The organism is Streptomyces sp. NPDC043861, assembly GCF_056435905.1.
Map to the genome: position 1 here is coordinate 611492 of NZ_JBWKDP010000002.1, position 57671 is coordinate 669162.

The following is a 57671-nucleotide window of genomic DNA, read 5'->3' on the forward strand; positions in this document are numbered from 1 at the left end:
ACCGCCAGGCCCACACCGTGTAGAAGCTGGTGGGACCGTCCGCCCAGAACTCCCGCCGGCGGTCCCAGCGGCGTGAGGTCACCGCGAACCGGAATCGCGCGTATCCTCCGTTCGCGGATTCCCGGTACTCCACACCGGTCGCCACATTGCCGACCAGGGTCACCATCGTCTCGTTCATGCCGGATCCCCTCCCGATCGACGGCCTCTCGACGGCCGCCTCATCCACCCGTTCGACAGCCCGGTCGCTGCTGTCTCCGTCCTGTTGCTTCCATGCTGGTCCCGCGCACGGATTCCCGCCGCTGCCTGTGGAAGCCGCCGCACATGGGGAAAACCCCGCCACCCGTACGAGTGGCGGGGTCCTCGGTTCGCCGTTCGGGGCCGACGGAATCAGCGTCTGGACACCGCGGAGTACTGGTCCCGCACCTCCCGGTACCGCAGCAGCTCCCCAGCGATCGGGTCGAGCACCCTCGCCCGCCCGCATGCCGCAGCGGCCTCCTTGAGCCGCCGTTCCGCGTCCTGCCCGTACCTCCGCGCGGGCCCCCTCGCCGCAGCCGCGCAGCCCCACTCCACCAGCGGACCGCCGATGATCCCGGCCAGCATCACCAGCACCGGTGGCACCAGCATCGGCTCCATGACCCCGATGATCTGCCCCACGAGCCACAGCCCTCCGAAGACCTGGAGCAGGGTCATGGCGGCCTGCGCCAGCACCGCGGCCGGCCACCACTTGGGCCTCGGCGGCCGGGCTGTCGGCGTGCCGAGGGTGACCGCGAGCTCGTCCAGGGCCTCGGGCAGCCCCTCCGCACCGCGCACCGCAGCCTCACGCACGGCCTGCGCCCAGGGCACGGGCAGCCCCTGGACCGCCTCATCGGCGACGATACGGACCGCCTGTTCCACGCGCTGCCGTGCGGTGAGCTCCTCCTCCACCGGCTCCGCCGGCTGGGGCAGCCCGCCTCCGGGCGTGCGCAGTCGCTCGCACCAGCGCCACAGCCGGAGCCAGGGGGTGCCGCAGGCACGCCCGGCGTTGCGGCTCCACTGGCGTTCCGCCTCCTCACCGACCGCCGCGGCCCCCACCGCGCGAGCCAGCCGGGCTGCGAAGTCGTCACGGGCCCGCTCGTGAAGTCCGGGCTGCCCGTCGGCGACGTACTGGGAACGCAGCCGTGCCGCGGCCGCATCGACGTCGGCAGAGATGCGCCGCGCGGCTGCGGAGCGCTCTTGCACAAAGTGCCCGAGCAGCTCGCGCAGGTCGCCGACGCCCTCGCCGGTGAGGGCCGAGAGGGCGAGCACGGTGGCGCCGGGCTCGCCGTGTTCACCCACCGCGATGCCGTCCTCGTCGAGGAGCCGGCGCAGATCGTCGAGCACCTGGTCGGCGGCCTCACCCGGAAGCCGGTCGATCTGGTTGAGGACGACGAAGGTGACCTCGGCGTGCCCGGCGAGCGGCCGGAGATAGCGCTCGTGCAGGGCGGCGTCTGCGTACTTCTCCGGGTCGACGACCCAGATCACCGCATCGACGAGCGCCAGCACCCGGTCCACCTGCTCCCGGTGGACGGTCAACGCCGAGTCGTGGTCGGGCAGGTCCACGAGGACCAGCCCCTGCAGCGTCTCGTCGCCGGACCCGCCCGCCAGCGGTCTGCGGCGCAGCCGCCCGGGGATGGCGAGCCGGTCGAGCAGTCCTGAGGCGCCCTCGGACCAGCTGAGGGAGATCGGGGCGGAGGTCGTGGGCCTGCGCAGCCCGGTCTCCGAAATGGGCACGCCCGCCAGGGCGTTGAACAGCGTCGACTTTCCGCTGCCGGTCGCCCCGGCGATGGCGACGACGGTGTGCTGCGACGACAGGCGCTGGCGCGCCGCCGCCCCGTCGAGGACCCGTTCCGCCTCGTCGAGGGCATGGCCGTCGAGCCGGGCGCGCGAGAGGCCGACGAGTTCACGCAGGGCGTCGAGACGGGTGCGCAACGGAGCGGCGTACGGGCCCCCTACGGGGACGTGCGGATCCTCGGCGAGCGCCTCGTCGTCGAACGCGGACGGTTCGGAGACGCGGCGTGCGATGAGGCCGTCGTCCCAGCGGGCGTCGCCCGCCGCGTCCGAAGCATCGTGCTGTGCCTCACCCGCCCCGGTTCCGGCCCCGGTGCCGTTGCGTTCCGCATACCCCTCTGCGGGTACCCGTTCGCGGCCGGCCCCCTTGGAGCGGGTCGCTTCCGCACCTGTCCCGTGAGAGGCCGTCCCGTGGGAACCGGCACCCCCCGAGCCAGCGCCCCCGGAACCCGTGCCCTCCGGCCCGGTCTCCGAGCAGCCCTCGGTCTCCCCAGTGACAGCAGTCACCGGCGGTCACCTCTCCTTCTGCAGTACGGACAGCGCGGCGATCAGCTCGGCCTGCGGCTCCGGGGACACTTCGAGGGCGTCGAGCGGGGCGAGACGGCGGTCGCGCTCCTCGTGCATCACACGGTCGATGCACTCCGTCATCAGCTCGGCGCCCTTGTCCCGCAGCCTCAGTGCACCCTGGGCTCCCAGGCGTTCGGCAAGCAGTTCGCCCGCGGCACGGGCGCGCCGGCTGCCGAGCAACGAGGCTGCGAGCAGCGCGGCAACGGTCTCGGGATCAGGGGCGGCCGAGCGTTCCATGCCCCTCACCGTCTCCTCGGCGAGCTCCTCCAGGACGCGCCGCCAGCGGCGTACGGCCATCCCGATGCGCTCGGTGGACTCACGATCGGCGGCTGCGTGACCGCCGCCGACGGCGCCGGCGGCCGGCTCGCGCCGCCACGCTTCCTGAAGCCGCTCGTCGGCGGCCGCCACGGCGCAGTGAAGCAGTGCGATCAGGCTCTCGGCGAGCGCGTCGAGGAGCTCGGCGGCGGAGCTGTCACGCGGGTAGCCGCGCCAGCGGGTGCGGGCGTCCCCGGCGAGCACCGCGCCACGGCCGAGCTGCTTGCGCACCCGCCCGGCCTCCAGCGCGTACGCCTCCTCGACCGCACCGGAGAGGCGCACGGCGGCGGCGTGCTGCGCGGCGACGGCGCCCGCGAGCTCGGGCATCCGGGCGTTGAGCGAGTCGATGACCCCGGCGGCGGTCCGTACGACGGTCTGCCGGCGTGCCGCGGGATCCAGGGCCCGGTGCGCCAGCCAGTCCCGGAGGGCCACGACTGCGGAATCCGGCAGCAGCCCGCTGCCGCGGCCCGCGGATTCGGGAAGCTCCGGGATCGTGAACCGGGGAACCTCGCCGAGCCCCGCCTTCGTCAGGAGCGCCGCGTACTGCCGGGACACCTCCGTGACCATCTGGTGCGGCACCCGGTCGAGCACGGTGACGAGCGTGGCGTCGTACTGCTTCGCGGTACGCAGCAGATGCCACGGGACCGCGTCCGCGTACCGGGAGGCGGTGGTGACCATGACCCAGATGTCGGCGGCACAGATCAACTCGGCGGCCAGGACCCGGTTGTCGACGACGAGCGAGTCGATGTCTGGTGCGTCCAGGAGGGCGAGCCCCGGAGGCAGCGAGCCGGCGGTCTCGATCCGCAACGCCTTGTCCTCGGTCTGCCCACGCCCACTCGCCGAGGCCTCGATCTCCTGCTGGGGCAGCCAGACCCGGGGGAGGTGAGGGAGCACGCGTACGCCCGCGAACCAGTGGTGATCGTCGGGGTGACACACGAGCACGGGAGTCCGGGTCGTGGGCCTCAGCACACCGGCCTCGCTGACACGCCGCCCCACAAGCGAGTTGACGAGAGTCGACTTCCCGGCGCCTGTGGAACCGCCGATGACCGCGAGCAGCGGTGCTTCGGGGTCCTTCAGCCGGGGCACCAGATAGTCGTCCAGCTGCGCCAGCAGCTCGTCTCTCGTCCGCCGTCCGCGCGGTGCGTCGGGAAGGGGGAGTGGAAGACGCACGGCAGCGACACGGTCGCGCAGGGCGGAGAGTGCGTCGATCAGCTGAGGCCGTACTTCCATGGTCACCACATGCGAAGAATGCCCAATTTTGGAGTCTTTTTGAAGCGTATGAGCGTCCCTGCGCGCCGATCAGACAGACGGGACGGACGAGACAAGTGGGGCACAGGCATAACGAGTGCACAACACCCGAGGTGTGAGACGGAAAAACCGCTGCGAGAATCGCACCTGCCTGCGATTATCGGTTCGCTTCACCGAACCTCCACATCGTGCCACGCAGGTGAAGCAACCGGGCCAAGGCGATCGGAGCCCTATCCTTGTCCCGGCAAGGTCACGGCCGACCCACCAAGGGCTCAAGGCCACCGAGGCCACATCCGGCCCCCGTAGCTCAGTGGATAGAGCAGGCGCCTTCTAAGCGCTTGGCCGCAGGTTCGAGTCCTGCCGGGGGCGCACAGAGCACATGGCCGGTCGGCCCTCCTTCGAGGAGGGCCTTTTTGCTGGTCAGGGGCACTCTAGCGAGGTGTGCGTAGCAGACGCGTAAGCGCCGGAACACCCCAGGCGACCATGAGGATGGTGCGACCCCGTCCGCCTGGGCAAAGGGTTTCCGCCGATGACTGCGGGCCGTACGCAATGAGGATTCCCGGCCTGGTTCGGCTCTCTCCTGCCGGATCGGGCGTCCCCGACCGCCTCGATGTGCACCTGCCGATCCCGCGCCGACCGGAGGTGCTCCGGGCGACACGCGGCGAGCAGCACCGGTCCGCAGTGCCCGTCGGCCTCTCGCCCGGACGGGCACGAATCCGCGTCCGGCCGCGTCATCGGCCGGGTGCAGGGTCGGTCCGCTCCTGTCGAGGAAAGGGGCGAATTCCGCAGGGGCCAGAACTTTTTTTCGAGCGATGCGCCGGGCCCGGCGGATGCCGCCTTCAGCCGAGCTGCTCGGCCGGTCCGACGACGACGCCCTCGGGACCGCCGACGCAGCAGCGCCGACAGCTGTCCTCGTACTGCGCCGGCTCGCCGACGAGTTCGGCGCCGTGGGTGGCGCGCACGCAGGCGGGCAACGCGTCGTCGATGTCGTCGATGTCGTCGACCGCGAACATGATGCGACGAATGCCCAGCGTGATCGACGGCGCGTCCTTCGCTCGGCGCCGATCGCCCTCGGCGTGTGGAACATCGCCCGCTCGATTCGGCCGTGGCCGTCCGGGACTCGCAGCATCGCGATGTCCTGCCGGACGTCGTCGAGCCCGATGACACGCTCCTCCCCGGTGCACGTCACGCGTCGGCCGGTCCGCGTCCGATCATCGGGTCACGCGCCGCATGGAACCCTGTGCGCATGTACGAAGAGCCGACGACGAGTGCCGGAGAACTGTCTGTGAGTGCGTGGGAGGACGGCGGAGCTGTTCGGACGGACAAGGGCCGGGTACGGGGCTCGGTGGTCGACGGGGTCCGTGTCACGCTCGGGATTCCCTACGCCGCAGCGCCGTTCGGATCCGGCCGGTTCCGCGAACCCCGCCCCGCCGCCGCCTGGGAGGGGGTGCGGGACTGCACGCGGTTCGGGCCGATTGCGCCTCAGTCGGCGGAGCTGCCCGGCTCACCCGCCTGGTCACCGGACGAGGAGGACATCCTCAGTCTGAACATCTGGGCCCCGGAGGACGCGACGGGCCCGCTGCCGGTGCTGTTCTGGATCCACGGCGGGGCCTACACCTTCGGATCCTCGGCTCAGCCCGACTACGACGGGACCGCGTTGGCGAGTGCCGGCCTGGTGGTCGTGACGTGCAACTACCGGCTCGGCTTCGAGGGCTTCGGCCATGTGCCCGGCTTCCCCGACAATCGCGGGCTGCTCGACCAGATAGCCGCGCTGCGCTGGGTCCGCGACAACATCGCAGCCTTCGGCGGGGACCCGGACAACGTCACCGCGGCCGGGCAGTCCGCCGGAGCCGGCTCCGTCGTGTGTCTGATGCTCAGCGACCGGGCCACCGGTCTGTTCCGGCGTGCCATCGCCCACAGCGTCCCCGACGCCTGTCTCCCGCCGGACCTCGCCGCCGGTCTGACCCGGAAGGTGGCCGAGGCCGCAGGGGTCGCACCCACCGCCGAGGGGCTGCTCTCCGCCTCGCCCAAGGCTCTGGTGACCGCGTCGGACCGGGTGGTCGCGCAATTCGGTTCGGACCCGCACGCCGGGCCGTTGCACTACGACACGGTCATCTACGGACCCGTCCTGGACGGCGAGTTGGTACCGGCGGATCCGGTTGCCGCCATGCGTGAACGCTCCGGAAGGTCGGTGGACCTCCTGGTGTGCCACACGACCGAGGAGTACTGGCTGATGCACGAGGTGGGCAGCATGCCGCCCGTCACCACCGAGGAAGGCCTGGCCCGCTTCGCCGACGCCTTCGGGCTCCCGGACGAGCTGATCGCGGGCTACCGCAGGCTGATGCCGGAAGCACCGGTCCTGGACGTCTACCTCGCGATCGCCGGTGACGCGGTTTTCGTCGCCCACACGGTACGCCTGGCCGAGGCCCATGCCCGCGCAGGCGGCCGCGCCTACCTGTCCCGGTTCGACCGGCGCCGCACCGGGCCCGGCAAGACCACGGTGCGGGCGTGGCACGCCGCGGACGTGCCCTTCGCGTTCGGCACCCTGGACGCGGCGGGCGTCGACTTCCTCACCGGTGGGCCGGTAGACGAAGACGACCGGGCGCTTTCCCGGCGGATGGTCCGGGCCTGGGCCGACTTCGCGGCAACCGGGGAGCCCGGCTGGGCGCCGGTCGGCGCCCGGGCCGCGGTCGCACATGTCTGGGGCGTGCCGCAGGACCACCAGGCGGCCGACGCCACGCTGCGGGAACTGTGGGAGGGCGTACGTCCCGCTCCGCTGCGGCTCTGACGCCCTCGCGCTGGGAGCCGCAGACGCGGAGTCCTGCCGGGACCGCCCGGTCCGGATGACGACCGGCCCGCCCTCCGGAATCGCTCGCTGCCGGTCCGGCGGCCCCGCACGGGTGCTCCCGCCGCTCTCTTCCGGGCGGCAGCGGGCACCGGGTCCCGCCCCTTCGCCCGGCTCCGACCAGGCGTGGTCCAGGGCCCCTTGGCCCTCCGGTCAGCCGCTCCTGCCCCGGACCAGGGACCGGCGCAGTCGGGAGGCGGGTTCCACGGCACCGCCGGGCAGGTCGAGTTCGGTCAGCCGGTCCCGCTGGAAGTACCGCGCGGTGCCGGCATCGCCGTCCCCGTGGCCCGGACGGTCGCCCAGCAGCCGGGCGGCGTCGTCCCGCAGACGCGGATGGATCCTCGGCTGCATGCAGTAGCCCACGGCCCGGACCAGCGGATCCAGCGTCCGTGGTGCGGCGCCGAGCACGGCGGGGTCCGCTCCGGCCTCCAGGTCCGGCACCAGATGGTCCACGAGGGTCAGGGGCATCCGGTTGCTGTTCTCGTACGGCGTGAGCCGCTCCAGCACCGACGCCGTGCCCACCCGCGCGAGGGGAATCCCGTAGTACACGGAGGCGGTGAACATGGCGGTCGAGAAGCAGCCCACCACGAGCTGCGGACGGCACTGCTCGTAGAAGGTCTCCGCGAGCAGCGGGCCGTCCAGCGCGGTCAGGCTCACTCCGGCCTCCGCGGCTGCCGTGCTCAGAGCCAGCGAGTAGCGGGCGGGCGCGGTCGGATGCGGCTTGAAAACCACCGACCGGTGCCCGGCCGCCGCGGCCCCGCGCAGCATGCGGATGTGCAGGTCCTCTTCCTCGTCCGCCGTCAGGATGCCCAGTGCGGCCAGGTACTGACCGAGCAGCAGCGCGGTCGGGGCGGCCTCGACCGCTTCGGTCACCTGCGCGAGCCCGACGGCCGACTCGCCGATCTCCGCCAGCACCTTGCGGAAGGCCGCATCCGGTACGAGCTCCGGCGGGACGCCGAACTCCGACAGCAGCAGTGGACGCAGTCCCGGGACCAGGTCGAGATGGAGAAGTCGCTGAATGCGGCAGGCGATCGACTGGGGCAGCTCGCCGCGCGTCGGCCCGTAGCTCATCAGGCCGTCGGCGTACACCTGGACCGGGCTCTCGGCGAAGATCGTGGCGAGTGCCCTGGCAGGGTTGACCTGGATCGACTCGACGATCACCTCGACCGGTCCGCTGTCCAGTCCCCATGCGGCCCGGAACGCCCGCTGCCACACCGGACTCTCCTCCGGACGCGGTCCCCAGGAGCCCGGATGATTGGGCCGGATGGCCTCGTTCCAGTCGATCACTTCGTCGAACCGGGCGGCAATCCGGTCGTAGCCGGTCATCTCCTCGAGGCGCAGAGCCGTCTCGGGGACTTCGGCGTTGTTCGAGGCCAGGAGGAGCCGTCGCGTGTCCTCGGCCGTGCCGAACTGCCCGGCGTCGAGGGCCGCCGCCAGCGTGGCGGCACCGTAGAGCGTGGACACCTGGAAGATCTGGGTGCGCTGGGGCGTCTGCATGGGGTCAGGCGGCCTTTCCCGTGTCGCGCAGACGCTGGAGCAGCGTGCTGCGTGCGGTGTCCATCGTCGCCAGGGTCTCGGCCAGCACCTGCTGGGGCATGCGCCGAAGTGCGTCGGACACGTCGTGCTTGAGCCGCTTGGCCACGGCCGGCTCGTACTGGTCCGCCTTGGCCAGATGAAAGGCGATCATGGCGCAGTAGGTCCTCACGGCCTTCGGGAGAAAGCGGTCCGCCTCGGCGTCCTTCGCCACTTCTTCGAGCAACAGGTCGTACGACGGAATGAAGTCCAGCTGACGGTTGTCCGAGATCTGTGTGAGGGATGTGGTGACCCCGCGCCGGTAGAAGACCCCGTGCAGTCCGAGAGCCGCGTACGACTTTGCGTTCAGATGAAGGCGCCAGATCCACAATCGGTCCTCCGCGGTGCGCAGTTCCGTCTCGAACCGTGATCCGCCGTTCTCGAAGAGGTGGCCGCCGTAGATCCCGAACGGTACGAACGGGTAGTCCACCATCGTCACCATGCTTGCCGGTGCGATTCCGTCCCGGGGGTCCATCACGGTGTTGCGCCGCTTGGCGGGCGCATAGCGGATGTGGCGGGCCCTGCCGGTCGCCTGAACATGGTCGGTACGGGCGAAGTCGCAGCCCAGTCTCTCGATTCCGTGCACCATGGCCCGCAGATGACCGGTGGCGTACCAGTCGTCGCCGTCCAGGAACGTGATGTAGTCCCCGGTCGCCGCGTCCAGACCGGTGTTGCGTGCCTGGGCCACTCCCCGGTTGGTCTCGTGGCGGATCACCGTGGCATTGGGGATACGGCGCCGCCAGTGGTCGAGAACATCCGGTGTGCCGTCCGTCGAGCAGTCGTCGACAAGCAGGAACTCGAAGTCCGGGTCCGCATTGTTCGCGAGGCTGCGCATCGTGTCGGGAGCATAGGCTCCGACATTGTGGAAGGGCACGACGACGGACAATTTCGGCACATGGAATCCAGACACTCGAACGCCGGTCTTTCCCGGCAGAATATCGCCGCCGATTTCCGGTGGGACGAGCCGGATTTGCACTCCGGATGAACTCTTGTCGTCGTGTGGACGAACCACCGGCAGCCGCTCAGTCCCCGGCCGGCCCCGCACGCCCGCGCGAGCGCCGGTGCCGGAATCCGACGGCCGCCAGCAGGATCAGAGCCGCGGCGCCGACCGCGAGGCCGAGCCGTAGCCCGGGCGGCCGGAAGGAGCAGTTGAGCGTGGCCGCCCTGCCGTCGAGCGGAACGGCCAGCAGTCCCAGGTACCGTTCGGCGGGCACGGGAGCCGCGTCCCCCGCGGCACAGGTCCATCCCGAGATGCGTGGCGCGGCGATGACGGCGGTTCCGGTGCTGCCGGCCGGCAGTTCGGCGGAAATGGCATGGCCCCGGATGTGCACGCCGGTCGCACCGTGCGCCGTCAGTTGCCGTACCGCCGCGTCCAGCCGCGCCTGGACGAGACACCCGACCGGCTGCCGCGGCAGGACCGCCCCGGCCGACGGGTGCAGGTCGATCCGTAGCGAGCCGGAGGCCGGCACGGTGCCCAGCGGCTGCATCGCGGCCTGCACGGCCGGCGGGCGGCCCGCGAACGTCACGGGCAGACGCCCGCCCAGTGCGGCCGTGCCCTGGTACCGGGGAGCCCAGAAGTAGACGCGCGAACCGGCGGGGCATGTGGCAACGAGCGTGATCGTGCCCTTGGTGCCCCTCTTCCGTGTCGGATCGCCGGGCACGTCGTACACCTTGGCGCCGAGCAGCATCTCCTGGTTGGCGAAGGCGGAGTCGCCGAACCTGGCCCCTCGTCCGGAGAGCCGCACCCCGGGGCGGACCGTGACCAGCGGAGGGACCGCGGTGTCGGTGGAGGTGACAGCGGCCCCGGGGGCCTTGTCCTGATCCACCGGTGCCCGTGGATCGGAGCGCATGCGGGTGCCGATGGAGAAGATCGCGTCGGTCACCGGATGGTCCAGGCTGACCGGGTGCCGCCCCTTGGCGTAGTAGCCGAAGCCCAGGGACGCCAGCGTGCTGGAGTACACGTCCGCGGTGAGGCTGCTGTAGTAGTCGGCACCCTGGCCGCCGACCACCATGACGTCATTGCCGCCCGGAACCTCTCCGGGATCCGTGCGGTGCCGCGGCCAGGCGTCCTTCTGCGCCGTCGCCCGTTCCATCTCCCAGTGCCAGGGTCCCAGCCGTGGCGCCCAGGACACCTCCTGCAGTTGCTGCCGTTCGATACGGGCCCCGCTGACTGCGGCCTCGCCTGCCTGGGCCACGACGAGGAGCGCCACGGCCACGGCGAGCAGGGCCCGGACGCCGACGCCGTACCGTCGGGCGAACAGCACACCCGCGGCCGCCACCACGGCGAGCACCACGGCGGCCGAGAAAGCGGGGTAGGTCCACCGGTCGATGTCCCCGCTCCCGCGGGCGGCCCACGTCATCACGGCCAGCAGCGCTCCGGCACCCAGCAGCGCGGGCAGCCGGGGCAGCCCTTCGGCCGTGGACAGCCAGGCGGCGATCAGGAGCAGCCCGCAGAGCACGAAGGTCTGGCGGTAGGGGATGCCGTTCGGCGAGGCTCCGGCGTGCCAGAGCAGATGGGTGGGCTCCCACTGCATGGAGAGGGCCACCAGGCAGATCGTCGCCGTCCAGGTGGCACGGACCCGCGGCACCAGTGCCCGGTTGAACGGCAGGGTCAGTGCCAGCGCGAGGGCGGGGGTGCCGATGTGGACGGCGGGCGTCGCCACGCTCGATGTGGCCGGCAGCAGCCGGGCGAACACCTCGGTCCAGGCGGCGGCCGAGAAGGCCGTCGCGGGGGTCGGATCGGCGACGCGGGCGGCCGAGTGGACGACCAGGACGACCGGTGCGGCAATGCCGATGCCCAGGACCGCGCTCCGAACGGCACGCAGCAGGGCGCCGAGGGGCCGACGGCCGGAATCGCCGGCCGCGAACAGCCGTGCCGCCAGCACCACGGCGGCCCCGATGGTCGCCATGTAGGCGGTGTAGAAGTTGGCCACCCAGGCGAGGGCCACCACCAGCGGTCCCAGCAACGGGCGACGCCCGGCACGCGCCCACTCCCCGACCAGGCAGAGCAGCGGGAAGGCGAGCAGGCCGTCCAGCCACATCGGGACAGTGGCACCGTAGTTGAAGGTCCAGCCGGACAGCGCGTATGCGGCTCCGAGCACGGCGGCCACCGGCCACGGTCCGCGGCGCAGCGCCAGCAGCAGGACCGACATCGCGGCACCTGCGGCAGTGATCTTGAGGACGGTGACGGTGTAGAGGGCGAGCTCGATGCGGTCCGCCGGGAAGAGCACGACCATCAGGTCGAACGGGCTGCTCAGATATGTGCCGAAGTCGGCGAGGAAGTTCGAGCCGAAGCCCGAGTTCCAGTTCAGGAACATATCGCCGTCGGCCTCGCCGAGCAGAAGCTTCCGCCAGTACGCGTGGTACGGCAGGTACTGCTGGCCGAGATCGACGACATTGCGGGTGGTGGGGCCGAAGGGATGGCTGCCGGCCATCACTCCGCCGAGGCAGAAGACAAGGCAGGTCAGCACGGCGGCAGCGGCCGCCGCACGTACCCGGACGCTGCGCCGGGATCTCGTCACCAGCCGCCGCAGGCGTCCGGGCTTCGCCACTGCGGCGTCGTCCGCCGTCCCGGGCCGGTCGCCCGGGGTCCTGGCCCGCTCGCTCTGGGCAGGGACGGCCTCGGCAGCAGGGGGCACGCGTCGTCCTCCGGGATGTCTGGCGCGGGCGCGCGGATGCGCGGGGACCCGGCGCTGACGTCACCGCACGGGCCGTGGGCCATTACCGCCGATCAGGGCAACCCTGACCCCATCACCAGACGGACCCTGCACACACCACGGGTGAATTCACGGTGTCGCACCGGGGCCCGCGCCGCTCACCCGGCGTACCCGGAAGGCTTGTGAATGGCCACTGGTGGGTGCAACCACCCGGGATGGAAAGGGACTTGGCCACCCGGCTCCGATGCGCGAACGGCGTTCTGCGAAGATCGCCCGGAGTACCGGCGCGTGACTGGTGGGGGCGATCGCATGAACGGTGGCACGGAGAACGGATCGAAGAGCGACAGGGTCGGAAGGTTCACGACCGAAGAGGAACGGGACCGGTTCCTCGCGGTGTACGACCGGGCCATGGAGCTGTGGCCCGGGCCCCGCGGCAGCCGTGAGATCAGCACCCGCTTCGGCACCACCCATGTCCATGTGTACAACGGCGCAGCCGACGGAGTTCCGCTCGTTCTGCTGCACGGGGCGAACTCGACGTCGGCCATGTGGTCGCAGAGCGTCGCCGCATTCGGCGCGGACAGACCCGTCTACGCCATCGACACCATCGGTGACGCCGGTCGCAGCGTCCAGACTGCTCCCCTGCCCGGCCCCGACGCATTGTCCACCTGGCTGGACGAGGTGCTGGACGGCCTCGGACTGCACAACGACGGGCGACGACGGCGATTCCTCGGCAAACTCACGGGTCCGATCGGCTCGGCCGGTACGGGCGACCCCGTGGCGCCCGCGAGCGGGAGGGACGCCTCGGAACGCGAGATGGATCTCATGCTCGCTGCGATGCGTCACTTCCGGCCGGGAACACCTCATCCGCAGAAGATCGACGACGAACTGCTGCGCTCGCCGGCCGTCCCCACGCTCGTCCTCCTGGCCGAGCTGAGCACGGTTCATGACGCGCGTCGCGCGGAGCGGCGCGCCCGGGCGCTCCTGCCCGAGGACATCGCGCGGGTCGAGACGATACCCGGCGCCAGACATGTGCTGCCCCCCGATGTGCTCAGTGCACTGCTCCCCCGGTTCCTCGCCGACGGGCCCTCGTTCCCCATGGACGCGTAGACGCCGGAAGGCCACGCGGGGGATGGCGGTCCCCCACCGGCCGACGCCGAAGGGATGCCGAGGGGGCGCAGGCGAGCCTGTCGGGCGGCCGGCGGAAGGGCGAACGGACAACCGCATCTGCCAGGCGCCCGAGGACGCCTGGCAGATGGAGATGTGCCGCTGCTCAGCGGGGTCCCCTCATGGTCCCGCCCGTTTCTCAGACCCTCTTGCTGCCGGCACGCCGGCGCCTGGCGATCACCAGCGAACCGCTGCCGAGGAGCAGCAGACCGCCTGCAGTCGCGAGCAGCACGACGGGCGCATCCGAGGAACCGGACTTCGCGAGCTCGCGGCCTCCGTCGTCATCACCGGAGGATCCGCGGTCGCCGCCGGAGTTGCGGTCGTGTCCGCCGCCGTCACCGTGATCGGAACGCCCGCGGTCACCGCCATCACCGTGATCGGAACGCCCATGGTCACCGCCATCACCGTGATCGGAACGCCCATGGTCACCGCCATCACCGTGATCGGAACGCCCATGGTCACCATCGTCACCACGGCCCGGACGCCCATGGTCACCATCGTCACCACGGCCCGGACGCCCATGGTCACCATCGCCGCCATGGCCGGGACGCCCATGGTCGCCGTCGCCGTCACCGGGACGCCCATGATCGCCGTCACCGTCACCGGGACGCCCATGGTCACCGTCACCGTCACCGTCACCGTCACCGTCACCGTCGACGGTGATGCGCGCGGCAACAATCTCGCCGGTCACACGGACGAGCTGGAAGTCGTACTGCCCGGAACGCACACGCTCGGGAATTCGGACACTGTCCGTCACCGTGCCGTTGGTGTCGGCGACATGGGTGTCGAGCGGCACGAGGGGCCTGTCCCCGCCCTCGTCACCGTCCCCGTTCCCGTCCTCGTAACCGTCCTCGTCCCCGTTATCGCTACCGTTCCCGTCCTCGTCCCCGCTGTCGTCCCTCCGGTCGGAGGCATCGCTCCATGCGGGCGAGGTACTGGGCCGTGTGAAGACTGGTCCCGTCCTGAGCGAGACCGTGGAGGCCAATGCCCCCGCGGCACCAGCCGCACCGCCCACGGGGGCGAGCCGGGAGGTGACCTGCTCCGTCCCGTTGAAGCCGGTCGCGATGAAGTTGATGACATCGCCGGGGCCGACGGTGTTGTCGTCGATCTGCAGATTGAGGGCGGGTGGGTACTGCGCGAACGCCGGCTCGGCTGCGATCAGCGGACCAGCGGCGATCAGGCTTGCGGCGGCGGTGGCAACCATGGCGACACGCCATCTAGAGCGTCTGGGCATCGTGTTCGTGGCTCCTTCGGAGGGCGCTCGATGAGCGGTGATCTTCGTTGGCATCGGAGTGGGACGAGGCGTATGCCCGCTGCCGGGGAGGCTGGGGCTGTGGACCGGTGATGTTCAGACCGTGGCTCTATGGCCGCCTATGCAGCCGAATCGCGCCGACGATCGCGCCGCGCTCGAAGCGGTCCCGGCCTCAGCGGCCCCGGGCCGTGCCCGGCGGCACCTTCCACCGGTCTTCTGAGCATCACGCCATACCGGCCAGGACCGTGTTCGCGCACTCGGTGGGTGCACAGCGGCGCAGGCGAAACGTTTCGCCGTGTGCCCGACCTCTACCAACATCGCGCTGATCACTCCCTTGCCTCAATCGGCGCTGCCGCCTGCTCCCTGCCACCGTCGACCGGCCGATTCGGGCGACGATCGGCCGGGACCCGCCGGAGCAAGGACATCGCCCGACACAAGGGCGTCGCCCCGGCGTCGAGCAACGTGATCAATAGACGTCGACGCCTCCGGCCAAACAGGCTCGCCACAGTGCTCCGCAGGACGGCGCAGTGCTGACACCCGTGTGGCCCTCACGATTCGTCGTGAAAGCCCGCTTGTGTGATGGGGCATGACATGGGTACGGCCGGCGAGCGCGTGTCGCGCACCGGCTCACGGCTGCGCGAGCACCGCCGCGGACCGGTGCGCGGGTGGCGGGCCCGGTGCGGTGCGGTGCGAACAGGGTCCTCCGGCGCCGCCGCAGCGGCGCTTACCCGGCTGCGCACGCCCCTGCGCCGCCCAGGACCTTGCGCCTTGGACACGGAGGGGAGGACGGTGAAGCGTTGAACACCGCTCGACCGTCCTGTGACCGCGTCGTCCGGGCTGAACGGGCGTCGGGGCGAAGGGACGACCTGTCGTCCAGGCCCCCCGCACCGGCCGTTGTCGGGATCCCGGCCCTCGCCGACGGGTCGGGAGTGGAGCCGGCGGGGCTGTCCGAGTCCGGACGGAGAACGCGGGCTTCCAGGGACCACGGTGGGCGGTCGTCACGGGGACGCCGTGGCGTGGGTGATCCGACCTTGCGTAATAAATGCCTCATACCTGTCTAACCTGGTCGAGCCCGGATCCGAACTCACGCAACGAGGTGCACCGCTTGTGGAACTCCGCAGCATCCTGAGAGCGCTGGTCCGCAGCTGGCCCGCTGTCGTCGTCTGCACCCTGGTCGGCGTCTGCGCCGGCTGGGCTGCCACCGCTCTGGCCACCCCGGTCTACCAGGCGCGCACCCAGCTCTTCGTCTCGGCCCAGTCGGGCGGGAACGACATCAATCAACTCCAGCAGGGCAACGCCTTCTCGCAGGCCAGGGTCCAGTCGTACGCCGCGATCGTGACCAGTCGTCAGGTCACCCAGCACGTCATCGATTCGCTGAACCTGCGCACCACGCCGGAGCAGCTGGCCGAGCGCATCACCGCCGAGGCCCCCATCAACACGGTGCTGGTCAACGTCACCGTGAGCGACACCAAGCCCCACCGGGCGGCAAAGATCGCCAATGCCGTGGCGCAGCGTTTCAGCGCCGTCGTCGAGCGTCTGGAGACTCCGAAAGGACGCACCTCGCAGACCAGGTCCCCGGTGAAGCTCGGGGTCACGGAGACGGCTGCCGCCCCCTCGGCTCCGGTCAGCCCGCGCCCCTTGCTGAACCTCGCGATGGGTCTGCTGGCCGGGCTGCTCACGGGCACCGCCATCGCCGTACTGCGCGAGACACTCGACACCACCCTCAAGACGACCGACGCCCTTGCGGAACACACCGCCCTGCCGGTGCTCGGCGCCATCCCGTTCGACAAGAAGACGGCCAGCCAGCCGCCCGCCACCGGTGCACTCGGCCACACCCCGCGGGCCGAGGCCTTCCGTCATCTGCGGACGAATCTGAAGTTCACCCAGATCGGCAAGCGGCCCTACGTCGTGGTCGTGACCAGCGCGCTCCCCGGTGAGGGAAAGACCAGCACTGCGGTCGGCCTGGCCCTCTCCCTCGCCGATTCCGGCACCTCCACCTGTCTCGTCGATGCCGACCTGCGCCGTCCACGTGTCGCCGATGCGTTCGGGCTGATCCAGGACGCCGGCCTGACCAGCGTCCTCATCAATCAGGCGGACGTCGAGGAGGTGATGCAGCAGACCGGGCGGCTCGCGGTTCTCACCAGTGGACCGATCCCGCCGAACCCCGCCGAACTCCTGGCATCCGGCCGGATGGTCGAGATCCTCGACGAACTCGCCGGCCGCTACGAGGCCGTGATCGTGGACACCGCACCGCTGCTCCCCGTCGCGGACACCGTGGGTCTGGCTCCGCTGGCCGAGGGCGCGATCCTCGTCGCACAGGCCGCGAAGACCCCACGGGACCGGACCGTCGCCGCGGCGGATTCGCTGCGTGCGGTGGGCGCACGCACCTTGGGTGCCGTCCTCAGCATGGCGCCGGTCGCGAAGCGGAGGGGCAGCAGCTATCTGTCCGCGTACGGTTACGGTTACGGCGATCCCTCGGCGGCGGAGCAGCCCATGACGGCCCCGCGCCCGCGTGCAGCGGCGCAGCGCCAGTCGGGGAAGTACTCCAAGCGCCGCTCGTCGTCGGCGCCCGCACGGAGCGATGCCTGATCACATGCGTCACGGGCGAGGGCGGTTCTGCCGCCCTGCGCCTGCGTCGGCACAGATGCCACCGTCAGCCTCCGGAGCCGCCGAGTCCCTCGGCCCGGCCCGCACCCGGCCGGCCCGTTCCGCCCCCTCCTGGGGCGCGGTCCGACCGCAGGGGAGCCGGGCTGCGGGGAGGTAGGACTGCGCGAGCGCACGGAGCGGGCGTACGGATGAGGAGACACACCCATGGCCTGCGACACCGAGCGCCCCCAAGACCTGCACGTGCTCTTCGTCTGCACGGGCAACGTGCATCGCTCGGCGCTTGCCGAACGGTTGCTGGCCGCCAGACTGCCTCAGGCCCGGGTCTCCAGCGCCGGCACCCGGGCCCAGCACTTCGCCGGCATGGATCCCGCGACCCGCGGCGCGCTGGAGGAACTGGGCGGGGACGGCGCCGACTTCGCGTCCGCCCCGCTGACCGAGGCCCTTGTGGCGGGGGCGGATCTGGTACTGGGTCTCGAGCGCATGCACCGTGACGAGGCGGTACGCATGTGCCCGCCTGCCCTGCGGCGCACCTTCACGCTCAGGGAGTTCCTGCGGCTGGCGAAGGGGACGACGGAGGACGTCCGCACCCCCGCGGAACTCATCGCCCGCGCCGCCGCCGTACGTGGCACTCTGCAGCCCGTTCCCCGTGCGGCGGACGAGATCGCCGACCCCTGGGGGAGCCCGTACGAGGTACTCCTCGACTGCGCGCACGAGATCGACTCCGCAGTCGGTGTCCTGGCCGCGCTCCTGGTGTCCCGGCCGAAATGCGCGGGAGGCACGGCAGATCGCTGACCGGAGCTCCAGGAGCCGGCGCGCCCTGGCCAGGGGGCTGCCATGACCGGGCAGATGAGCCCGGTGCAACGATGAGGCTATGTCCTCGGCCTGCGGCGGCCGATCCGGCGAGCCCAGTAGGCCAGCACGAGGAGGACGAATCGCGTGTTGCCCACCGCGTAGCGCATGAACATCCGGCGTGGTTCCTGGAGCAGCCGGTGGCACCACTCCAGGCCCGTCCTGCGCATCCAGGCCGGTGCCCTGGTGCGGAGCCCGGCGACCACGTCGAAGGATCCCCCGACCCCGACCACCAGCGGACATCCGAGGGCGGTCTGGTGGCGCGAGAGGAAGCGCTCCTTGCGCGGGGTCGGGACCGCGACGAACAGGATGTCCGGTTCCGCCTCACGGACGGCGGACACCACCTCGTGCTCCTGGGACTCGTCCCAGTACCCGTCTCGCCGGCCGACGACGTCGACGCCCTGGGCGACGGCGATGCGAGCGGTCTCCTCCACCACGGTCCGCTCGGCGCCGAGCAGATAGACGCGGTACCCCTTGCGCGCGGCCACACGCCACAGCGCGAGCATGAAGTCGATTCCGGTCACCCGTTCCGGCAGCGGCCTGCCGAGGAGGCGGCCGGCCCAGACCACGGACTGACCGTCGGCGTTGACGAGCGAACACGAGCGGATGATCCGCGCGAGTCCGGGATCATCGTGCGCCTGGACGACTTTCGCCGCGTTCAGTACGACGTGCTGGTGCGGACCGCCGTCCTCGATCAGCGCTTCTGCGGCTGCCACCGAGGCCTCCAGCGTGAGCGGGTGCACAGGGAGACCGCACACCATCACCGGCCGGCCCGGCCCCACCGGGCCGGCCGGCAAGCCCTCGGCCGGCTCCTCGTCCAGCAGTCCAGGTGTACGCACATCCGCCTCCGTTCCTTCTGGGACACCGTTCACATGCTCGCGTCCTGCCAGAACTCGGTGAAGGACGACTTGATCCGGTCCGGCTCGTAGAGCGGCCGCAGTTCCTTCCACACCTTCTGCTGGCGTCGTCTGACGCCCTCGATGTCGGTCATGCATGCGCGAAGGAATCGGGTGACCGAGTCGACGTTGCTGTCGATCCGCTCCACACAGCCCCGGCTGAAGAGTTCGGCGCTCCCCGGGGACCATGTCGCCGCCACGGCGCAGCCCGCCTGCAGACCTTCGAGCAGGACGAAAGGAAGGCCCTCGGCCCAGCGAGCCGGAAGGACGAAGACGTCGGTCCTGGACCAGAACGAGAGAACATCCGCCGGCTCGAGCACACCGAGGTCGTCGTCCACACACGCCATACGGCTGCTGGGAACATCGCTGCGCAGTCCCGCGACGGAGAAGCTGACCGGGGCTCCCGCGCTCTTCAGCCGGGCGACCGAGTCGCACAGGATGTCAAATCCCTTTATCGAGTGCATCGTTCCGATCCAGCCCACGCGCAGTGGCCCGTCGGAGTCGGGCGGTGCGCTCGTCACATTGCGGGGCGCGGAACTCTCAGGTGCGGGATTTCTGATCACACGCACCGAGGCAGGACGGCATCCCGCTGCTTCAACGGCAGCCGCGACGGCGTCACTCAGAACGATCCAGTGGCTCCCGTCGAGCGTTTTCCGCAAGGCCCGGCTCGACGCCACCCGCGTGGGCAACTGGGAGCCGTGCAGATGGACCACGGTGGCGCAGTTGAACATTCTGGCGAGGGTGATGATGAGCGTGTCACGAAGAAGTGGCAGCCCCCACTGGGAAATCGGCAGATAGACGGCTATGGGCGATCTCGCGGACAGGATGTGGACACAGCGCAGAATCACCGCGATCGCAGCGGACGCCCTTGCCGGCCAGGCGGCCTTGAACTTCATGGACCCGGAGCGGTTCGCAGACAGTGAAATGACATCCACGACCTGGCAGTACGACTCCAGAATCGGTGTGAAGAAGTCGGCGGCCCGCCCCATTCCCCCGAGCCCTGTGCTGTGCCGGAAGACGAGGACCGTCGGCCGTGACATCTGCGAGAGACGCCTCCTGCGGATGGGGAACACTGCCCTTCTCCCGTGCTTCGGCATGATGGGGGTACCACGGCAGCAGCTCCATCGGTACGACCCGGCGCCGCTGCTCGCCCGCCCGCCTTTCCGGCAGGGCATCTATGCGCCAGTCATATTCCTCAATGACATCACCCACTCATCATCAAGGCCAGTACGACACGTTGAATCGGCGCGATCACGTTACTCACACAATATGCAGGACTGAATCGGGTGAGGACTCGCGGTGGCGGTCCTCCGGGGCTGCGCTCTCTGCGTGGTAGGACAGTGCGGGTTGACCGAAGGAGGCCCCGTGATCCCACTCGACGGGATTTCGATACTGCTCCTGCTCGTCTCTCTTGCGGCGTGTGCCGGGATCCTCCTTCTCCTCGCAGTACGCAGTCGCAGGGCCGTCTGGTATCTGTGGGCGGCCAGTCTGGTTCCGCTCTTCCTGCTCGGCAGAATCTATGCGACGGTCGGCATCGAGCCCGTCTACCTTCTCGATGCATTTACGTGGCTGGCGCTGCTCGCCTCGGCTCCCGCATGGATTCCGCGCGTCTTCTCGGAGCCGCGGCTGCGCGGATTTCGACTGGTGGCCATTCTGCTTGCCGTTGCTGCCGCCCAGGCAGTGGTTCGCGGAATCGCAGCCGGTTACCCGGGCGCCGTCAAGGGATGCATTCTCGGAATCTATCCGGTGCTCGGATGGCTCGCGGCCACCTGGTTGCTCACTCGGCCGGCCGAGGAAATCCTCAGATGGCGATGGGTCCTCTTCGTACCGACCCTCGGTGTGCTTCTGATCGTGGCCCTCGGCGAACCCATCACTCCCGCGGCGATGGGTCTGTACCTCGCGATCGCGGGTGCCTTCGGCATGATCCTGCGCAAGACGGGAGACAGCCGGCTGCTCCTGTGGACGCTGGCCGGCGCCGCCGCGCTCACTGCGGCCGCGAGCAAGCGGGGGCCGCTGCTCGCGGTGCTCGCGGCCATCGCCGCGACCGCGCTGGCCGGCCGGTCGAGCCGTCAGCGGATCGCGTCGCAGTGGCCGGTTCTGACCCTGACCTGCGTCACCGTGGGAGTGTTCGCGGTCCTCGGGCTCTCCGCGGCCGGGCAGGGACCCTCCTCCCTGCCGGTCATCGGCGGTCTGGCCGACCGGCTGGAGTCCAGCGCCGAGAATCCCGACGGCGAAGCCTCCAACAACGTCGAACTGCGCTTCATGATGTGGCGCGAAGCGCTCGACGTCGCACAGCAGCAACCTCTTCTCGGCGCTGGTGCGGGGCGGCCGATCGACGTGGTGTTCGACGGCCGGACGCTGAACAAGGCCGAGTCCGGTCCGCACAACTCCTTCGTCGGATACGTCTACTACCTCGGATGGCCCGCGGGCATCGCGTTCGCCTCGCTCGTGGTGGCCACACTGTGGCGGACGTGGCGAGCACGCGCACATCTCGTCGGTGCGGCGTGGTTCGGGGCGACCGTGGGCCTCTGTTTCACGTCCTTCACCAACGTCGCCTTCGAGACCACCTACATCGGCCTGCCCTCGTGGCTCGTCCTGGCCTGTGCCTTCGCCCTGGTCGGAGTCCCGCGCACGGAGGAGACGCACAACGAGACCGGACCGTCGCTCCCGCCGTGCGTCGCCGCACCGCCGAAGGAACGCACGGCCGCTCTCGAGCCGATACTCCGTCATTCACCGGTACACACCAGCAGCAAGTGATCTGTTCAGGAGAGCACGTGCGGGAATCCGACATTCAGGAGTTCTGGTCCGCCCATCCGTGCGGTGACAACCTCTTCGGCGGTCCGGCCGGAGATCGCGCACCCGACTACGAGGCGTTCTTCTCCCAGTACGACGAGGCCAAGTACCGTCTGGAACCCCATATTCCACGCTGCTTGGACCGTCTGCCCCTCGCCGGCCGGCGCGTACTGGAGATCGGCCTGGGCCAGGGGGCCGAGGCCGAGCAGCTGATCCGTCGGGGAGCGCGCTGGACAGGGGTCGACCTGACCGAGGTGGCCGTCGAACGCACCAGAACCCGGCTCACTCTGCGGCAGCTGCCCTTCGAGGGGCTGCACCGGGCGAGCGTGCTCGACCTTCCCTTCCCCGCAGCCTCGTTCGACCTCGTTTTCAGCCACGGTGTGCTGCACCATGTGCCCGAGGTCCTCCAGGCGCAGAAGGAGATCCATCGCGTTCTGGCCCCCGGCGGCGAACTGGCCGTCATGCTGTATGCACGCTGGTCCCTCAACTACATGCTGGCGATGGGTCTGGTGCGCCGCGCCGCGCTCCTTGCGGCCTATCCGCTGGCAGGGCTGGGGCTGATCGGGGAATCCCAGGGGCTGCTGGGCCGCCATCTGGCCAATGCACGCCGATTCGGCCCGGCCCGGTACCTGCGGATGAGCCGGTTCGTCCATCACAACACCGACGGCCCGGACAATCCGTACTCCCGGGTCTACGACCTCCGGCGCGTGCGGCGCGACTTCCCGGACTTCGTCGTCACCAGCAGTGAGAAGCGGTTCATGCACGCCCCGCCGATTCCCGTCCACAGCCTTCCGGGCGAGAAAGCACTGGGGTGGCACCTTTGGGTACGGATGCGGCCGGCGACACGTCGCTCGTGACCGCCGGCCCGCTTTGATCAGCGGGCGGACCTGAATTCCGCGCACATGGAATCCTTGCCACAACCGCGTACGACCGGTGACGCACTTTCACTTTTCAGGTGAAGCAGTCCCCCGCCGCCGGCCATCAATTCCCCGCGCACCAATGGTGTGTCAGCGTCAAAGGCCCGGAGCTCAGAGTTAGCCTGACGAAACATCGGCCGGTCAGAGGAGAGAGAAAATGACGAAGTCCGGATTCTTCACCCAGGATCTCGCCAGTGGACCGGTGATGAGAGACCGGGACGCCCTGCTGCTCGACCTCTGCGCCGACCGGCGGGTACTTCATGTCGGCTGCGCCGACTCGCCGTTGAGTGCGGAGAAGCTCGCCAACGGCTCCCTTCTCCACGCCAAACTCCTGAAGAAGGCCCATGAGGTCCACGGCGTCGACATCGATCCTTCGGCCGTCGAGCTGCTGCGCGATCGTCTGGGCGGCGAATACTCGGTACTCGATATCGCCGACGACAGTGACAGAGCCGATCTGGTCAGGTTCAAGCCGGAGATCGTACTGGCCGGTGATGTCATCGAACACGCTCGGGACGCGGCTTCGTTCCTGCGTGGAATTGCCGCTCTGATGCGGGAGACGGACAACGAGACCGAGCTGATCCTCTCGACGCCGAACGGTCTCGCCGCCAAGAACCTGATCAACACGCTGGCCGGCCGGGAAATCATCCACCCGGACCACGTCTATGTCTTCACGCCTGCGGCGCTGTCCCGTCTGGTGTCGGACTGCGGGCTGCGCCCGAGTCGCTGGTTCTTCTATCACGTCAATTCCGGAAAGGACGCCCGGGCCCGCTGCTACGACTCGGTCTCACGGATCGCGTCCCGGCTCCGGCCCGCGTTCTCCGAGGGGCTGGTCCTGGTCTGCAAGACCGACGCTTGAGAGGTCCCGCCGCCGTGCGGGCCCGTCGTGCCCCGGACGACGGGTGCCGGACCGCCGCGTTCTCCCGCTGGAGACCGCACGACGGCATGGAAGAACGGAGGAGCCGTGCCCCGGGCACCGCTGTCCGACGTGCTGCGTCGTGATGCTTCCCAGGCCTTTCTCGGTGTGATGGGCGGCGCCGTCTCGGCCCTCGTGGGTTCGCTTCTCACTGCGCGGCTCCTGGCACCCGTCGAACGGGGGCACTACGCCACGGTCGCGGTCTTCGCGACGCTGGCCGTCGTGGTCCTCGAGATGGGCGGCGAGGTGGGAGTCCTGCGGGGGCTGACGGAGACGGAGGACTCCGGCAGATCCTTCCTGTCGGGCTACTTCGGGTGGATTCTCGTCGTCTCCGTGTCGGCAGGCGCCCTGGTGGCCCTGGCGGGGGACCTCGCCGTGGCGTGGCTGCGGCCCTCGTGGCTGGTCGGAGCGGGCGTCGCAGCGGCGATCTATGCGGCGCTGGTGGCCAGACTCGTCACGGGAGTCCTGCTGTACACCGGCAGGCTCCGGCTCCTGATCATGGTCCGGACCGTGGCCAACGGCGGCCCGATTCCCGGATGTCTGCTCTTCGTCGTCCTCGGGCTCACCTCGGCGGTCGAACTCGCGGCTCTTTCCTTCCTTTCGCAGGCCGTACTGAACTCCGCCTTCCTCGTGCTGTGCAGAGGCGCAGCCCTTGACGGCCCGACGGGTTCGGTGCGGTGCCGCGGCAAGCACTGGCGGCGTGATGTGACCCGGGTCTGGGATGCCGGAAACCTCAATCTCCATCTTCTGAACGGATCCACGTATGCGATGATGCGGGCCGACCAGATGGCCCTCTCCACACTGGGGGCCGACGCCACCCTGGGTGTCTACGCCGTCACGGCCAACGCCGCGGAGGTCGCCGGCTATCTTCCGTCGGCCCTGTGCCCGTTGCTCTCCAGAGGCCGGCCGGACCGCCCGGTGGCTCTCAGGAAGATCGTGGTCGTCCTGGCGATCGCCGTCGCCGCCCTGACTCCCCTGGTCTACTACGCCATTCCGGCGCTGTACGGCGAGGAATACCGCGCGGGACAGTCGGCCGCTCTCGTCCTGGTGCCGGCCTGCGGAATCTTCGCCATCGGGCGATTGGTGCAGGGGGTCGAACTGCGTGATCCAGCGAAGCGTCCGACCCTCACCATGATCGCGCTGGCCTCGGCGGCGATCGAGTTCGCCGTCATGTTCGTCCTCGGTGACAGGGGAGTCGTGGCGGCGGCATGTGCCTGCGCGATCGGCTACACCACGTACACGGTCTGGGTCGCGCTCGTCTACCGGACGGATCTCCTCCCCCGCCCCGCAGTCCTGCCGTTCCTGCCGTTCCTGCCGTTCCTGCCGTTCCTGCCTTCCCGGCTGCGGGGCGGCGACGGCGGGCGTCGAGCCGAAGCCGCTGCCGACAAGGCAGCCGACCGATAGCAGGACGGGCGGTCCGCCTCTCACACACCGTTGTCCGCACTGTTCCCCGCACGACCCACATCCACCGGTCCGCGATAGGCCGCGTTCACAAAGGAATTCCAGGTGTTCTCCACTGTCTGCGTAGTCGGGCTCGGCTATATCGGGCTTCCCACGGCAGCCGCGCTCGCCACCCATGGCATCGATGTCATCGGTGTCGACGTCAACCAGTCCACCGTCGGCCTGATCAACGCGGGTCGCGTCCCCTTCGTCGAGCCCGACCTCGCCGTGGCGGTCAACGGGGCCGTGGCCATGGGCCGGTTGCGTGCAACCTGCGTACCCGAACCGGCGGACGCCTTCATCATCGCCGTCCCCACTCCCCTGCAGGAGGACCGCACGGCGGACCTGTCCTGCGTACGCGACGCCGCGGCGTCGGTGGCCGGCGTACTGAAGGCGGGCGACCTGGTGATCCTGGAGTCGACATCACCGCCCGGCACGACGGTGGAGCTGTCGCGGTGGCTGGCCAAGCACCGTCCCGACCTGTCGTTCCCGCACGATGCGGGGGATGCGGCGGACGTACGGGTCGCGCACTGCCCGGAGCGTGTCCTGCCGGGCCGGACGATGATCGAGATCGTGACGAACGACCGGGTCGTCGGTGGCGTGGCCGGGGCCTGCGCGGAGCGGGCACGCAGCCTGTACGAGCTGTTCACCAAGGGCGAGTGCCTGCTCACCGATGCCACCACGGCGGAGATGGCCAAACTCAGCGAGAACGCATTCCGGGACGTGAACATCGCCTTCGCCAACGAGCTGTCGATGGTGTGCGACCACCTCGGTATCGACGGGGCCGAGGTCATCGCGCTCGCCAACCGCCACCCTCGCGTCGGCATCCTGCGGCCCGGCCCCGGAGTCGGCGGTCACTGCATCGCGGTCGATCCCTGGTTCATCGTGGGTTCGGCGCCTCAGCAGGCCCGTCTCATCCGTCTCGCCCGTGAGGTCAACGACGCCAAACCCGCTCATGTGATCAACGAGGTCACCCGGACCGCAGGCCGGTTCAGGGACCCTGTGATCGCCTGTCTGGGACTGACCTTCAAGGCCAACATCGACGATCTGAGGGAGAGTCCCGCCCTGCACATCGTCGACGAACTGGCTCAGCAGCGGGTCGGCCGCCTGCTGGTGGTGGAACCGCACATCACCGAGCTGCCCGTGTCACTGGCCGAGTCGGGTCGGGTGGAGCTCGTGGACGTCGCCACGGCCGTGCGGGACGCGGACGTCGTCGTCCTGCTCGTGGACCACGACACCTTCCGGGGCGTCAAACCGACCGCGCTCCGCGGCAAGGCCGTCTTCGACACCCGTGGATTCTGGCGCTGAGGCCGCGACGAACTCCTCCGGCCTCCCGCACAGCCCCATCCAGTGACCGATCGCCCGTACGGCACGGTCGGCGGCCCGACCGTCGCCGTACGGGTTGACCGCATTCGCCATCGAGGCGTACGCCTCCCGGTCGTGCAACAGCCGTCGCACCTGCTTCACGATGTGGTCCCGGCCCGTCCCCACCAGCCGGGCGGTGCCGGCCCGGATCGCCTCCGGGCGCTCCGTCGTATCCCTCATGACCAGCACGGGTTTGCCCAGGCTGGGCCCCTCCTCCTGGATGCCTCCGCTGTCGGTCAGGATGATGTGTGCCCGGTCCAGCAGCCTGGCGAAGCCCGCGTACCCGAGCGGTTCCGTCACCCGGATGGTGGCGATCCCGCGCACCTGCGGCAGAATCGCGGCCCGCACGACGGGGTTGGGGTGCAGCGGAAGCACGATGAGGAGCTCGGGTTCGGTCCGCGCCAGATCGGCCAGTGCCCCGCCGATGGACTCCATACCGCTGTCCCACGACTCGCGACGGTGAGCGGTCACGAGCAGGACCCTGCGCGGGCTGTCGTCGAGATCGGCCAGCGCCGGGTCCCCGTAGTCCGCCTTCCGCTCAACCGCCCAGTGCAGAGCATCGATCACCGTGTTCCCCGTGACCACGACGGAAGAACTGTCGATGCCGTCCCGCAGCAGATTCTCCCGCGCACTCGGCGTCGGTGCCAGATGGATCGTCGCCAGCTGACTCACCAGTCGGCGATTGATTTCCTCCGGAAAGGGCGAATCCCTGTTGTCGGTACGCAATCCCGCCTCCAGGTGAATCACCGGAATTCGGTGATAGAAGGAGGCCAATGCTCCGGTGAACGCCGTGGTGGTATCGCCTTGGACAAGCACTGCGTCGGGACGTTCGCGGTCGAGGAGAGGACAAAGACGGCCGAGCGCCCGGACCGTGATGTCGGTGAGTGTCTGATGCTCACTGAGAATGTCGAGGTCGTGGTCCGGGTCGATCCCGAACAGTGCGTGCACCTGGTCGAGCAGGCCACGGTGCTGGGCCGTGACCGTCACCGTCGGCGCGAACTGCTCCGACCTGTGCAGGGCTTCGATGACCGGTGCGACCTTGATGGCCTCGGGCCTGGTTCCGTAGACGACCATCAGCTGCTTCACCCGAGTCTCCTCCCAGGCCCGCGCGCCACGAATGCAACAGGACGACCGACCAGGCTTCTTGGTGATATCTGCGTCGCGCCGGAACACTTCTCATGCCATGCCTGCCGGCCGCTGGAAATGCGGGGTGTCGAAATTCATCGGCGCACGAAAATCGGGCCCACAGGTACTAGCGAATCGGTCGTCGACCGGAGAGGCTGCCGCGGCGTGACCGGCGTTCACCCTCACGCATGGAGATGTTCGTCCATCCGGGTCCCCGCCCAGGACGTGCGTGGGGGCCGGGCGAATTGCGGTTCATACAGTGCGCGGTGGGTGCCGTCCCCACTTCCTGAAAAGGCGAACCAGATGAAAACCGTGCTCCTGTCCCCCCGCACAGGATCCATCACCGTCGGAGAGATCCCCGCGCCTGGAGCAGCCCCCGGGATGGTGGTGGTCCGCAACGACTACTCACTCATCAGTGCGGGAACGGAGCGGGCCACGGTCTCGACCGGTGCGCAGAGCCTGGTGGGGAAGGCCCGGGAGCGCCCCGAGCAGGTGAAGCAGGTTCTCGACGCCCTGAAGCAGGCGGGAGTGGCGGACACCTATCGGATGGTCCAGGACCGTCTGGACCGGCCGATGCAGCTCGGCTACTCCTGCGCGGGTGTGGTGCTCGAGGTCGGCGAGGGCGTGGACGACGTCCGTCCGGGGATACAGGTCGCGGCGGCCGGGGCCCGCTATGCCTCCCATGCGGAGATCGTCGCCGTGCCCCGCAACCTCGTGGTGCCGGTTCCGGAGGGAGTGGACAGCCAGTGGGCCGCGTTCGCCACGGTGGGTGCGATCGCGCTTCAGGGCATCCATCAGACGGAGGCGGTGCCGGGTTCGCGGATCGCCGTCATCGGCCTCGGCCTGGTCGGACAGATCACGCTGCAACTGCTGCGCGCCTACGGCTACGACGGCGTGGGGATCGACCCGGACCCCGCCATGGTCGCGCTCGCGGAGTCGGCGCGGCTGACGGCGTACCCGCGCGGTCTGGACGACCTTGCCGGTGTGCTGTCCCGCGGCTGGGGCGGCACCGGTGCCGATGCCGTCATCATCACAGCGGCCACCACCAGCTCCGACCCGGTCGAGTTCGCCGGCCGCCTCGCCCGTGACCGTGCGGCGGTGGTCGTCGTGGGCGACGTCAATGTCGCACCGCCGAGGTCGTCCTACTACCACAAGGAACTGTCCATCCGTTATGCCCGGTCGTACGGACCCGGCAGGTACGACTCCCGTTTCGAGGAGGACGGTCAGCCGTATCCGGAGGGGTACGTCCCCTGGACGGAGCGGCGCAACCTCTCCGAGGTGCTGCGTCTCGTGGCCGCAGGCGCACTGGACTTCGCCGGACTGCAGCCACGTGTGTTCCCCATCGAGGACGCGGCCGAGGCATACGGAGCGCTCAAGCCCTCGGGCGGCGCCGGGCGCAGCGTGGCACTTCTCCTGCAGTACCCGGGTACCGCGCAGCTTCCGCCGAGGCCGGCGCCGCCGGCCGCCCCCGGCACCTGGACCGCCCCCCGGGGCACGGTCCGGGTTGCGGCCATCGGCGCGGGGAACTTCGCGACGAAGATGCTCTTCCCGCATCTGGAACGGGAATCCGGCGTCGATCTCTCGTGGGTCGCCAGTTCCCGGGGCCTCTCCGCCGCCCACCAGGGCCGGCGCTGGGGCTTCGGGACCGTCGCGGAGAGTGCCGAGCTGGGACTGGCCTCGGGCGATGCCGACTGTGTGATGGTCCTCAGCCGCCATGACAGCCACGGCCGTTACGCTGCGCAGGTCCTGCGCAGCGGTACCGCGCTGTACTGCGAGAAGCCCGTGGGTCTCACGGAGGCGGAGCTGGAAGAGGTCGCCGCCGCATGGCTGGCCTCCGGCGCCCCGGCGATGGCCGGGTTCAACCGCCGCTTCGCCCCGGCGATGCAGGACCTGCGGAGGGCGCTTCCCACGGGTGTGCCTCTCCAGCTCACGTACCGCGTCTTCGCGGGCAGACTCCCTGCGGACCACTGGTACTTCAGCCCCCGGCAGGGAGGGCGGCTGCTCGGGGAGGTGTGCCACTTCATCGACGCGGCGGGCTTCCTCGTACGCGGCCGGCCGGTCGCCGTCCGGGCCTCGGCCGTGGACACCCGGGATCCGGTCACGGCGCAGAGCGTCACGCTCCACCTCGACTACGAGGACGCGTCGACCGCGTCGATCGTGTACGGCGGACTCACCCCACCCGGTGCGCCCAAGGAGTTCCTGGAAGTGGCAGCCGACGGTCTTGCCGCGCGGCTCGACGACTTCCGCGCGCTGACCGTCTGGTCCGGGCGCAGGCCCACCACGACGAAGTACCGTGGCGCACCGAAGGGACACGCCACCGAGATGCGCTCACTCGTCCGCCTGATCAGGAACGAGACCGTCCGTGACGCCGACTTCGGTTCGGCCCTGTGGAGTTCTCTCGCCGCATGCCGGGCCGCCCGCTCGATCACGCTCGGGCGTGCCGTCGAGGTGGCACCGTCCACACCGGCCCTGGCGCAGGCCCTCGGGTATCTGCCCGGCCCCGGCGCGGAGGAGCAGGCGGCCGACGGATCTTCCCGTTCCCCGGTCACGATCTGATGTGCGGTTTCGTGGTCCTGCTCAACCGGCGTGCCGAGCTCTCGGCGCCCCGGTGGGATCCGTGCGCGGCCCTCGTGCACCGGGGGCCGGACGCCAGCGGCCATATGAACCTGCAGGGGCCCGACTGGCACACGGCGCTGCATTTCCGCCGTCTGGCCGTCATCGATCCGGACCCGAGGAGCGATCAGCCCTTCGGGTCTCCCGAGCGGGGCGTGCTCGTGTACAACGGGGAGATCTACAACGCGCCCGAGCTGCGCGAGGTGCTGCGGCGGCGGCAGGTGCGCTTCGAGACCGGCGGCGACACCGAGGTCCTCCACGAGCTTCTGCTGCAGCCGGACGCACCGCAGCTGCTCGACCGGGTTGACGGGATGTTCGCGTTCGTCCTGGTCCTGCCCGACGGGCGGCTGTGGTTCGGGCGCGACCGGCTGGGCATCAAGCCCCTGTACGCCGCGGCGGATGCCGCGGGCCGCCTGGTGGCGCTGGCGAGCGAGCTGGAACCGCTGCGGGCGTCCGGGATGCTGGGCGGTGTCGATCCGGTCGCGGTGGCACAGGGCGCCATGTTCCTGTGGACTCCACCGCCCCGGACGGGCTGGCAGCGCGTACAGGCCGTCCCCGCCGGGACCGTGCTCGCCCGTCATCCCCCGCACTACGACGAGCCCTTGCAGATGTGGCGGGCGGGTGCGACATCCCCCACCCGGGACATCGGTGCCGCGGTCCGTACGTCGGTGTCCCGGCAGGTGCGCGCCGATGTCCCCGTCGGCCTGCTGCTCAGCGGTGGCCTCGACAGCACCTGGCTGGGCGTCGAGCTGGTCAGGGCCGGCTTCTCCGGTCCGGCGTTCGCCGCCCGGCCGGGGCACAGTCCGAGGTCATCCGCCGAGCCGTTCGAGGACGACGCACCGTATGCCGAGCGTGTCGCCCGCCGCCTCGGGCTGCCGCTGCAGTGGGTCGATCTGGACGTCGACGTACTGCGGCGGATCCCCGAGCTGGTGGCCACCATGGAGCTTCCCTTCGGTGACCCGGCCGCGATCGCGCTGATGCAGCTCTCCCATGCGGCACGCGGTCGGGCCACGGTGCTGCTGTCGGGCCTCGGGGTCGAGGAGCTGTTCCTCGGCTACGAGCGCTATCAGGCCGTCCTGCTGCTGCAACGGCTGCCCGCGTGGGCACGGCCCGCCCTGGGCGCCGCTGTCGCCGTCCCCCGTCCCCGGCGTTACCGGGAACGCGCCGACAAGTTCGGCCGGCTGCTCCAGCTCGGCGTCCGGGACTGGGCGTGGGCGACGCAGGCCTACTACTCCGCGCAGGAGTGGAGTGCGCTCTCACCGGTCGTCGGGCTGGACGCGGTGACCGAACGGCACCGGGACGTGGCCGGTGCCGTGCTCGACCGGGGCGGCAGCCCGCTCGCGGCCGTGGTGGAGTGCGACAGGCGGCTGTTCCTGCCGGGCCTGAATCTGCTCTACGGCGACCGTGCCTCGATGCGGGCGAGCGTGGAGCTGCGTGTGCCGTTCCTGGGTGAGCCGGTGGCGGCCACCTGCCTGGACACCGTCGCGGAGACCCACCTCCGGCTGGGCAACGGCAAGGCGCGCTTCCGCGCCGCGGCCGTCGATGCGGGCGTACCGGAGTTCGTCGCGCAGCGCCCCAAGACCGGCTTCGGCGCACCGGTGCGGTCGCTGCTGCGCGAGCACGGTGGCCGGCTCTGGCCCGAGGTCCGTCGTTCCGCCGTGTTCGACGACATCTTCGACCGCAGGACCGCCGACCGCTTCGTCAAGGAGCACATCCAGGGACGGCACGACCGCGGCCTTGCCGTGTTCGGGCTCTTCTGTGCGGCGGTCTGGTGGGAACGGAACGTCACCGGTGGCCCGGGACATGCCGAGGACGCCCTGGTCGGCTACCGGGAATCGGTGCTCACATGACCGGCCGGGCCCCGGCGGGGCGTGCGGAGGGCGTCACGACAGCGCGGTGTGCAGAGCGGTGAGCGCGTCGACGAGCGGTGCGACACTCCACCGGGGCGATGCCCACAGCGCGGGAGTGCGCCGGTTGCCACCAGCGGCGCCCGCGCCGACACCGGGGTACCTGTCCACAACGGCCGACAGCACGTCGGACGCGAAACCGGCAGGTGCGAATCCGCGCTCCCCGGCCCATGCCGCCATCCGTACCGCTGTGGCGTCGTTGTTGGGGTCTGGCCTGTGCGGGCCGCCGGCGAAGTACCGGGGCACGGGACCGTCGAACAGATGGGTCAGGTAGTAGCGCGCACCTTGTTCGAGCTGGTCACGGACGTCGAGGTCGAGCAGCGCGGCCGCCTGCTCCAGACGCAGCAGCACGTATCCGGTGTGGAATCCGTCCACCCAGTCCAGGCGGGTTCCCCGGCCGTACGGCCATGAGCCGTCGGGGCGCCGGGCGCGCAGGCTCAGCCCGACCGCCGGTACGGCGGCGTCACGCAGGCGGCCGGAGAGCCCGGCGGGAAGCAGCCCGGTGGCGGCGAGACGGGCCGCCAGCGAGGCGCCCATGAGATTGGCGTTGTGGATCAGGACCCCGCTGGTCGGCGTATAGGTGAAGAACTCGCCGTTGTGCAGGTGTTCCAGCAGCGCATGGCCGAGCAGCTGCGCGGCTTCGGTGCCGAGCGTCCCGGTGTCCAGGCATCCGTCGGCGCAGAAAGTGGTCGCCACCAGGTTCGGGACGGAAGCGGGGTAGTACGCCCACCGGGTCTGTACGTCGAACTCGTACCGCCAGAGCCCGGCGTACTGCCCGGTCATCTGCTCGTCGGCGGTCCACCGGCCCAGGCGCACGGCGCGCTCGTGCCACAGGGGCGAGGACGAGAGCCGGGCGCAGGCGCCGGCCGCGGTCCCGGTCGCGGTCGCGGTGCGCAGCGGACGGATACCGAGAGCCGGTCTGAGGTCGGCCCGGCTGCGTTTGACCGCTTGCAGCAGGGCCTGCCGGAGCACAGGGTGCACGGCCAGCCGCCCGAGCGGACCGGTCAGTCCGTCGTACGGATCCGGGCCGGACCATCCACGGGCGTCGGCCCACCGGAAGAGCCGGTCGGCGAGGGCCAGCACGGTGTCGGCGCTGCGAAGGTCGGCGGAGCCGACGATCGCGGGGTGTTCGGTGTGGGTACTCACAGACATGCCCTCCGGGCACCTAGGTTGTCGTGATCCGGAAGGTCTCCGGCAGTGTGTCCGGCACGGGCCGGTCAGTAGGCGCCATTGCCCTCGACGACGGCGCGCAGCGTCCGGCACAGGACGCCGACGTCCACCGACGGGGACCAGTTGTCGACATAACGCAGGTCGAGAGCGACGGTTTCGTCCCACGACAGGTCGGAACGTCCGCTGACCTGCCACAGGCCGGTGAGTCCCGGTTTGACGCTGAGTCTGCGCAGCTCCACCGAGTCGTAGCCGGCGACCTCGTCGGGCAGTGGCGGCCTCGGACCCACCAGGGACATGTGTCCTTGCAGCACATTCAGGAGCTGGGGAAGTTCGTCCAGCGAGTAGCGGCGCAATACCCGGCCGGACCTGGTGACCCGTGGATCGCGGCGGATCTTGAACATCCGCCCGTCCTGCTCATTGGCGTGGGCGAGCTCCTGCTTCAGCTGCTCCGCATTGCTCACCATGGTGCGGAACTTCAGCATGCAGAAGGGGTGGCCTCCCCGCCCGACGCGGATCTGACGGTGCAGGACCGCTCCCGGGGAGTCCAGCCGTACGGCGATCGCCACCGCGGCGAACACCGGCGCCAGCAGCCCCAGCAGCAGTGCGGCGCCCAGCCGGTCCATCACCGCCTTCAGCACCGGAGCGGCGCCGCGGCGGATGGGCGGGGCGACGTGCAATATCGTGAGCCCGGCCACCGACGAGACATCGACCCTGCGTCGCGCCACCTCGGACAGGCCGGGCAGGACGACGAGCCGGCGCCCGTCCCCGTGCACGGCCCAGGACAGACGCCGCAGTCGCTCTCCGGCCATGCTCGGTCCTGGCGCGACGAAGACGAGGTCCACGTCGAGGCCCCGGGCCGCCTCCAGCACCGGCGAGGAATCGTCCGACATCTGGGCGGGCGGCTGGCTGTCCAGCCGGGCGGAGACCGGTGCGACCGAGCCAGGTGTCTCGCTGCCGATCGGACATACTCCGACCACCACGAACTCATGGTCGGTGCGCCGCGCAAGGTGGCTCACCAGACCGTCGACGGCACTCGCCTCGCCGATGACCAGGGCCCGGCGGACGGCACGGCCGTCACGGCGCTGTGCGAGCAGATGGTGGTGGATCAGTGTCTGGCACACCCCGGTCACCAGGACGGACGGCGCAAGCGCGGCGAGCGCGAGCAGGAACGGGGAACCCTCACCGGTCGCTGCCCGGAGCACCGCGAGGAGCCCCACCAGGATCAGCCAGTCCCGCACCGTGGGGCCGATGTGACTGCTCTCGCCCAGATTCCGCGGTGCGTAGCGTGCGCGAGCGCCACGTACGAGCAGCCATGCGGCGGCCGCCAGCGCCGCGCACCAGGCGGCATGGGTCTCGTCACCGAGACGGAAGGCCAGGTGCACCGGAACGGCGACCCCGACGGTGTCGGCGACGACCGCGGCCGGCAGGTACCAACCGGGTTTGCCGCTGCGTCTTCGTGCGTCACCGGGCTGCTCACGGGTGCGTGGTGGCTGCAGGCGCTGTGCCGATGGCGCGCTGGGTACGGTTGCTCCGAACAGCCTCATTCACCCTCCAGCTGGCTTCGACGGAATGCTTGGCCATCTACAGGACGGACAGGCGATGGACAGCAATCGCGATTGTCCGGGATGCATGCGACGCGGCCGGTGGCGACGCTCGGCGGCGTAGAACTCTCACCCGATGAGCAGCATGGGGTGATCCGGCAGCACCGGACGGCTGCCGCGACGCCGGTCCGAGCGTGGACGACGGGGAAACCGGTGTCAGTCGCCGCACCCCGGGGAGGGCCGCACCTCCGCCCGGAGCGGCGTGACCAGTGACTGCCGCAGCACCACGGGGGCACGGTCGCTGACCGGCTCCACCAGGTGGAGCGTCAGGGTGCGGCTCTGCTGTGACGGCAGTTCCAGGTCCAGGGTGTAGACGGGATGGCCGTGCTCGACACCGCTGCCCAACATGGCAGGACGGCCGTCCAGGGTCGCTCCGGTCAGCTGTGCCCCCGCGGTGGCGTAGTAGGAGACCAACAGGCGGTTGTCACCCGGCCGGGTGCGGTAGGAGGGTTTGTCGGCGCGCAGGGTGACATAGTCCGGGAGTCCCGACGACGGGGCGCGGTTGCCGAGCGTGACCCGTACGGTGACCGACCGGCCCTCCGGGGTGCACCGGCCCGGAAGCCACTCCAGCTGCCGGTCCAGGTAGTAGTCCAGCTTTCCGCCGGCCGCGTTGTTGACGACGAGTCCGGCGAACGGTCCGGTGTCCCGTGGCAGTGCGCCGCCCAGCGGCCTTGTCTCGAGCAGGTGTTGCTCGTCCTGCCTGGTGCTCCACAGTTTCAGTCGCTCTTCCTTCATCACGTGATGGACGGAGGTGAGCAGAGCGGGAAGGCGGTGCGGGTCGTCGATGGCGCCCGTCAGGCTGGTTGCCGCCGTGCGGGCCACGTCGAGGAAGAACGCCTTGCGCTTCGTGGTGTCCGTGTAGCGCGCGTACCCGGTGCGCTCGGTGAGGTCCAGCACGTTGTCGGCGGTGAGTTCCGTTCCGTCGGGCAGCCGGCCGGGACCCGTGGCGCGGAGAAGCAGTGCCAGCGCGCTGGGATCGAGCGCGGCCACACCGTCCACGGGCTTGCCTCCGTATGCCCGCCAGGTTTCGGACCAGATGCGGGCCGCGTAGGGGAAGTGCGGACTGAGATTGGTGTTCGCCCAGGTGCCGGTGGGGTCGTTGGCCCCGTACCGCGCCCTGAACTCCGGTCCCAGGTCGACGGTGGGCTTGACGTTCTCCAGCAGGGTGTTGTTGCCGAAGGTCTCGAAGCGCAGCCGGCCCTCGTCGGCGGTGAGAACGGCGAAGGCTCCGGGCAGGCCACCGGTTCCGCGGGCCTCGGCCGTGTTCTGGAAGACCACGAAGTACCGCCGTGGCCCCTGCTCGCCCAGCATCGGGGGCAGTACGCGAGCGGCGACGGCCACATCGGTCATGGCGGAGCTGATGTCGTCGAGCCGGCTGACCAGTTGCGCCCGGGCGTGGTCGGCGGCCGGCAGCCAGGTGTCGCTGGGCAGGCCGGCGGCCCCCGCATACGTCTCGGCCGCGGCTCTCGCCGCCCTGTCCAGCTCCGGAGCCCTGGTCCGCAGCGCGGACAGCAAGGCCAGGAAACCGTCCTCCCGTGTGCCGTCCGCGAGGTCGGGTGCGAAGTCCACCAGTGCCGGAAGCACCTCGTGCGTGAGGCGGTCGGCGGCGTGTGCTGCGCCGCGCGTGGTGTCGACGGGGCGGCCCAGGAACGGGATCTGTGCAGCGAGAAACCAGGCGGGACCGGTGGTGAGCCGATGGGCCCGGGCTGCGTGGGCGGCAGCGGAACGCATCGCGCTCTGCGCGCCCGGTGCCGGCTCGGCCGCCGGTCCGTTCGCTGCCGCTTCCGCGCCGGTTCTCCCCTGCGCGGTGGTGACCGACTGCTGCAGCGTTTCCAGACCGCGCTGTGCGGCCATCAGCTCGGCACGAGCGAAGAGCCCGGTGACGACGATCCAGCCCGCGCCCGCCAGGAGCAGCACCGCAGCCGCCGCCGACAGAAGCCTGACCGTCCGTGGACGCAGGCGTGGCGGGCGCCGTAGCCATGCCGCGGGACCGGTGCCCATCAGCGCTGCCGGTTGGACGGCGGGGAGGCCGCCGCAGCCATGGGTGCGGCACGCCGTTCCGCTGGCGCTGTCATCTTCCACCTGCCTCAGAACGAGAGCGAGTCGACATAACGGTCAATAGTGCCATATGGGACAGGGGGAATCCGAGACCACATCAGCTCGGTGAGGACGGGGGTGGATTGCCGGTGCGGCCGGGCACGACGCGAGCCACGGGGAGACCGCGCCCACGGTCCGCGGCAGTCGCCCTCGCCGCAACGGGAACGAAGACCACCCGGAACATCTTGGGCCACAGCTTGCCGGTGATCAGGAACTCATCGGTACCGGGGACGGCAGCGATGCCGTTCAGCACGTCGGCGCGCAGGGCCTCCCGCGGGGTCAGGAGGCCCGAGGCATCGATCCGGGCGGTGACGGCCCCGGTGTTCGTGTCGATACGCATGATCCGGTCCGACGACCAGACGTTGGCGTACACCGTGTCGCCCACGCACTCCAGCTCGTTGAGCAGCGGCACGGCCTCGCCACCGGCGCTCACCTCGACCTCCCCCGTCCTGGCCAGACTCTGCGGATCGCGGAAGACGAGCCGTGCGGAGCCGTCGCTCATGACCAGCCTGCCCCGCTCCTCCTGGTGGCACAGCCCCCACCCTTCGCCCGGGTAGCGCACGCGGCGCAGCTCGGCCAGTGTCCGTGCATCGCGCTCGATCGCGATCCCGTTCCGCCAGGTGAGCTGCCACAGGCTGGGCCCGAGGACGGTGATGCCCTCACCGAACAGGGGCGCAGGCAGGCCGACTCGGAGGGCGGGCCTGCCGCCGGGGGGTCCGGCTCGCACCGAGGATCTGCCGGACACGCCGGTGCTCTCGTACAACATGCCGTCGGCCAGCTCGAGCCCCTGGGTGAATGCCTCCGGGTCGTGGTCCAGCACCTCGAGCACCCTGACCGTCAGCTGCTCGATCCGGTCGGCGCTCCGCGCGGGTGCGCTCGGACCGGGACGCCCGGGGCCGCTGCCGGGACGGCACGAGGAGGCGAGCACGACGGCAAGTACGGCCGCCGCCACGACCGACAGCGCCGGGCACCGGCTCATGAATCCTGGGATCACGCGCACATCGAGTCCTTCGCCGACGACTTCGGCTCATCGGGCCGGTGAGGAGAGCGGCTTGCCGGCACCGTGGCCACTGCCCCCGGCGCCGGGGAACCCCGGCGCCGGGTGACGGCTGCCCGGCCGCCCGGAGCATCTGCCACGGGCGAGGGCGAAGCGCAGGTGAAGGCGTAGAACCGCACCGCAGGGGCGGTCAGCTGCTCTTGCGCCGCCGGGCGGCCATCGCCGTTCCGCCACCGAGCAGCACGAGAGCCGTTGCACCGCCGATGAGCATCAGCGAGTCGTTCTCACCGGTGTCGGCGAGTCGCGGCCCGTTGCCGCCTCCGTGGTCCCGTCCGTCGTCCCACCTGTCGTCCCGACCGCGGTCCGGTCCACGTCCCGGAGCACCGGGCCAGCCGTCGGACGGCCGGGTCGGTCTGGAGGTGGGGCGGGGATCGGGGCGCCCGTCGCCGGTGATGCGGATGGTGGCCGACAGGACGAGACGCGGGTTGCGGGCCTCCAGCTTGAACGTGTGCCGACCGGGCTCGGTGCGCCGGGGGATGGTGACCGTTCCTTCCACGATGCCCTGCGAATCAGCAGTGAACCTGCCGAGCACCACCTGTCGCGACAGGAGGAGCGCGGTGACTGCCTGCCCCGGCTCGAAGCCCGTGCCCGTGAAGTCGAGACCGTCACCCGGCCCCAGGATCGTGGCACCGAGACCGAGACCCGGCCCGGGGACGCTCGGCGGATACTGGGCGAAGGCGGGCGGGGCGGCGATCAGCGGTGCGGCGACGATGACGGCGGAGGCTGCCATGGCCGTCAGGCCGGCACGCCATCTGGACGTCCTCATTTTCTCCACGCTCCTCAAGAGGGTTCAGGCCGACGACTGACGACCTATACGTGCCATATTTACGGATACATAGCGACATCCCGAGATTGCGTGCACGGCAGGGCAGCGGAGGCACCGAATGGCGTAAGAACATGCGGCCTTGCCCCTGGAAGGCAGTGACCGCGGGGACGAAACGAGCACAAAGGGTGCACCGACAGGGATCTGTCGATGCGTCAGAAGCCGTGGCGACCAAACTCCCGGCGCCACTCGCCGGTTGCGGCCCGCCGCGGTGACAGGGTGCTCAGCAAGGCCGATGCCGCGGCGCACGGTGGTGCGCCGCGGCATCGGCCGCGCCCTGTCAGGTCCATCCGGGCGGTGGATAGAGATCGCCCTCTCCGCTGACCGCGTCGGCGAACACCAGCTCTTCCTCGTAGCGGCGATGACGGCCCAGAGTGCTCCTGGAGGAAGACGTCTCCGGTTTCGCCAGCCGGCCGTCGGCGGCGAGGGTCTGGACCCGCTGGAGCACCGATCGCAGATCGAGGCCGAGTTCATTGGCGACGACGAGCAGATCCACGCCGGACTGCCAGCTCCAGATCAGCACCGAGTCCATCGCCGGCGACCAGACCGGCCCGACCGCATAGGTGTCGACCCATGGGTCCTCGACCACCGGTTGCGGTGCAACCGGGGTGACCACCTGGGGCGTTGGCACCGGCTGGGGAGGCGGTGGCGGTGGAACCACTGGGGCCGGCTCTACGCGAGGGAGCGGGAACTGGGGTTCAGTAGGAGGATCGCTGACGGCCTCCCTGATCCTGTCCTGGCCGGTGGCCAGCAGATTGGCCGCCACCGTGCGGGCACCGTCACGGCCCACGGTCCTGCGCGCCACCCTGACCTCGCGCTCATGCAGGCCCATCATGCCGGCGACGCTTCCGTCGTCGCCGACGACCACGGCGAAGGCTGCGAGCTTCCTCGTGCGGTCGGCCTGTGCCTCGTCCAGAGCGCTCTGCGCCTGCCGCACCCGATCATCGCTGGCGCAGAAGGCTTTCGCTAGGATTGTATTTCTTTCCCATACTTCACGCGGTTCCACATACACACAAACGCCCGTCGCAGCCATTGAGCTCGCAGTCTCGGCGTATTCAACACAAAGAGAGCCAAAAACTAAAGGCGGTCAAGGTCGCAGCCGATAACTTACGGCTGTCGCACCGAACGTCACACTCGACCCCGCGTTCGACTCCTCCGCGCGGCCGGATCACCCTCAGGGGTCGGCGAACACCTGCCGACTCCCGGACGGCAGCCAGGAGGCGGATGAGCGGGCATGCGGACATTCATCCGTCTATCGGATGCTGCGACGAGAGAATATGCATCCACTGGGTTGAATTCTTGAGCGCGTCGAACACTCTCTCCCCGCCGGAGCTTCTCTTCGATGCCATCGTGCTGTCCGGCCCACGCTGTGCGAGCGAGTGGGCGCCAGGTGACCGTGACAGCCGCTCGCAACGGCAAGGGAAAGAGACAAGCATGCGCAAGATCGCCAGGGCGGCCGCCACCGGAGCCCTCGTACTGCCCCTCGTGCTGGGCGCCGCCGGCATCGCCGCCGCCGACGCCGGCCCGGTCTACGGGCAGTTCGAATCCTCGGCGAACGCCGCGGGCGCGAGCAACTCGGGAGTGGTCTCCGGCTTCCCCGGCGCCGGCGAGCCGGAGGCCGGCAGCAGCGCCGTCGGCACCCCGGCCCACATGGCGTCGAGCCAGACCGCCGACGCGACCGGTGCTTCCTCGACGGCCCTCTCGAGCGGCGTCGACGCCGAGGGTCGCACCTACTACACCGCCAACCGCATGGTCGCGGACGAGAACGGCGCATCGTCCTCGCTGACGCACTCGCATTCCTGACGGACACATGTTCCGAGGCGCTCGACAACTCCCGGGTCGGGCGCCTCGGCCTTTGTCCCGACCGGCGGCTCCCCCGGCGCATCCCGCAGTCGCCGAAGTCCGTGGACCGGCACCGACGCCCGGACGGACGTCACGCATGGGCGGCACCCAGAATGAAGGTCCACCAAGGACCGTCCGGACCCAGGGCGATTCCCACACCGGCTTCCTTGTAGGTGCAGGTGAGAATGATCGCCCGATGCTCCGGGCTGTTCATCCAGCTGCGAACCACCGACGTCGCGGTCAGTGATCCGCGGGCCACGTTCTCGCCGAAGTACTCGTTCTTGTAGCCCGAATCCCGCAGCCGTTCGGCAACCGAGACCCCGCCTTTTCCTGCATGGGTCAGCTGTCCTCCCGTCGCCATTTCGACGCTGTGCCGCTCGGCCGCCCGCTCCAGTGCCGGGTGCTCATGGACCACGGGACATCCCGCCTGCGCCCGCTCCACGTTGACCAGAACGAGAACGCTCTCGGAGACCCGCGCGGACACGGCACCGGCACCGGACCGTTCGGCGGTGGCGGCAGCGGCGGTCGGCTCCGCGGCCGACGCGGACTGTCCCGTCGCCACGGCTGCCAGACCGAAGCCGGCGAGCAGAGTCACGGCAGGAAATCTTTTCGCCCAGTTCGTCATGGAACATTTCTACCCCCGCCACCGGCCGTGACTTCGCCATTCATGGCCGAGCTGAAATCTTTTTCGGCGATACGGAGCAAAGGAATTCACCGGCACCCCTGAAAAGGAGAAGTCCCGGACACGGTATTTCGTGTCCGGGACTTCTTGCCGCTCCGCTCCGTCCGGGAATGACATGTGTTCTTCGTCCCCCGAGGACTTCACCGTCTCCCCGTGCCGGCCGGGCGGCCGTGCGCGATCGGCCGGTGGACTACTTCTGACCCAGCGGCAGTGCGATATCGGTGACCTGGTAGTTGCTCGGGAAAGTGCGCACCCGTTGTGCTGCTCCGGTGAGGAGGTTCACGTGGTGGAAGCGGTAGAGACCGTTGACCTGCAGGGTGGCGAACGCCTGGTTCCTGCCGTTGAAGCCGTTGCCGTTGCCGTTGTTCGCCTTTGAGCCGTCCTTGGCCGAGTAGTAGATGTCGAGGCCGGCCGAGGGCCCCACATCGACGGCGAGGCTGCCCGTGGGAGCGAGGTTGCCGGAGTTGGCCGGCGACTGGATCGACAGGAAGTCGTTGACGGTGTCGATGTCGAACAGGGTGGTCCCGGTCAGCGGGTCCAGGTCGTTGTTGGTGTACGCGGCTCCGCTGATGCCCGGTGCGGACAGCGGGGAGTCGACCGCGGTGCCGAGCGGCGGAGCCGGGTCGTCGATGTTGTGCCGCAGGTTCTGCCCGGAGTCACTGATGATGCGCAGCCGGTTCACGACCGGGTTGAAGTCCACGCCGAACTGGGATCCCACGAGCGCCACCGTGAGCTGGTGCACCTTCGTCGCAACGGCGTTGGCCGTGTTCAGGGTGTAGATGCCGCCCTGGTTGCCCACCCCGTAGAGCAGTCCGTTCTGGACGCGGAAGTCGATTCCGACCAGGGACGTGTCCCCGACGAGACCCGAGACCAGCCCGATCGAACGGACCGACGACGGAGTGCTGGTGTAGAAGCTCACCAGGCGCTGGTTGTCCGTCAGCCCGAACACTTTCAGACGCCCGCTCAGGTCACCCCCCGTCGAGCGGGCTGCAGCCGTCGGCCCCGCCTGTGCGAGTGCCGACCCCGGCCCGGCCTCGGCGTCGGCCGCGGCCGTCTGGGGCCAAGCCGCCACAGCGGCCAGCACCGCTGCGGCGAGAATTGCTCTGCGCATGTGTGTGTCTCCCTCAGAGGTCGAGTCGCCCGTACCACTGGGCGTCGGACAGCCACATACCGTGTGGGGAGCATTCCGCAACATCTGTACGGCCATTTGGCCGCACAGCGGTCGCAACCCCCTGCCCGCGGCGGATGAATGAGGCAACGGAAGGGGCCACCGGACCTGCGACGGGTGCGCGGCGGGGCTGCACGGCGATGGGTTCGTACCCGGGCTGCAACCGGGCCGGGCACCGGCCCGTGGCCGCTGGATGCGCGGACATGGGTGCAGGCCCGGCAATGAACTGCCGGGCCTGCGCTGCCGGTGGCCGATGGACGGTCCGGCCTGGTGAAGGCGGCTGCGGGGACGCTATGCCCGGGGTCAGCGTCGCGAGGCCCGCGTGCTGCGGATGGCCACGGCTCCTCCGCCGGCGAGGGCGAGCGCAGCCATCGCCATCAGCCCGGCGTTGACCTCGGCTCCGGTCTTCGCGAGCGTCGGCTTCTGCACGGTCTCGGTCACCGGAACCTCGGTGTCGGCGACCGGCTCGGCGGGCAGCGGCGTGCTGAGCTCGGGAACGGCCGGCGCCTCGGGAAGCGGGGTCGAGACCTCGGGGACGGCGGGGGTGGCGACCGGCGGAACAGCCGGCGCGGCCGGCGGAACGGCGGGGGTGGCCACCGGCGGAACGGCAGGAACCGCAACCGGCGGAACAGCCGGCACGGCCGGCGGAACGGCCTCGTCCTCGTCGGGCACAGCAGGCGGCGCCGGAACCGGGGCCTCGGGCTCGTTCACCTCGGGCACCGGGATCGGCAGCGGCATCGGGTCGACGGCGGGCGGCTCCTGCTCGTCCGGGGTGGGCAGCTCCTCATCGGGGATGTTCGGCTGCTCGGCGACAGTGCCGGAGTCGATGTTGCCACACGTGTTGCCGAATACCGGATTGAGCAGTCCGATGACATTGACAGTATTACCGCAGACATTCACCGGTGCATGAACGCCCGCCTGGACGACATTGCCCGAGAGGACTCCAGGCGAACCGTCCGCGGTTCCGACACTGCTATCGCTTGCCGCTGCCGCTCCGACACTGGCCACGGTTGCCCCGGTAGCCAGGCAGGCCGCGAGGAAGATGCGCTGAGCCTTGCTCTCCACCTTTGTTTCCCTTCGTGCTTCGGGAGAAGGATCCGACCTACCCCCTTCGAGCAGGAAACGAAACAAACGGCGCCACGTAACGGAGCCGCGGCAGCCAGTTTTCGCGGGACCTCGATCGCAAATCAGTTATTCTCATTTGGGTGTTGGACGAATTTCTGCGGAGCCTCACTCCCGTTCCCTGGCCGGTGCCATCAGCTGCCGCCGCAGGGCACGTTCCGCAGGGCTCAGCGGGATGTCCGGGCGCAGGCGTTCCGGATGGCCTGCCGGAGGCGGCTGCAGGGCACGGCCCGCATCCGTGGGCGGCGGTGGCATCGGCACTCCGATCCAGAACCATCCGGCGGCGACGAGTGCGTCGTAGCAGCCGCGCAGGAGCCGCATCACGGCCTTCATGACCGCAGCGCGGGGGCCGGTTCCCGTAGTACGCCCGCCCCGGCGCCCGTGACGGCGGCGGGCTCCTCGTCGCTCCATGTCCACAGCCTGGACAACGCGTCGGGATCGAGATCGTGACCCTCGGTCCAGATACGTGCGGCGGCCGCCAGCACCGACTGCCGGTCGGCTTCCGCCGTGCCCCGGCGGTTCGGCAGCAACGGAGCCGCGGCGCTGGCGCCGAGCCGGACCGCACGGTGCCTGCGTGCGAATGCGGTGAGTGTCTGGCGCGGACCGGCCTCGACCAGCAACACGTCCTCGATCGCGAGGAGTTCCTCGAGCGCCGCCCTGAAGTGGACGGTGTCGGTGATCTGCCGGGCCCAGAAGCGAGGACTCAGCGCCTCCTCGGGGCGCATCAGGGCCCCGGTGTAGCCGGAGTACAGGGGAAGCCTCGGCTCTCTCAACGGGATCCGGCGGTACACGGCCTCGACGGCCTCCGACGCCGGGGCCATGGCCGGGGAGTGGAACGGGCTGGTGGCGGGCACCGTGACGACGGTGATGCCGTCGGCCCTGAGCCGGGCCTCGGTCTCGGCCAGCGGAGCGGCGGAACCGGCGAGCATGACCTGCTGCGCCGCGTTGACCGCGGCGATGGCGACGTCAGCGCCCAGATACGGACGCAGCTGCGCCTCGCCGGCGGCGACCGCGAGCATGCCGCCCTCCGGTATCTTCACAGCCTCGTGCACCCGCGCCATCACCATGGCGACCGCGTCCGGCAGCGACACCACGTCGGCGAGGGTGGCCGCGACGAGTTCACCGGCACTGTGACCGAGCAGTGCGGCGGGGCGCACGCCCCAGCTGAGCACCATGCGGCCGAGTGCGTAGTCGACGGCGAACAGCAGGGGCTGGGCCCGGCGTACGTCGTCGACGGGGATGAGCGGGGTGCCCCGGGTCAGCCAGTCCGCGCGGATCCGCTGTCCCTCGTCGCCCAGATGGGCGAGGACGGCGTCGACGGCCGCGGTGAAGACCGGTTCCCTGCGGTAGAGGCCGGCGGCCATACCGGGGTGCTGGGAGCCCTGGCCGGGAAAGAGCAGCGCGACCGGCCGGGGCCTGTCGCCGCGTACGGCCCTGGACTGGTGGACGGTCGCGGCGGCCAGCGCGGACACGGCGACGGCGGCTGCGCGCACCGGTCCGGGGGGCGTGCCGCAGGGCACGGCGGTGGGCAGGGCAGGGAACGCCTCGCTGTGCAGTCCGCTCAGCAGGGGCAGCAGTTCACCGCGGACGCGGGCCTCGTCCTCCGCATCCCGGCCGGACCAAAGGAGCAGCCGGTGGTGCTCGGGGTCAGTGGCGCGGCGCCCGTGCTGGAGCGGGCGAAGGGGCGGGATGTCGTCCTCACTGCCGCCTGCCGGGTCCAGCACACCGAGGACGCGATCGGCGTCGGCGACCGCCTCGGCGGCCCGCTTGACCGCGTAGACGGTGATGGTGTGGGGGTCCAGTTCGCCGAACCCTGCGACCAACGCGAAGTCGGTGGTGCCTTGCTGGAGTTCACGGTGGGCGAGGCGCAGGGCGGGGCCCGGGCCGGGGGCGATGCGCACGGTGAACCCCTCGTGCTCCGCTCCGAGCGCCGGATCGGGCTCGGCGGCGCCGATGTAGACGGTGGTGCGTACCGGCAGTTGCTCGGGGGGCCGGCCGAAGGCCCGGAGCACGGCCGAGACTCCGGCTGCCGACGCCACGATCCGCGCCCGGGGCTGCTGCGCGGGGCCGGGGCTGACGACGAGCCTGCGGACGACCGCGCTGGACGACGTGAGCGACATGGTTCCCTCCTCCTGGGGCCGCGGCCTCGGGCCGCTCTGACGTACGCGTGGGGGTGCGGCCGCCCCCGCCCGCGGGGGGAGGTTGGGCGGGGGCGGCCGCGTAGGGGGCCGGCTCAGGCGGTCGCGGCCCGGCCGGAATTGATGAGGGCGAGGAGCGCGCCCGGCGTCTCGGCGTCCACCACGGCGTCGTCCGGGATCTCTATGCCGTACTCGCGCTGGATCTGGCCGATGACCTGGAGCAGGGCGAGGGAGTCGTATCCGAGGTCCATGAACGGGGTGTCGATGACGTCGCCGTCCAGGTCGACCCCTTCCTCCTCGCCCGCGCTCTCACGGAGCATGCGGGTCAGGTCGGCCAGGGTGACGGTGGCCGTGGTCGTGGTCGTCGTGGTCGTGGTGCTGGTGGTCATGATGTGACGTCCTCTCGGTCGGCTGGGCGGATGTGCGGTGCTGTGGGGGGTGGGTGTGGGGGACGACGAGCCGGGTGCGTTCAGGGGCGTCGTACGACGAGTGCCGCGTTGAAGCCGCCGTGTCCGCGGGCGAGCACGAGCGCCGTGCGCAGATCCGCCTCGCGTGCATCGGTGACCAGGTCGACGGGGAGTCCGGGGGCCGGTGCCACCACGTTCACGGTGGGCGGGACGACCCCGTCGCGCAGGGCGAGGAGTGCGGTGGCCACGTCCAGGGCCGCGCCTCCGGCGAGCAGCCGGCCCGTCATCGTCTTGGGGGCGGTGACGGGAACGGCGTTCGGCCCGAAGAGGCCGGCCAGCGCCTCGGCCTCCGCCCGGTCGAGTTCGGGGACACCCGACGCGTCGGCGAAGACGACGTCGATGGCGGAAGGTGCGACGCCGGCGTCGGCGAGGGCGTTCTCGGCCGCCCTGCGCAGACCGGGTGGGCGGCCGGAGCCCGGGGCCGGGTCGAGCGTCGCCGCATATCCGGCGATCTCCCCGTACACCTGGGCGGCGCCGCGGCGGTGGGCCGACTCCGCGTCCTCGAGCAGCAGGATCGCACCGCCCTCGCCCGGTACGTAGCCGCTCGCATCGGCGGAGAACGGCAGATACGCGCGTTCCGGGTCGTTCACCGTGCTCATCAGGCCGGAGGCGATCTGCGGCACCCAGCCCCAGGGGCAGATGGCCGCATCGACCCCGCCGGAGATGACCGCGGGGAAGCCCTTGCGGATGTGGCGGCGCGCCTGACCGACGGCGTCGATGCCGCCGGCCTGTTCGGTGAGCAGTACGCCGCTGGGTCCGCGCAGCTTGTGCCGGATGGAGATCTGGCCGGTGTTGACGGCGTAGAACCAGGCGAAGGACTGGTAGGCGCTGACGTACTCCTTGCCCTTGCTCCAGAGGTTCTCCAGCTCCCGCTGCCCGAACTCGACGGCTCCCCCGGAGGCGGAGGTGACGACGCCGACGCCGTACTCGGGGAGTTCGTCGGGAGTCATGCCGGCGTCGGCCAGGGCCCAGTCGGCCGCGGTCAGGGCCAGGCGGGTCATGTGGTCGGTCTGCGGCATGAGCCGGCTGGGGATGTGGTCCTCGGCGGTGTAGCCGGACACCTCGCCGGCGATCCGGGACGGATACTGCCCGGCGTCGAAGCGGGTGACCGGGCCGAGTCCGGACTCACCGGCCAGCGTGGCCTTCCAGTACTCCTCGGTTCCCAGCCCGTTGGGTGCCGTCACACCCAGACCGGTCACTACGGCGGGCCTGCTCATGCGGCGCTCCTCTCCGGACGGGCCAGCACCATGGCGCTCTGGAAGCCGCCGAAGCCACTGCCCACGCTGAGGACCACGTCGGTCTTCTTCTCGCGGGCCGTCAGCGGGATGTAGTCGAGGTCGAGTTCGGGGTCGGGCTCGTGCAGATTCGCGGTGGGCGGCAGCACACCGTGCTCCATCGCCAGGGCGCAGGCCGCGATCTCCAGGGAGCCGATGGCCCCGAGCGAGTGCCCGATCATCGACTTGATGGAGCTGATGGGGGTGCGGTAGGCGTGGTCGCCGAGGCTGCGCTTGAACGCGCCGGTCTCATGGCGGTCGTTCATCTTCGTGCCCGAGCCGTGGGCGTTGATGTAGTCGATGGTTCCGGGGGCCAGCCGGGCCTCGGCCAGGGCGACGTCGATGGCCTCGGACATCTCACGGCCGTCGGGCTTGAGTCCGGTCATGTGGAACGCGTTGCAACGGGAGGCGAAGCCGGCGATCTCCGCGTAGACATGAGCACCTCGTCGGCGGGCGGCCTCCAACTCCTCCAGGACGAGGATCGCCGCGCCTTCACCGAGGACCAGTCCGCTGCGCGTCCGGTCGAAGGGCCGACAGGCGCTCTCCGGCGTGTCGTTGCGCGGAGTGGTGGCATGGATGGCGTCGAAGCAGGCCGAGGTGATCGGTGATATCGGCGCTTCGGTGGCGCCTGCGATCATGATGTCGGCAGTGCCCTCGCGGATGAGTTCGACGGCATGGCCCAGCGAGTCGAGCCCCGAGGTGCAGCCGGTGGAGACGACGGCGGCGGGCCCTTCGGCCCCGGCGGCGCGGCCGACCTCGGCGGCCATGGAGCTGGGGACGAAGTGCCGGTACAGCTCCGGAACGGCGTACTCGTGGTCGACGTGCCAGGTGCGCCCGCCGTCGCTGACGACGACGTACTCCCGCTCCAGGCTGGTGGTGCAGCCGACGGCGCTGCCGAGCGAGGTGCCGATGCGCGCGGGGTCGAGTGCGGAGACGTCGAGCCCGCTGTCGGCGAGCGCCTCCCGGGTGGAGACCACGGCGAACTGCGCGGCGCGATCGAGCCGGCGGATCTCCTGCGGCGACAGCCCCGCTGCCTGCGGGTCGAAATCGCACTCGGCGGCGACCTGGGAGCGGAACGGCGAGGGGTCGTAGAAGCTGATCCTGCGGGTGGCGGAGCGGCCCGCTGTGAGCAGGTCCCAGTACTCCTTGACACCGACCCCGCCCGGGGCCACGGCGCCCAGGCCGGTGATGGCGACTCTGCGCATGGGCTACCTGGCCTTCGACGGGGCCGGGTGCGCCGTCGCGCACCAGCCGGATGGAACTGTGGGGGTCACTGTCGATCCCTTCGTCCGTGACGCTCCTGTAATCGGTGCGGCGACCGGGGCGGTTCAGGGTCAGGGCCTCCCCGCCCCGGCCGGCCGGGCACCGGTCCGGCGGCTCGCTCTTGACGTGCCGCCGTCTCGGTCCAGCCATGGAACGTCTGTGCTCTCGACCGAGGCTCGCGTGTGCGTGGATCTGCCGGAAGGCCCCACTACGTCGGCACATTTCCGTGCTTGCGTGCCGGTACTTCGGCCCGCTTGGCGCGCAGCATCGTCAGCGACCGGATGAGGACGCTCCGGGTCTCACCGGGGTCGATCACGTCGTCGACGAGTCCGCGTTCGGCCGCGTAGTACGGGTGCATCAGCTCGGACCTGTACTCCTTGATGCGCTGGGCCCGTACCGCCTCCGGGTCGTCGGCGGCGGCGATCTCACGGCGGAAGATGACGTTCGCGGCGCCTTCGGCGCCCATCACGGCGATCTCGTTGGTCGGCCAGGCGTAGGACAGATCGGCACCGATGGAGCGGGAGTCCATGACGATGTAGGCGCCGCCGTACGCCTTGCGCAGTACGAGGGAGATCCGGGGCACGGTGGCGTTGCAGAACGCGTACAGCAGCTTGGCGCCGTGCCGGATGATGCCGTTGTGCTCCTGGTCGACACCGGGCAGGAAGCCGGGGACGTCGACGAGGGTGACGAGCGGGATGTTGAAGGCGTCGCAGGTGGACACGAAACGGGCGGCCTTCTCCGACGCATGGATGTCGAGCACCCCCGCGAGCGAGGCAGGCTGGTTGGCGACGATGCCCACCGGGTGACCGTCGAGCCGGACGAGCGCGCACACCACGTTCTGCGCCCAGGCCTCGTGGACCTCGAGGTACTCGCCGTCGTCGGCGATCTCCTCGATGACCCCTCGGATGTCGTAGGAGCGGCCGGGGTCGGCCGGCACCAGGCCGGTGAGTGCGTCGGTGCGCCGGTCCGCCGGGTCGTCGCAGGGCGCGACGGGCGGCAGCTCACGGTTGTTGGAGGGCAGCAGGGCGAGGAGGAAGCGTACGTCCTCCAGGCAGGAGGCCTCGTCGTCGTGGGCGAAGTGGCATACGCCCGACATGGTGGCGTGGACGTCGGCGCCGCCGAGCCCGTTGTGGGTGATCTTCTCACCGGTCACGGCCTGGACCACATCGGGACCGGTGATGAACATCTGCGCGGTGTCGCGCACCATGAAGACGAAGTCGGTGAGCGCCGGGGAGTACGCGGCGCCCCCCGCGCAGGGGCCGAGCATGACACTGATCTGCGGGATCACCCCGGACGATGCGACATTGCGGCGGAAGATCCCGCCGTATCCCGCGAGTGCGGTGACCCCTTCCTGGATGCGCGCGCCCGCACCGTCGTTGAGGCTCACGAGCGGGGCCCCTGCGGCCTCGGCGAGGTCCATGACCTTGTGCACCTTGGCGGCGTGCGCTTCGCCCAGCGCCCCCGCGAACACACGGAAGTCATGGGCGTACGCGAAGACGGTGCGGCCGTGGACGCGGCCCCAGCCGGTCACCACGCCGTCCCCGTGCGGCTTGCGGTCCTCCAGGCCGAAGCCGGTGGCCCGGTGGCGGCGCAACGGCTCGATCTCCGTGAACGTGCCCTCGTCGAAGAGGAGTTCCAGACGCTCGTGGGCGGTGAGCTTGTTCTTCTCGTGCTGCCGCCTGGTGGCGGCCGGGTCCGGACCGCGTCCCACCTCCTCCTTGAGGCGGCGCAGTTCGTCGGTGGCCCGTCGCAGGTCGGGGGCGGCCGCGCTGACCGTGAGCTCGTCAAGGATCGTCATTGACCGAACGTAGGAACGCCTCCTCGAAATGCGGTGGAGGGGTCACGTGTTCCTACGTCCGGAGAGACCGGCCGGTGGAGGACACCGTGCGCCGGCCTGCGGAGCACACCGTCAGCCGGTGGCCGGCACGTTGAGGTCGAGTCCGGGGTCGGACGAGAGCACGGACTGGTGCAGCCGCTGCAGCCGGGGCGAGGGCTCGAGGCCGAGCTCGTCGATCAGGGTGCTGCGCAGCCGCTGGTACGACTCCAGGGCGCGCCAGGAACTGCCCGAGCGGTGCAGGGCGGTCATCAGCTGGGCGCAGAAGTTCTCGTGCATCGGATGCTTGGCGACCAGGACCCGTAGCTCGGGCACGATCTCGGTGTGGCGGCCCAGCTGCAGGTCGGCGTCGATGCGCCGCTCCAGCGCGGCCATCCGGTCCTCCTCCAGCCCGAGCACCTCGAGCTCCAGCACACTGCCGATCCTGACGTCCACGAGAGCGGGTCCGCGCCACATCTTCAGGGCACGGCCGAGCAGTTCGGATGCGGCATGGTGGTCGCCCGCCTCATGGGCGTCGCGTCCGGAGGACGCCAGCCGGCCGAACTCCTGGGCGTCCACCCGGCCGGGCTGGACCTGGAGGAGATAGCCGCCGTGCTGGGTGACCAGGACGTCCTTGGCCCGCCGGTGCGGATCGCCGTCGAGGGCGGCGGCGATCTTGCGGCGCAGCTGGAGGATGTACGTCTGGAGCGTGGTCGCCGCGCTGCGCGGGATCTCCTCGCCCCAGATCTCCTCCATCAGGGTCGGCACGGTCACGACCCGGTCGGCCTGCAGGGCGAGAAGCGCGAGGATCTGGCGCGGCTTCCCCGCGGTGGGGACCACGGAGACACCGTGCTCGATGGCGGTGAGCGGTCCCAGTACATTGATCTCCATCGTTCGTTCCCCTTTGCCTCGGTTCCCCGTCACTCACGCTCCGGCGCCCGGCTCGGAGCGTTTGAAGAGCCTCGCATCCGGGGCCGCGGCGCCCCAGTGAACGGGTCATGAAGGCGGACATGAAAATGTCATGCCGGGATGGTGACCACGGCACTGGGCCACCGAGAGAGCCGCACCGCAGAATCCTGAGCCACGGGACGTCGACGAAAACTCGTACGACCGACTCAGGAGGGGAACTCATGATCGGCTCGACCACGATCGAATCCGGCAAGACCCCGTCGGTGCAGACGGACCACCGTCTGGCACTCCTCACCGCACGCACCGGGCTCGAGCCCGACCTGGCGCAGCGGTACACCAACGACCCGCTCTCGGTACTCGCCGAGTTCGGACTGACCGCCGTCGAACCGGTCTATCTGGAGGACCGGGGCGGCCGACCGCTGGGCGTCCTGCTGGAGAGCTTCGACGACTCGGACGCGGCATACGTCTCCTCGTGCAACTGGACCTTTGGCCCGTCGGCCTGCGCGGGGCGCTCGTGACCGTGACGGATCCGGCTCCCGCCGGTCTTCCGGTGGGGTTCAAGCGTCACCTGCGTGTGGAGACGGTTGCCGGTGAGGCGGTGTACCTGCTGTCGGAGCGCGGCACCACGGTACTGAGGGGGCATCAGGCCGTGGCGCTTGCGCCGCTGCTGGACGGTACGCGTACGCTGCCGGCCGTCATCGCCGAGGCAACGGCGGCGGTGCCGGCCGCGGAGGCGGGCCGGATGATCGCCGCGCTCGCCAAGGCCGATCTGGTCGGATACCGGGACCCGGGCGCGGACTCCGCCGCCGAGGCGTACTGGGAGCTCGCCGGCATCGGCGGTCCCGGTGTCGCGGCGGCGGTCCGCTCCACCCCGGTGCACGTGGTGCCGTTGGGACGCACGGACGGCGCGGCGGCCGGGGCGGAGTGCCTGGCCGCCGGGCTGGCCCTGGCCCCGTCGGCGGAGTCCGCCGTGTTCGGCCTGGTGCTGTGCGACGACTATCTCGACCCCAGGCTTGCCGAGATCGACGCGCAGCACCGGGCGGTGGGCCGGCCCTGGCTGCTGGCCCGGCCGTGCGGCCCGGAAGTGTGGGTGGGACCGGTGTTCGGCTCATCCGACGGGCCCTGCTGGTCGTGTCTGGCACATCGCCTGCGCGGTCACCGGGCGTCCCAGGCGCCGGTCCGGCATGCCCTCGGGCTGCCCGGACCGGTGCCGCTGCCCGAGGCGTCGCTGACCGCCGTACGGATGCTGGGGCTGCACACGACGGTGCTGGAGGCCCTGAAATGGGCGGCCGGGATGCGGTACGCGGGTCAGGGCTCGGTGTGCACGCTGGACACCCGCACCCTGTGCACCAGTCATCACCCGGTGGCGAAGCGTCCGCAGTGCGCCGAGTGCGGGGAACCGGGGCTGATCGCGGACGCCGTCCGGCGCCCCGTCGTGCCCGTGTCCCGGGCCAAGGCGAGCGGGGGCGGCAGCAATCACCGGGCTCTGACGCCGGCCGAAGTGCTGGCCCGCTACCGGCATCTGGTCGATCCGGTCACCGGCATCGTCTCGGCGCTGCGTCCCCTGCCGGGGACACCGGAGGGCCTCAACCGCTGGGTCTCCGGCCGGAATCTGGCCTGGCGCGGGAACTCGGCCGAGGGCCTGCGCAGCCACAGCGGCGGCAAGGGGGTCACCCCGGAGGAGGCCGAGGCGGGCGCCCTATGCGAGGCGGTGGAGCGGTACTGCGGCACACGGCAGTGCGACGAGCCCGTGGTGCGGGAGTCGTTCACGGCGCTCGGGGAGGCCGCCGTGCACCCCAACTCCGTCCAGCTCTTCGCCGACCGGCAGTTCACCGACCGGGACCGGTGGAACGCCACCCATGCGCCGATGCACGCGGTGCCGCCCCGCTTCGACGAGGGGACACCGGTGGAGTGGACGCCGGTGTGGTCGCTCACCGAGGAGAGGCACCGGCTGCTGCCCACCTCCATGCTGTACTTCGGTCCCGGTCCCGACGGCATCGAGCGGGCGCCGTGGGCCGACTCCAACGGCAATGCCGCCGGCTCCAGCCTGGAGGACGCCGTCGTCCAGGGCTTCCTGGAGCTGGTGGAGCGCGATGCCGTCGCCCTGTGGTGGTACAACCGGCTACGGCGTCCGGCCGTCGACCTGGACGCCTTCGACGAACCCTGGCTCGCCCGGGTCCGCACGGCCTACGCGAAGGCCGGTCGCTCGCTGTGGGTTCTCGATCTCACCGCGGACTTCGCGATTCCCGTGATGGCCGCCGTGTCCCGGCTGACGGAGGGGCCGGAGCAACGCATCTCCTTCGGATTCGGGGCTCATTTCGATCCGTCCCTTGCGTTGCGCCGTGCGATCACCGAGATGTGCCAGCTGCTGCCCCCTCCGGACGTGGCACCCGGCGAACCACTGGGACGACGGCCGGGCCTGCCGGGGGAGTTGCTGGATTGGTGGGGGTCGGCGACTGTCGAGAACCAGCCGTATGTGCTTCCGGATCCGGCCGAATCGGCGCGTGGACCGGCCTGTTTCCGCTACGTCCCCCGTGCCGATCTGCGCGCGGACGTCGAGGCCGCGGCGACCACGGTCCGGGAGCACGGTATGGAACTGCTGGTCCTCGACCAGACGCGGCCCGATGTGGGACTGCCCGTCGTCAAGGTCGTGGTGCCCGGAATGCGGCACTTCTGGGCGCGATTCGGGTCCGGTCGGCTCTTCGATGTGCCGTCGAGGATGGGATGGTGCGACCGGGCGACCGAGTACGAGGACCTGAACCCTGTTTCCCTCTTCGTCTGAATTCCGGGTTGTTGTCGCTTACGGCAGGCGGCGTCAGCCTTTCGTCATTAGCATGCGGTTCTGCCACAGTCCTTTCGAGGAGGCTGCGATGCCGGACCGCGCCCGGAATGCTGTCCCTGATTCAACCAGAAGCAGTAAAGCCGGCAGAGGCATTTCGGACCCCGGCCACCTGTCGGAATCCGGCCATGCCTTCGCGCCGGCGGCCCGAAGTCCTCACCGGAGTGGGGCCGAGCTGCCCGCTCCCCGACTGGCACGTGCCATCACCGTCGTCGCTCTCGTGTGCTACGCGGCCGTCACCATTCTGAACGTGCTGCGGTGGGGCCAGCCCAACACGCTGCGCCTCACCGTCTGCATCGGCCTCGTCCTGCTCGTGTTCGGCGTGCAGTTCGTGGTGTCCGCGCCCGCCGCGCGTTCGTGGAGCATGCGGCGCAAGGTGGGAGTGCTGGGCTTCCAGACGGTGCTGACATATCTTCCGCTTCTCTGGTTCGGGCTTTCCTGGGGAAGCATGGAAGGCCCGCTCGCCGCCTCCGTGCTGCTGTCGTTCAGCGCGCGGATCGCCTGGCCGCTCTACGGGGTCGTGGTGGCCAGCATCCCCGCCTACGCGACGGCCCTGGGTGAACCCGCCGCCCAGGCCGGCTACTTCCTCATCGCGGGAATGCTGTGCGGAATCGTCATCTACGGCCTCAGCCGTCTCACCGACCTCGTTCACGAAGTGCATGCCACACGCGAGGAGTTGGCGCGCATGGCGGTCGGACAGGAGAGACTGCGCTTCGCCCGCGATCTGCACGACCTGCTGGGATACAGCCTGTCGGCCATCACCCTCAAAGGGGAGCTGATACACCGGCTCATCACGGCCCGGCCGGACGAGGCATCCAGCGAGACTGCGGATCTGCTGCGGGTGGCACGCCAGGCGCTCGCCGATGTGCGCCTGGTGTCGAGCGGCTACCGGGACATGTCGCTGCGGGACGAGGCGGTGTCGGCGGCGGCGGTCCTGTCGGCCGCGGATGTCCAGGCGGAGGTGGACATCGACTGCGGCCGGCTGCACCCAATCGTCGACACCGTGCTCGCCACCGCATTGCGCGAGGGTGTGACCAACATACTGAGGCACAGTAAGGTGCAGAGGTGCAGCATCTCCGCCACCGTTGACACAGAAACGGTCCTGCTCAGCCTTGTCAACGACGGAGCTCACCAGGGGGGCACCTCCTCGCCGGACCGGCCCGCGAGCAGCGGACTGGACAACCTCCGCCGGCGGTTCGCGGAGATCGGCGGGAATCTCACCGCCGGCCTGCGCGAGGACGGACGCTTCCACCTCGAGGCGTACGCGCCGCTGCGACCGCGGACCGGGGACGACGAGTCGTGCAGCACCGGTCCTCGCGCCGGGGAGAGGATAGCCGCTTGACCATGCCGACCTGTATCGCCGGGGGGAACGATGCTGTGCGTGAAGATTCTTCTCGCCGAGGACATGCACATGATTCGAGGCGCACTGGTCGCACTGCTGGAGCTGGAACCGGATCTGGAGGTCGTCGCCTCCGTGGACCGGGGGGACACGATCGTGAAGGCGGCGCTGGACACACGGCCCGACGTCGCCATCATCGACATCGACCTGCCGGGCACGGACGGGCTCACCGCTGCGGCCGATCTGCATGAACAGCTACCCGGCTGCCGAACGCTCATCCTCACCAGCCTGGGCCGTCCCGGGACCCTGCGGCGTGCCCTGACGGCCCATGTCACCGGCTTTCTGCTGAAGGACTCCCCGCCGGACCAACTGGCCGAGGCGGTGAGGGCGGTGGCGGCGGGACGTCGGGTCGTCGACCCCCAACTCGCCCTCAGCGCCTGGGACTCTCCCGAGAATCCGCTCTCACCCAGAGAACTCGAGGTGCTACGACTCGCCGCCCAGGGCGCCGACGCCGCCGAGATCGCCGGGTGTCTGTTCCTGTCCAAGGGCACCGTCCGCAACTACCTCACCGCGATCGTCAGCAAGCTCGGCGCCCGCAACCGGATCGATGCGATCCGGATCGCCGAGGAGGCCGGCTGGATTCCCTGATCCGGCCTCCGAGAGTCCCAGAAGGGCGTCGAGCAGGCCCTCGTCCAGCATGGTGGCCACGGAGAGATCCGCCCCTTCACCGAAACCCGTGTCATGGACGGCGGCACTGACCACGTACCGCTCGCCGACGCCGAAGGTGCCGAAAGACCACTCGGCACCACCGGCCGGTGTGCCGTCGGGCCGCACCAGCCGAGTCGTCCTCCCGCCCAGCTCGAACCCGAACTCGGTGAAACGGAACCGCAGTCCCTGGCCGAGTGCCTTGCTGTACGCCTCCTTCAGCGTCCACAACCGCACCATGGTGTCGTTGCGCGCCTCCTCGCCGCCCTCGTCGAGCCGGTCCTTCTCGTAGGGGGTGCAGGCCTGCAGCTCCGACCCGGTGCCCGCGAGCCGGCGGTCGGCACGCTCCACATCGACGCCGATCCGGCCCCGGCGGGTGACGGCGACGACCATCATCTCCTCGGTGTGGCTGAGGCTGACGTCGATCTGGTCGCAGCCCCGTACGTAGGGCCGGCCGCCCGGCTGGTAGGAGAGGTCGACGAGATCCGGGGTGGTGTCGAGCACGGCGGCCGCGGTGTACCGCAGGAACAGCCGGGAGGCCACGAACCGGTCCCTCATCCCGGGACGGGCGAGGCTCTCGTAACGCCGCCAGTCACGGCCGAGCAGGCGGCGTACCGTGTCCGCCTCCACGCGCGGCAGCCAGCCGGGGGTCGTCCCGTACACCAGCACGCTTCCCGTGCCGAGCAGTTCGTCCCTGACCCGGTCCCACGGTCCCGGAGGTCCAAGGGCCGGCAGCGGCCGTCCGATCCGGGCGGCCACTCAGGCCCCCGCAGGTTCGAAAGCCAGCGGGCCGGCGTCCAGTGCCGAGATCACCCCGGCCAGGTCCACCGCGTCGGTGTCGGGGCGCGGGCACATCGGGATGCACACCGGACTGCCCATCCGGCGCAGATACGGAGTGAGCACAGGCCGCGGGCCGATCTCGACGACATGGGTCGGCGCCTGCTGCGCCAGCATGTTGCGGGCGGCGTCGGCGAACCGGATGGGCGAGCTGAGCTGCTTGGTCCAGTACGAGGCGTACAGCGGCTCGGTGGCGAGGCGGCCGTACACCGTGGAGTAGAACGGCAGCCGGGCGGCTCCGCCGGGAACCCGGCGGGCCACCGCCTCGAACTTCGGCGCCACCGGCTCCATCAGCGGTGAGTTGAAGGCGTGCGACACCGGCAGATGACGGCACCGGATCCCCCGGACGGCCAGGCCGTCCTCGATACGCTCCAGACCCGCGACATCGCCGGACAGCACCGTCGACCTGGCCGCATTCACGGCGCTGATGCCCACGCCCGGCTCGTCGGCGACCAGTTCGGCGGCCTCGTACGGGGAGACGCAGGCCGCCATCATGCCGCCGCCGGACGGCAGGTACTGCATGAAGGCACCGCGCATCGCGATGAGTTTCGCCGCGTCGGCCGGCCCGAGTGCCCCCGCGACGGTCGCGGCCGCGAACTCCCCTATGCCATGGCCCAGTACGGCCACCGGGACGACTCCGGCGGTCTCCAGGGTTCTGGCGAGGGCGTACCCGAC

42 protein-coding genes, 1 tRNA gene and 3 pseudogenes (2 of these 46 running past the window's edge) are annotated in these 57671 nt (G+C 70.4%); 17 read left to right on the forward strand and 29 right to left on the reverse strand.

Translation table 11 applies throughout. From position 1 onward, the window contains the following. From AC068D_RS07215 to AC068D_RS07225, 3 genes and pseudogenes are all read right to left on the reverse strand, one after another. A pseudogene (locus tag AC068D_RS07215) lies at nucleotides 1-178 on the reverse strand (single-stranded DNA-binding protein) (its annotated part extends 227 nt beyond the left edge of the window); the annotation flags it as partial. A gap of 209 nt (nucleotides 179-387) precedes the next feature. Continuing rightward, a complete protein-coding gene (locus AC068D_RS07220; RefSeq protein ID WP_478821948.1) occupies nucleotides 388-2313 on the reverse strand; it encodes a YfjP family GTPase in 1926 nt (641 codons plus the stop codon). Between the two features lie 6 nt (nucleotides 2314-2319). Then, entirely contained in the window at nucleotides 2320-3918 is a 1599-nt protein-coding gene (locus tag AC068D_RS07225) for a dynamin family protein (RefSeq protein ID WP_478822037.1), read from the reverse strand. Between the two features lie 314 nt (nucleotides 3919-4232). Here AC068D_RS07225 and AC068D_RS07230 point away from each other — a divergent pair. Beyond that, nucleotides 4233-4305: transfer RNA gene (locus AC068D_RS07230), tRNA-Arg, on the forward strand. A 470-nt stretch (nucleotides 4306-4775) separates the two neighbouring features. Here the strand turns inward: AC068D_RS07230 and AC068D_RS07235 are convergent. Continuing rightward, nucleotides 4776-4949 carry a hypothetical protein gene (locus AC068D_RS07235; RefSeq protein ID WP_478821949.1) on the reverse strand — a complete coding sequence of 58 codons (174 nt, stop codon included), beginning with the start codon at nucleotides 4947-4949 and terminating at the stop codon, nucleotides 4776-4778. Between the two features lie 233 nt (nucleotides 4950-5182). Here AC068D_RS07235 and AC068D_RS07240 point away from each other — a divergent pair, with 233 nt between their 5' ends. After that, the gene (locus tag AC068D_RS07240; protein ID WP_478821950.1) at nucleotides 5183-6724 is read left to right on the forward strand and encodes a carboxylesterase/lipase family protein; all 1542 of its coding nucleotides are present in this window, start codon (nucleotides 5183-5185) and stop codon (nucleotides 6722-6724) included. 210 nt (nucleotides 6725-6934) lie between these two features. Here AC068D_RS07240 and AC068D_RS07245 read toward each other — a convergent pair whose 3' ends face one another. The 3 genes from AC068D_RS07245 to AC068D_RS07255 form a co-directional block, all read right to left on the reverse strand. Further along, nucleotides 6935-8278 carry a polysialyltransferase family glycosyltransferase gene (locus tag AC068D_RS07245; RefSeq protein ID WP_478821951.1) on the reverse strand — a complete coding sequence of 448 codons (1344 nt, stop codon included), beginning with the start codon at nucleotides 8276-8278 and terminating at the stop codon, nucleotides 6935-6937. Nucleotides 8279-8282: 4 nt separating this feature from the next. Continuing rightward, nucleotides 8283-9248, reverse strand: a complete 966-nt coding sequence (locus AC068D_RS07250; RefSeq protein WP_478821952.1) for a glycosyltransferase family 2 protein — start codon at nucleotides 9246-9248, stop codon at nucleotides 8283-8285. A gap of 127 nt (nucleotides 9249-9375) precedes the next feature. Further along, on the reverse strand, nucleotides 9376-11991 hold the full coding sequence (locus AC068D_RS07255; RefSeq protein WP_478821953.1) for a YfhO family protein: 2616 nt from the start codon (nucleotides 11989-11991) through the stop codon (nucleotides 9376-9378). A gap of 327 nt (nucleotides 11992-12318) precedes the next feature. On the opposite strand from AC068D_RS07255, the gene AC068D_RS07260 reads away from it, so the two are divergent. Beyond that, complete coding sequence (locus AC068D_RS07260) at nucleotides 12319-13116, forward strand: alpha/beta fold hydrolase (RefSeq protein WP_478821954.1); 798 nt, start codon at nucleotides 12319-12321, stop codon at nucleotides 13114-13116. Nucleotides 13117-13312: 196 nt separating this feature from the next. Here the strand turns inward: AC068D_RS07260 and AC068D_RS07265 are convergent, their stop codons facing one another. Beyond that, entirely contained in the window at nucleotides 13313-14407 is a 1095-nt protein-coding gene (locus AC068D_RS07265; protein WP_478821955.1) for a hypothetical protein, read from the reverse strand. Nucleotides 14408-15532: 1125 nt separating this feature from the next. On the opposite strand from AC068D_RS07265, the gene AC068D_RS07270 reads away from it, so the two are divergent. Both AC068D_RS07270 and AC068D_RS07275 read left to right on the forward strand, forming a co-directional pair. Beyond that, nucleotides 15533-17014, forward strand: coding sequence for a tyrosine-protein kinase domain-containing protein (locus AC068D_RS07270; protein WP_478821956.1), 1482 nt, complete (start codon nucleotides 15533-15535; stop codon nucleotides 17012-17014). 222 nt (nucleotides 17015-17236) lie between these two features. Beyond that, nucleotides 17237-17824, forward strand: a complete 588-nt coding sequence (locus AC068D_RS07275) for an arsenate reductase/protein-tyrosine-phosphatase family protein (RefSeq protein ID WP_478821957.1) — start codon at nucleotides 17237-17239, stop codon at nucleotides 17822-17824. 77 nt (nucleotides 17825-17901) lie between these two features. Here AC068D_RS07275 and AC068D_RS07280 read toward each other — a convergent pair whose 3' ends face one another. Continuing rightward, on the reverse strand, nucleotides 17902-18720 hold the full coding sequence (locus AC068D_RS07280; protein ID WP_478821958.1) for a WecB/TagA/CpsF family glycosyltransferase: 819 nt from the start codon (nucleotides 18718-18720) through the stop codon (nucleotides 17902-17904). 29 nt (nucleotides 18721-18749) lie between these two features. After that, on the reverse strand, nucleotides 18750-19817 hold the full coding sequence (locus AC068D_RS07285) for a glycosyltransferase family 4 protein (RefSeq protein ID WP_478821959.1): 1068 nt from the start codon (nucleotides 19815-19817) through the stop codon (nucleotides 18750-18752). Between the two features lie 325 nt (nucleotides 19818-20142). Between AC068D_RS07285 and AC068D_RS07290 the strand changes: the two genes are divergently transcribed. From AC068D_RS07290 to wecC, 5 genes and pseudogenes are all read left to right on the forward strand, one after another. Further along, nucleotides 20143-21534 (forward strand): O-antigen ligase family protein, encoded by a 1392-nt coding sequence (locus tag AC068D_RS07290; RefSeq protein WP_478821960.1) that lies wholly within the window; start codon nucleotides 20143-20145, stop codon nucleotides 21532-21534. A 17-nt stretch (nucleotides 21535-21551) separates the two neighbouring features. Further along, complete coding sequence (locus AC068D_RS07295; RefSeq protein WP_478821961.1) at nucleotides 21552-22427, forward strand: class I SAM-dependent methyltransferase; 876 nt, start codon at nucleotides 21552-21554, stop codon at nucleotides 22425-22427. Between the two features lie 217 nt (nucleotides 22428-22644). After that, nucleotides 22645-23343 (forward strand): class I SAM-dependent methyltransferase, encoded by a 699-nt coding sequence (locus AC068D_RS07300; RefSeq protein WP_478821962.1) that lies wholly within the window; start codon nucleotides 22645-22647, stop codon nucleotides 23341-23343. Between the two features lie 105 nt (nucleotides 23344-23448). After that, nucleotides 23449-24804, forward strand: a complete 1356-nt coding sequence (locus AC068D_RS07305) for a lipopolysaccharide biosynthesis protein (protein WP_478821963.1) — start codon at nucleotides 23449-23451, stop codon at nucleotides 24802-24804. Nucleotides 24805-24906: 102 nt separating this feature from the next. Then, nucleotides 24907-26085: pseudogene (wecC, locus tag AC068D_RS07310) on the forward strand (UDP-N-acetyl-D-mannosamine dehydrogenase); the annotation flags it as partial. On the opposite strand, the gene wecB reads toward wecC, so the two are convergent. Beyond that, complete coding sequence (gene wecB, locus AC068D_RS07315) at nucleotides 25987-27291, reverse strand: non-hydrolyzing UDP-N-acetylglucosamine 2-epimerase (RefSeq protein ID WP_478821964.1); 1305 nt, start codon at nucleotides 27289-27291, stop codon at nucleotides 25987-25989. The pseudogene wecC and the gene wecB sit on opposite strands and share 99 nt — an antisense overlap. A gap of 342 nt (nucleotides 27292-27633) precedes the next feature. Between wecB and AC068D_RS07320 the strand changes: the two genes are divergently transcribed. Together AC068D_RS07320 and asnB are read left to right on the forward strand one after the other, a co-directional pair. Then, nucleotides 27634-29886 carry a bi-domain-containing oxidoreductase gene (locus AC068D_RS07320; protein WP_478821965.1) on the forward strand — a complete coding sequence of 751 codons (2253 nt, stop codon included), beginning with the start codon at nucleotides 27634-27636 and terminating at the stop codon, nucleotides 29884-29886. Nucleotides 29887-29897: 11 nt separating this feature from the next. Next, nucleotides 29898-31793, forward strand: a complete 1896-nt coding sequence (gene asnB / locus AC068D_RS07325) for an asparagine synthase (glutamine-hydrolyzing) (protein ID WP_478821966.1) — start codon at nucleotides 29898-29900, stop codon at nucleotides 31791-31793. A 33-nt stretch (nucleotides 31794-31826) separates the two neighbouring features. Here the strand turns inward: asnB and AC068D_RS07330 are convergent, their stop codons facing one another. The 6 genes from AC068D_RS07330 to AC068D_RS07355 form a co-directional block, all read right to left on the reverse strand. Beyond that, nucleotides 31827-33002: a hypothetical protein gene (locus AC068D_RS07330; RefSeq protein ID WP_478821967.1), complete on the reverse strand. Its 1176-nt coding sequence runs from the start codon at nucleotides 33000-33002 to the stop codon at nucleotides 31827-31829. Between the two features lie 65 nt (nucleotides 33003-33067). Then, complete coding sequence (locus AC068D_RS07335; RefSeq protein WP_478821968.1) at nucleotides 33068-34564, reverse strand: sugar transferase; 1497 nt, start codon at nucleotides 34562-34564, stop codon at nucleotides 33068-33070. A gap of 213 nt (nucleotides 34565-34777) precedes the next feature. Further along, a complete protein-coding gene (locus AC068D_RS07340) occupies nucleotides 34778-36703 on the reverse strand; it encodes a DUF4012 domain-containing protein (RefSeq protein WP_478821969.1) in 1926 nt (641 codons plus the stop codon). A 73-nt stretch (nucleotides 36704-36776) separates the two neighbouring features. Beyond that, nucleotides 36777-37712: a glutaminyl-peptide cyclotransferase gene (locus tag AC068D_RS07345; RefSeq protein ID WP_478821970.1), complete on the reverse strand. Its 936-nt coding sequence runs from the start codon at nucleotides 37710-37712 to the stop codon at nucleotides 36777-36779. A 193-nt stretch (nucleotides 37713-37905) separates the two neighbouring features. Further along, nucleotides 37906-38541 carry an LPXTG cell wall anchor domain-containing protein gene (locus tag AC068D_RS07350; protein WP_478821971.1) on the reverse strand — a complete coding sequence of 212 codons (636 nt, stop codon included), beginning with the start codon at nucleotides 38539-38541 and terminating at the stop codon, nucleotides 37906-37908. A gap of 337 nt (nucleotides 38542-38878) precedes the next feature. Next, nucleotides 38879-39535 (reverse strand): hypothetical protein, encoded by a 657-nt coding sequence (locus AC068D_RS07355; protein ID WP_478821972.1) that lies wholly within the window; start codon nucleotides 39533-39535, stop codon nucleotides 38879-38881. Between the two features lie 497 nt (nucleotides 39536-40032). Here AC068D_RS07355 and AC068D_RS07360 point away from each other — a divergent pair, with 497 nt between their 5' ends. Next, a complete protein-coding gene (locus AC068D_RS07360) occupies nucleotides 40033-40401 on the forward strand; it encodes a hypothetical protein (RefSeq protein ID WP_478821973.1) in 369 nt (122 codons plus the stop codon). 130 nt (nucleotides 40402-40531) lie between these two features. Here the strand turns inward: AC068D_RS07360 and AC068D_RS07365 are convergent, their stop codons facing one another. From AC068D_RS07365 to AC068D_RS07410, 10 genes are all read right to left on the reverse strand, one after another. Next, entirely contained in the window at nucleotides 40532-41065 is a 534-nt protein-coding gene (locus tag AC068D_RS07365; RefSeq protein ID WP_478821974.1) for a CAP domain-containing protein, read from the reverse strand. Between the two features lie 247 nt (nucleotides 41066-41312). Then, nucleotides 41313-42233, reverse strand: coding sequence for a DUF4394 domain-containing protein (locus AC068D_RS07370; protein ID WP_478821975.1), 921 nt, complete (start codon nucleotides 42231-42233; stop codon nucleotides 41313-41315). Nucleotides 42234-42593: 360 nt separating this feature from the next. Next, nucleotides 42594-43355: a chaplin gene (locus tag AC068D_RS07375; protein ID WP_478821976.1), complete on the reverse strand. Its 762-nt coding sequence runs from the start codon at nucleotides 43353-43355 to the stop codon at nucleotides 42594-42596. Between the two features lie 165 nt (nucleotides 43356-43520). Beyond that, a complete protein-coding gene (locus AC068D_RS07380; RefSeq protein WP_478821977.1) occupies nucleotides 43521-43745 on the reverse strand; it encodes a DUF6059 family protein in 225 nt (74 codons plus the stop codon). Continuing rightward, a complete protein-coding gene (locus AC068D_RS07385; RefSeq protein WP_478821978.1) occupies nucleotides 43742-45532 on the reverse strand; it encodes an acyltransferase domain-containing protein in 1791 nt (596 codons plus the stop codon). Before AC068D_RS07385 ends, AC068D_RS07380 begins: the two co-directional genes overlap by 4 nt. A 113-nt stretch (nucleotides 45533-45645) precedes the next feature. Then, a complete protein-coding gene (locus AC068D_RS07390; RefSeq protein WP_478821979.1) occupies nucleotides 45646-45939 on the reverse strand; it encodes an acyl carrier protein in 294 nt (97 codons plus the stop codon). Nucleotides 45940-46019: 80 nt separating this feature from the next. Then, entirely contained in the window at nucleotides 46020-47234 is a 1215-nt protein-coding gene (locus tag AC068D_RS07395) for a ketosynthase chain-length factor (protein ID WP_478821980.1), read from the reverse strand. Next, nucleotides 47231-48496, reverse strand: a complete 1266-nt coding sequence (locus AC068D_RS07400; RefSeq protein ID WP_478821981.1) for a beta-ketoacyl-[acyl-carrier-protein] synthase family protein — start codon at nucleotides 48494-48496, stop codon at nucleotides 47231-47233. Before AC068D_RS07400 ends, AC068D_RS07395 begins: the two co-directional genes overlap by 4 nt. Before the next feature lie 266 nt (nucleotides 48497-48762). Further along, on the reverse strand, nucleotides 48763-50352 hold the full coding sequence (locus tag AC068D_RS07405) for an acyl-CoA carboxylase subunit beta (RefSeq protein WP_478821982.1): 1590 nt from the start codon (nucleotides 50350-50352) through the stop codon (nucleotides 48763-48765). Nucleotides 50353-50463: 111 nt separating this feature from the next. Further along, nucleotides 50464-51258, reverse strand: a complete 795-nt coding sequence (locus AC068D_RS07410; RefSeq protein ID WP_478821983.1) for an AfsR/SARP family transcriptional regulator — start codon at nucleotides 51256-51258, stop codon at nucleotides 50464-50466. A 239-nt stretch (nucleotides 51259-51497) separates the two neighbouring features. Between AC068D_RS07410 and AC068D_RS07415 the strand changes: the two genes are divergently transcribed. The 4 genes from AC068D_RS07415 to AC068D_RS07430 all read left to right on the forward strand — a co-directional run bounded on the left by AC068D_RS07415 (nucleotide 51498) and on the right by AC068D_RS07430 (nucleotide 56102). Beyond that, entirely contained in the window at nucleotides 51498-51794 is a 297-nt protein-coding gene (locus tag AC068D_RS07415) for a hypothetical protein (protein ID WP_478821984.1), read from the forward strand. Beyond that, complete coding sequence (locus AC068D_RS07420; protein WP_478822038.1) at nucleotides 51791-54058, forward strand: TOMM precursor leader peptide-binding protein; 2268 nt, start codon at nucleotides 51791-51793, stop codon at nucleotides 54056-54058. Before AC068D_RS07415 ends, AC068D_RS07420 begins: the two co-directional genes overlap by 4 nt. Before the next feature lie 88 nt (nucleotides 54059-54146). After that, the gene (locus AC068D_RS07425) at nucleotides 54147-55457 is read left to right on the forward strand and encodes a sensor histidine kinase (protein ID WP_478821985.1); all 1311 of its coding nucleotides are present in this window, start codon (nucleotides 54147-54149) and stop codon (nucleotides 55455-55457) included. A gap of 30 nt (nucleotides 55458-55487) precedes the next feature. Then, complete coding sequence (locus AC068D_RS07430; RefSeq protein WP_478821986.1) at nucleotides 55488-56102, forward strand: response regulator transcription factor; 615 nt, start codon at nucleotides 55488-55490, stop codon at nucleotides 56100-56102. Nucleotides 56103-56219: 117 nt separating this feature from the next. On the opposite strand, the pseudogene AC068D_RS07435 reads toward AC068D_RS07430, so the two are convergent. Together AC068D_RS07435 and AC068D_RS07440 are read right to left on the reverse strand one after the other, a co-directional pair. Further along, nucleotides 56220-56717 (reverse strand): annotated as a pseudogene (locus tag AC068D_RS07435) (4'-phosphopantetheinyl transferase family protein); the annotation flags it as partial. A 201-nt stretch (nucleotides 56718-56918) separates the two neighbouring features. Continuing rightward, nucleotides 56919-57671 carry the 3' portion of an acyltransferase domain-containing protein gene (locus tag AC068D_RS07440; RefSeq protein WP_478821987.1) on the reverse strand. 477 nt of this gene lie beyond the right edge of the window, so only the last 753 of its 1230 coding nucleotides appear in the window; its start codon lies off the right edge, out of view — the gene reads right to left on this strand; it ends in the stop codon at nucleotides 56919-56921.

Coding starts and splice junctions, on each gene's coding strand:
- AC068D_RS07395 (WP_478821980.1), bottom strand. CDS start 47,234: ATGAGCAGGCCCGCCGTAGTGACCGGTCTGGGTGTGACGGCACCCAAC.
- AC068D_RS07405 (WP_478821982.1), bottom strand. CDS start 50,352: ATGACGATCCTTGACGAGCTCACGGTCAGCGCGGCCGCCCCCGACCTG.
- AC068D_RS07365 (WP_478821974.1), bottom strand. CDS start 41,065: ATGACGAACTGGGCGAAAAGATTTCCTGCCGTGACTCTGCTCGCCGGC.
- AC068D_RS07285 (WP_478821959.1), bottom strand. CDS start 19,817: ATGTCACGGCCGACGGTCCTCGTCTTCCGGCACAGCACAGGGCTCGGG.
- AC068D_RS07360 (WP_478821973.1), top strand. CDS start 40,033: ATGCGCAAGATCGCCAGGGCGGCCGCCACCGGAGCCCTCGTACTGCCC.
- AC068D_RS07380 (WP_478821977.1), bottom strand. CDS start 43,745: ATGAAGGCCGTGATGCGGCTCCTGCGCGGCTGCTACGACGCACTCGTC.
- AC068D_RS07400 (WP_478821981.1), bottom strand. CDS start 48,496: ATGCGCAGAGTCGCCATCACCGGCCTGGGCGCCGTGGCCCCGGGCGGG.
- AC068D_RS07410 (WP_478821983.1), bottom strand. CDS start 51,258: ATGGAGATCAATGTACTGGGACCGCTCACCGCCATCGAGCACGGTGTC.
- AC068D_RS07330 (WP_478821967.1), bottom strand. CDS start 33,002: ATGTCTGTGAGTACCCACACCGAACACCCCGCGATCGTCGGCTCCGCC.
- AC068D_RS07350 (WP_478821971.1), bottom strand. CDS start 38,541: ATGAGGACGTCCAGATGGCGTGCCGGCCTGACGGCCATGGCAGCCTCC.
- AC068D_RS07275 (WP_478821957.1), top strand. CDS start 17,237: ATGGCCTGCGACACCGAGCGCCCCCAAGACCTGCACGTGCTCTTCGTC.
- AC068D_RS07260 (WP_478821954.1), top strand. CDS start 12,319: ATGAACGGTGGCACGGAGAACGGATCGAAGAGCGACAGGGTCGGAAGG.
- AC068D_RS07385 (WP_478821978.1), bottom strand. CDS start 45,532: ATGTCGCTCACGTCGTCCAGCGCGGTCGTCCGCAGGCTCGTCGTCAGC.
- AC068D_RS07320 (WP_478821965.1), top strand. CDS start 27,634: ATGAAAACCGTGCTCCTGTCCCCCCGCACAGGATCCATCACCGTCGGA.
- AC068D_RS07335 (WP_478821968.1), bottom strand. CDS start 34,564: ATGAGGCTGTTCGGAGCAACCGTACCCAGCGCGCCATCGGCACAGCGC.
- AC068D_RS07240 (WP_478821950.1), top strand. CDS start 5,183: ATGTACGAAGAGCCGACGACGAGTGCCGGAGAACTGTCTGTGAGTGCG.
- AC068D_RS07430 (WP_478821986.1), top strand. CDS start 55,488: ATGCTGTGCGTGAAGATTCTTCTCGCCGAGGACATGCACATGATTCGA.
- AC068D_RS07265 (WP_478821955.1), bottom strand. CDS start 14,407: ATGCCCAGACGCTCTAGATGGCGTGTCGCCATGGTTGCCACCGCCGCC.
- AC068D_RS07415 (WP_478821984.1), top strand. CDS start 51,498: ATGATCGGCTCGACCACGATCGAATCCGGCAAGACCCCGTCGGTGCAG.
- AC068D_RS07370 (WP_478821975.1), bottom strand. CDS start 42,233: ATGCGCAGAGCAATTCTCGCCGCAGCGGTGCTGGCCGCTGTGGCGGCT.
- AC068D_RS07225 (WP_478822037.1), bottom strand. CDS start 3,918: ATGGAAGTACGGCCTCAGCTGATCGACGCACTCTCCGCCCTGCGCGAC.
- AC068D_RS07245 (WP_478821951.1), bottom strand. CDS start 8,278: ATGCAGACGCCCCAGCGCACCCAGATCTTCCAGGTGTCCACGCTCTAC.
- AC068D_RS07425 (WP_478821985.1), top strand. CDS start 54,147: ATGCCGGACCGCGCCCGGAATGCTGTCCCTGATTCAACCAGAAGCAGT.
- AC068D_RS07390 (WP_478821979.1), bottom strand. CDS start 45,939: ATGACCACCAGCACCACGACCACGACGACCACGACCACGGCCACCGTC.
- AC068D_RS07300 (WP_478821962.1), top strand. CDS start 22,645: ATGACGAAGTCCGGATTCTTCACCCAGGATCTCGCCAGTGGACCGGTG.
- AC068D_RS07235 (WP_478821949.1), bottom strand. CDS start 4,949: ATGTTCGCGGTCGACGACATCGACGACATCGACGACGCGTTGCCCGCC.